This window comes from candidate division WOR-3 bacterium, assembly GCA_016934535.1.
Lineage (GTDB): Bacteria > SDB-A > SDB-A > SDB-A > SDB-A > JAFGIG01.
In genome coordinates, this window is record JAFGSQ010000016.1 from 1 (window position 1) to 57,671 (window position 57,671).

Here is a 57,671-nt window from a genome sequence, read left to right on the forward strand (position 1 = left end):
TATACAGTAGAAGAAGTCGCTGTTTTCCTTGATATTTCTGAGCAGACGGTCAGAAAGCATCTCAGAGTAAATTTGCTGAAAGGGAAAAAAATAGGAAGACGCTGGCACATCAAAGGCGCTGTCATCAGAAAATTCATCGAAGGTTAGGCAGGAGGAGGATATGGCAAAAAAGGGAATTGGAATAGACATCGGGACGAGTTCGATTAAAATTGTCGAACTCGCGAACATCGGGAAAAAACCCTCGCTCGTCAAATACGGAATCAAGGAACTGCCTTCCGATGTAATTGTCGACAGCCACATAATGGACCCACTCTTGATTACAGAGACAATTCAAAGAATAACAGAGAGTGAAATGATAAAAGCGGGTAAAGTTAACATAGGTCTTCAGGGAAGATCCGTCATGGTAAAAAAGATTGAAACGGAACTGATGAACGACAGCGAATACAGCCATCAAGTCCGATTCGACGCTCAAAATAACTTCCCGTTCGACTTTGAAGACATAGACATAAGCCTGGATTTTCACGTAATCGACAGGAACAAACAGGAGAAAAAGATGGACGTCCTCCTGCTTGCCGCAAAAACTGAAGTAATAGACCAGCAGATCGATCCTCTGTCGGAAAGCGGCATGAAAGTTAACATAGTGGATTACAATCTTTTCGCCCTTCAGAATTGCTACGAAAAAACAATGGGTTCTCTCGGCGGCGGAACAGTCGCGTTCGTTCACTTGGGCGCCGAGTGGTTCTTGACGAGTATTGTTTCGGATGGAAAACCTTTGATAGCAAGAGACACAAACGCAACAGGCACTCTCAAGATTATTCATCAGATGATGCGAAAACTGGGCATTTCCGAAGAAGAAGCAAAAAAGGTTTTAAAGAACGAAACTCCTCCGCCCCCCGATCAGCTTTCCACTGTGACTCTTATATACAACGAGTTCATTACGGAAGTCGCAGACAATATATCAAAACAGGAAGATTCCTCGAACAAGAAAATAGAAAAACTGATCGTTTCAGGAGGCGGAGTTTTGATACCGAGATTGAAACAGGGTCTGGAAGAAACTCTGAAAAAACCCGTAGAGATATTCAATCCGTTTCATGAGATCAGTGTACCCGATCATCACAGGGAAAAACTTGAGACCATAGGTCCCATTCTGTCCATTGCCGCAGGTCTCGCAATGAGAGGATAATAACTAACTTGAGAGGTTTAATATGATAGAAGTAAATCTACTTCGCCAGAAGACGATGAAAAAGAGACCCAAGGCTCAAAAAGGGCCTTCGGGAGGAGGAGCGGGAAACATTCTTCCTGTGGTCCTCGCATTTCTCATCGTCCTTATTATTTTACCGTTGGTCTTTTTTTTCCAGCAGATGCGGATAAATTCCGTAAAGAACAGAACAAAGCAGGTTCAGGGAGACATATCCAGGATGGCGGAAGAGCTTGAAGCCAGAAGAGAAGCCCAGAAGACCCTGGAAGGTCTTCAGGAACAGGAAAGACTCCTGAGAGAGAGAATAAACATAATAGCCTCGCTCAATTCCGGAAGAACCGCATACGTACATCTGCTTCAGGAAGTGTCAGACAGATTTCCTCAATACACTTGGATATCTTCCCTGACAGAATCAAACGGATCAGTCACAATAACAGGACTTACACTCTACGATGTTGTTCTTCCTCACCTCTGGGACGGTTTGGGTGAATCCCCGTACATAAACAACATACAGATTGAAAGTTGGGCATTGACAAACATCAGCGATCAGACTGCGGTTTCTTTTGTTCTCACGGCAAGCCTTCTCAAAACAACCTTGATTCAAACCGGAGGCGCACAATGAACAACAGGGTAATAGCCGCACTTATTTTTCTTCTCGGGATTGTCGGCGCCGTCGTTCTTTTCTTTTACATGCAGTATAATCCGTACAAAAGCGCCAACAATCAGTTAAAGCAAAAACTTGAAGTGAAAAGAGCTTACGAGGACTCGCTCAGACAAGTCGTAGATGTCAGTGAGAAAATAGAATACTACAAAGCGCTTTTGAAAAGCATGGAAGGTCTTCTCGCCAAAGCAGAAGCTATGGTTCCGAAAGAGGCGGACAGGAACGATATATGCGCCCTGCTGATAGAACTCTCTCATCAGGCAAACGTGACAATAGTGTCATCGACCCCTTCGCCGCCGATGTCTTCAGCGGACGGCTCCGGAAGCTTCATGATACCGGTTTCCCTGAACGTGGAGGCGACTTATCAGACCCTGGGCAAATTTCTGGAATTTCTTGCCAACAATCAGCGTATTTTAAAGCTTTCCTCTCTCAGCATGACTCCGTCTTCTTCAAAAACAGGCTTCATAAACGCATCACTGATTGTCAACGCTTATTATCTGCCCGTAGGAGCCGCCCAAACTCAAGCTCCCGAACAATGGAACTGAAGGGAAGGTGGTAAAAATGAAAAAAACAATCATGTTAACCGCAATATTTACCGCCGTTTTTCTATGCGGCTGTAAGAACAAAGGAGACATAATATCGGGGACAATAGGCCAGGCGGCAGAAGTGGTCTCTCACACATCAACAGGAAGAGTTCAGCAGAACGGTACCCAGCAGTCTGACACTTCAGTCAACCTCGGAAGCCTCAGCAATCAGATATCTACCGAGGAAATAGAACAGATGCTCGCCACCGAAGAATTCTATTTCACGAGTTCGAGAGATCCTTTTAATTCCCCTCTTTCGTCTCTGGAAAGGTCCAACCTTCTGAATCCTCAGGAAGGCATCCTCGAAGGGGTCATATCCGGTCCGAGAGGACTTCTCGCCATAATAAGGAGCACAGACGGCAAGCACTGGCTTCTGAGAAAAGGAGACAGGGTCAGCGGAGGCAACGTCGCTGAAATAACACCAGAAGCAGTAACTTTCGCTCTCGAACATTACGGTCAAATTTCAAGAGTAGTCATAAGAAGAGAAAACGCAATAAACCAGGAGGAGCAGTGAAAAAATATTTTTTGACTGCCGTTTTGATGTTATCAGCTTTCGCTGTGCTTTCGGCATACAACATAAACGAAATTGAAATAGCGCCCGCGTACTCGGGAGCTCAGATAACAATCAAAACAGACAGACTCGGTTCTTACAGGGATTACCAGTCCGGAGACAACATAGTCGTAGATTTTTACGGAGCGACGAACAATCTCAGAGCCGCCGCCTTCCCTTATGTTGACAGAGGTTCAATTGTGGGAATCGGAATTGCCGATTTCTCGTCCAGCGACATAATCAGAATCGTAGTCGAAACCAAGGGTTTAAAAAGCTACAATGTCTCGACTTCGGGCGGAAATCTTGTAATAACAGTTGAACCCGTTGTTTCTGCCGGAAGTTTCAGCGTCTGGAGAGCCACGGAGAGCATCACGAATCTCGAATACGCCGATTTTTCGTTCGGCGGTCTGCCGAGCGGCTCCTTTGTCGGCTCAGGCGGACTGATAAGCATGAATCTCGACAAAGCCGATATAACAACGGTTTTAAGGGCAATAGCCGATTACAGCGGCAGGGATATAATTGCGGCTCCCAACATTGCGGGAACCGCCACTCTGAGACTCAACAACGTGACATGGTGGCAGGCGCTTCAGGCGATCTGTCATTCTCACGGCCTCGGTATCTCGGAAGAGAACGGCATTCTTCTTGTCGGCAGTCAGGGTGATTTCGACACGTGGAGAGAGGCTCAGGAAAGCGCCGAGAGAGTCATATACAGGGTTTACACTCTTCAGTATTCGACTCCTGGCAACGTCCAGGGTTCGATCGCCTCGCTTCTTTCGGCAAAAGGCACCATACTTCAGGACTTGAGGACCAATTCAATAATCGTCAGCGACATTGAATCCCGTCAGTCGGCAATTCAGGAAATGATAAACATGCTCGACAAACCCACTCCCCAGGTCGAGATTGTCGCCAAGATAATCGACATAAACATGGATGCTTCGAGAAGTTTGGGCGTAAACTGGAGTGTCATAGGAATGAACATTTTCGATCAAACATCCATAAATTTTGGTGACTCAGTCTCGTCAAGACAACCTGGCATGCTAAATATAAGCATAGGTCAGGTATATGATCAAGTGACAATAAATGCCATAATAAACACGATGGAGACTGAGGGTCAAGCCAAGACCATAGCGAGCCCTCACGTCACAGTACTCGACAACAATCCGGCGACCATACTTGGCGGAAAAAGATTCGGAGTTCCGGTCAGAGGATCGGACGGATCCGTAACAATACAGTTCTACGACGCAGGCACGAGGCTTGAAGTCACACCACACGTCAACGCCAACGACGAGATTACTCTCGAAATAAAGACTGAGCTTTCGGACGTCGACGTCGCGTCCGTACAGGAAGGCAAACCGATAATAACAACACACGAAGCTACGACCAACCAGAGGGTCATGGACGGCGAAACCGTTGTTCTCGGAGGGTTCGTAACCGAGTCTGAGAACGAAAACGAGAGCGGAATCCCCATTCTCAGAAGCATTCCCATTCTGGGATGGCTTTTCAAGACGAGAAGCACTTCGACCACTCAGCGCGAGGTTCTGATATTCATCACGCCTCACATTTTGAGACCGAACATAACTCCCGCTTCTATACAATAAAAACGATAAAAGGGGCTCTGCCCCTTTCTTTCTTGGGGGCTTTTGCCCCCTTTTTTTTACCGGCTTTTCCGAACGCTTTCAAACTCCCGATTTTTATTGAAATGAAAAGGTTTTATTGTTAAATACAATATATGAAATATCAGATTTATTTTTCAATAATATCTTTAGCCGGAATCGGTTCCTCTTTTTTTTCCAACCTCGACCCAACACCATACAATAAAATAAACCGGGTCGTCTCCCTGCCGGACACCCTTTATGCCCATCAAAAGGTCTTCATACCCCCTTATTACGGAGATTTTACCGAATTGACTTTGCTGTACAACGGAACCGGCATCACCGCAACGAGACTGGACGGAACAAATTCATTCGAGGTACCCGCTTTACCCGAAGACACTGTTGTAGCGCTTGTCGAGATAAAAAGCCGCTTCACACTTCAGATTGACACTGTGACTGTCGTATCGGAGAGATGGCTCGAGTTTTTTCTCGATCCCGAACTGCAGTTCTCAATACTTTGGGAAGGAGCAAGACCTCTTGTTTATTCACTCGTGTCGAGCGGAAAATCCCAGTCTCCGACCAGCGCCGCACACACGAAGATTTTCGATAAAAAGCCGAGTTCGGAGTTTTACGACGGGGGTCTGATGCGCTGGTGGATGTCCATTCAGAGAACTCACAACGTCAAAGTTATTACCGACAGCGGGGAAGAACGATTTTTCCCGGTCCTCGAGAACGGAACACACGCACCTTTGGCCGGGACTTATCATCAGGTCGGCAGTCAGGCGAGCCACGGATGCATAAGAAATCCTCTCGCGAAACAGTACTACGATGTCCTCGAAATAGGAGACCGGGTCGAAATGCATTACAGGAATTCAGGGTCAACTTTCAGACACGAAAGGATAAACGGAGCGTACAGATTCGTCAACTGGGAACCCGTATTGACAGTGGACTCCTCGCTTTTGAAATACGTCGAAGAAGCCCGATTTAGAATTATAAAGGAATTTGAATTAAATCATTGATTCAAGGAGGTAAAATGAAAAAAATAATTTTTCTGGCGATGTTCTCCGCGCTCATCATCGCCTGTTCTTCGAGAAGAGTTACGAGAATTGACACCGACCTAGTAACGGACGTCAGCGGCAGATGGAACGACACCGATTCCCGACTCGTCGCTCAGAAAATGATATCGGAGTGCCTGGGAAGCTCGTGGCTGACAAGATTTCACGACCGCTACGCAGACAAGCCGACAATAATTGTCGGCAACGTCCAAAACAGGAGTTACGAGCACATCGACGCTACGACTTTCATGAAAGATATAGAAAGGGAATTTGTCAACAACGGCGAGATAAGAATTGTCGCTTCCGTTTCGGAAAGAAACGACCTGAGGGACGAAAGATGGTCTCAGCAGGGATTCGCATCTCCCGAAACGAGAACCGCTCTCAGAAACGAATACGGAGCCCAATACATGATGATGGGGACCATTACTTCCATTATTGATGAAGCTTCAGACGTCAGGGTTGTTTACTACCAGATAGACCTCGAATTGCTCGACATAGAAACCACAGAGAAAGTCTGGATGGCGACGGAAAAGATAAAAAAAGTCATCGAATAACATTCACAAATGAAAAAGCACCTTCTGAAAATAATTCTTCCGACTTTTCTTTTCTTGTCCGCTTTATCGTGCGCTTCCAGCAAAACGAGAATGGAACCCCTCACCCGATACATGTATCGGGGTGAATATTCAGAAGCTCTGTCAGTCTATGACAGCTTAGGCATAAAAGACGAAAACGCGGTTTCTCTCGATTACGCCAACAGGGGTCTGCTTCTTCATTTATCCGGCCGCTACGAAGAAAGCAACGGCGAATTGGAGCTTGCAGAAAGATACATGGACAGGATACTCAGGAGCAATTTCAAACAAACGGTTTCTTCATACATAATAAACGAATATTCCCTGCCATACTCCGGCGAGGATTACGAAAACATAATGGTCAACTTTTACAAAATGTTCAACTACGCTTTACTCGGTTTGCCTGAAGAAGCGCTGGTCGAATGCAGAAGAATAGACTACAAGCTCAATCTTCTAAATGATATGTACGAAGGTTCGGCGACTTACACAGATGACGCTTTTTCCCGATACATGGCGGGGATTTTCTTTGAAAGCGAAAAAATGTACGACGACTGTTTCATAGAATATTTCAAATCATACAGAATATACGAAGACCTGTACTCCGAGAAATACTCCACTTCGATTCCATCCTCGCTTGTAGAATCGTTGAAAAAAGCAGCCGTTATGACGGGCAGGGAGAATGATGTTCCCTTCCTTTTCAGGGAGAAAACCCGGCCGATCACCTCCGGTCAAGAAGCGGATTCTTTTTGCGAGTTCATTTTCATACTCGAAGCCGGTCAGCTTCCTTACAAAGAAGAGATCGTATCGTACGCGACGCTTGAAGACGGAAAAATTCTTTCAGTAGCCCTTCCGGTCTTGATACCTGCGGAGACTCAGATTTTCGGGGGAACGATGCGAACAACCGATCGTTATTCTGAAATTGAGATGGTCCAGAACCTCGGCTCAATCGCTGAAATCAGCCTTAAAGACCGCGGCGGAAGGATTTTAGCGAGAGCCGTAGCAAGAGCCGGCCTTAAATATCTGGCTCAGCAGGCCGGCGAGAAAATCGGCGATGAAATTGCCGACGATGACGATTCGTTTCTCGGAGATCTTTTTTCGGGCATAATCGGAATTTTTTCAGCGGCGACAGAACATGCGGACCTGAGAGGCTGGACGCTTTTACCCGACAAGATTTTCCTCGGAAGAATATTTTTCACCGGGGCCGACACTGTAATAAATGTGACAATACACATAGCCGGACCCGGAGATATTTCATTCGTCTATCCGGTCGAATTCACCCGTGGAGGAACAGTTTTTACAAAAGAGAGGATCTGGTTCTAAAAACGTCTAGAGAAAATATTCCGCACCTTCTCTGGCGGCCCAGGTTTCAGGGAGAATGGTTTTCCCTTTCTCTTCCATGGCTCTGATTTTTTCATCGTCGTATTCCGGATTCAGATGAAAAAGGACAAGTTTTTTGACTTTGGCTTTTTTCGCGTGAGCGAGAACATATCCCAATGAAGAGTGCCCGAATCCCTGATGCAAGGGATAATCATCATCGGTGAACTGACAATCGTGGAACAGAAGATCCGCGCCTTCTATGAAATTGCATATTTTTCTGTCTCCTCCAACATAATTCTCCGTGTCGGTGACGTAACAGAATGTCTTTTCTCTTTGAGTTATTTTGTATGAGAAAGAACCGCCCTTCGGATGAGAAAAATTTTTATGCATTGTCATGACAATGTCATTCCGGAGAGGTTTGTAGTCTTCGTTTTTGTTTCTTATCACAATAATATCTTCCGATCCTGCAGGCAGAATTATTTTGTCCCATTGATTTATCGAATTAACTGTTATTTTCGCCGCGACGTCTTCGATAAAAAATGCCGCGAGAGGCGATGAGAACCAGGTGGAAATAATGTCCGCCAGCTTGAGGTCAAAAAGATCCGGACCAATAACGTCAATCCTTTTCCCCGAAAGCCACAACGGCTTGAAAAAAGGGAGCCCCAATATGTGATCGTGATGAGTGTGGCTCAAAAAAATCAATATCCTTTTTTTATTATCATTCTCTTTTTCCAGCTTTTTTCCGAGAGGTATGATTCCGCTTCCCGCATCAAAAATCAGCAATCTGCCGCCGATTGAGACTTCCACACACGAAGTGTTGCCCCCGTAATAGGCAAAGTCGCTTCCGGGAGTGGGATAGCTCCCTCTGACACCCCATATTCTAACCTTGAAATCATTTTTATCAGGCAATATCCACCTCCTGATATATTCTATACTTCTGCTGCATCAAGTCAAACATTTCATGCAATTAATTTTTCCCCTTCAATTTTACATCAGAAACTTGACAGTTTTGACATAATTCTATACTTTTATCAGTTAAAGATGACATATTTATATGCGCATTGTTTTTCCTGTTGATTTGACGAAGTGTTAGATTTTGATTTGTCTTACATAGGAGGATTTTTTCTGTGCTTGTAAACTTCGATAAAACAGAAGCTAATTTCGAAACCGACGATATAGACACTGATATTTATAGTAATTCCGAAGGAATTACTAGTACTAATTCCGAAGGAATTACTAGTACTAATTCCGAAGGAATTACTAGGGTAAATTCTGAAATTACAATAAATAATTCTGACGAAATCGAAAATGAAAAAAAGAAGATCGAAAACGAAAATATGGAATTGAACAAAAAATATAAAGAGCTCTATGAAACCTATCTGCGCTCATTGGCTGATTTCGAAAATTTCAAAAAAAGAACAAGAAAAGAATCCTTGAACAATTACAGGTCAGGTCAAACAGAGATTTTAAAAGACATTCTCGATATTTCCGACGATTTTGAAAGAGGAAGGGAATTTTTAACTAACTGTAAAAACGAAAACGAATTTTTAACCGGACTTGAACTTATAGCGAACAAGTTCAAAAATCTCCTCGTTTCGCACAATACATTGTGTTACGGAGAATGCGGAGAAGATTTTGATCCGAAGATCCACGAGGCCGTCGCTTCAGAATGCGTCGATGACCCGGAAATGGACTGCAAAATAATCAAAATTATAAGAAAAGGCTTCATTAAAGAAGACGAAATTCTAAGACCGGCTCAGGTCATCGTCGGCCGTTTCGATAACGATTTCGAAGAAAAGCTTGAAAACACCGCAGAAAACAAATGAATAAAATATTTATAAAGGAGCTGTTATGGCAAACGAAAAAATAATCGGCATAGACCTCGGGACGACAAATTCCTGTGTTGCGGTCGTTGAAGGCAACGAACCTGTAGTAATTCCAAATCCGGACGGGGAAAGGACCACTCCTTCTGTAGTCGGATTCACAAAACAGGGCGAAAGATTAGTCGGCCTCCTGGCAAAAAGACAGCAGACCACCAACGCTAAAAACACAATATATTCAATAAAAAGATTTATGGGAAGACGCATGGAGGAAGTGAACAGGGAAAGAGACCTTGTGCCGTACGAAATAATTGACGGCGGCGCTGCCGGAGTAAAAGTATCCGCTATGGGAAAAGAATACACGCCTCAGGAAGTATCATCCATGACACTGCAGTACCTGAAAAAATCGGCAGAAGACTACCTGGGTACAAAAATCTCAAAAGCGGTAATTACCGTACCCGCATACTTTAATGACGCACAGAGACAGGCCACTAAAGACGCAGGCAGAATTGCGGGATTGGAAGTTATGAGGATTATCAACGAACCAACGGCAGCTGCTTTGGCTTACGGCTTGGATAAAAAGAAAAACCAGAAAATCGCCGTGTACGACCTTGGAGGCGGCACTTTCGACATAAGCATTCTTGAAATCGGTGACGGGGTTTTTGAAGTGATATCAACTAACGGTGACACTCACCTCGGCGGGGACGACTTCGATCAGAGGATTGTCGATTTTGTCGCTGAAGAATTCATCAAAACCGACGGTATCGATCTCAGAAAAGACCCTCAGGCTTTGCAGAGGCTCAGAGAAGCCTCTGAAAAAGCGAAACGCGAACTATCCACCTCGCTCGAAAGACCGATACAACTTCCGTACATTACAGCAGACAGCACTGGCGCCAAACATCTCGACATAACGCTGACAAGAGCTAAATTGGAATCACTCGTCGAAGATCTCGTCAAAAAAACTCTCAGGCCCTGCGAACAAGCCCTTTACGACGCTAAACTTTCACCCGCCGACGTTGACGAAGTAATCCTCGTCGGTGGAATGACGAGAATGCCGAAAGTTCAGGAAACGGTGTCGAATTTCTTTTCCAAGGAACCTCACAAAGGTATAAATCCCGACGAAGTGGTGGCTATAGGAGCCGCTATACAGGGAGCGGTTCTGGCAGGAGATGTAAAAGATGTTCTCCTCCTCGACGTCACTCCTTTATCGCTCGGAATAGAAACCCTCGGCGGGGTCATGACAAAAATAATCGAGAGAAACACGACAATACCGACAAAAAAGAGCCAGATATTCAGCACCGCAACAGACAATCAGACAAGTGTGACTATTCACGTCCTTCAGGGAGAAAGAGAGATGGCTTCCGACAACAGGACCCTGGGAAGATTTGATTTAATAAGCATACCCCCCGCACCGAGAGGTATACCTCAAATCGAGGTCACGTTCGATATCGATGCGGACGGAATCCTGCACGTCTCGGCAAAAGACCTGGCGACATCGAGAGAGCAAAAAATAAGAATAGAGGCCGGAACTGGCATAAACGAGGACGAGATAAACAGAATGGTCAGAGAAGCAAAAGAGCACGAAACTGAAGACAAGGAAAAGAAAAAACTGATTGAAGCGAAAAACCAGGCCGACAACCTCATATATACGATAGAAAAGACTATGAGAGAAAATTCATCCTCTGTAACTACTGAAGAAAAAAACCAGATCCTTTTCAGCATAGAAGAACTGAAAAAAGCCATTGCGAGCAACGACCTTATCTCAATCAACAACGCCATCAGCACTTTGACGACCAATTTCAATCCGATAGCCCAAAGGCTGTATCAGCAGGAAGCAAAACAAAACGCCCCTGAACAGGGTGAACCCGAAAAAACCGAACAAAACAAGGATTCGTCCGAAAGCGACGCGGACTTCGAAGTGATAAACGACGGTCAGCAGAAATAATCCGGATCCGGTAATAATTTGCAAAGTCACAACGCACAGAAAAAAAGAGACTATTACGAAGTTCTCGGCATAGCGAGAACCGCTTCCGAAGACGAAATCAAAAAATCGTACCGTTCTCTCGCAAAAAAATACCATCCCGACCTCAATAAAGGCGACGAAAAACAAGCGGCTGAAAAATTCAAGGAAATCAGCGAGGCATACGAAGTGCTGATGGATAAAAACAAACGCGCACAATACGACAGGTTCGGTCACGAGGGACTTTCCCAGAGCTTCGGTCAAAACGGATTCTCCATGAGAGATTTCACTCACATGGACGATCTGAACGACATATTTGGAAGTTTCGGTGGCCTGGAAGACATTCTCGGATCTTTTTTCGGAGCTTCACCCGGTTTCAGAAACAAAAAACAGAGAAATCCTTTCTCTCCCCAAAGAGGAAAAAACATTGAGATTTCTTTGAAAATGCACCTGAAAGAGATGAATTCAGAAATCCTGAAGACCATATCTCTTTCAAGGCACGAAAAATGCGAGGACTGTTCGGGTGCCGGTTACAAGGACAAAAACGACAAACAGAAATGTTCCGTTTGCCAGGGCTCCGGCTATGTTAAAAAATCCGTCAACACAATGTTCGGAAGGATGGTATCTACGACGACATGCCATAAATGCGGCGGATCGGGTTCAGAAATCAAAAATCCCTGCACCAAATGTCTCGGCGAGGGAGTTCTCAGCGTATCGTCCAAAGTCGAAATAAACCTGCCAGCCGGCATAATCCCTGAAGAAGGCCCCTACGTCCTTAGAGGTGAAGGAAACGCCGGAAAATCCGGCGGAGATAGGGGCGACCTCATTATAAACATCCAGGAAATACCCGACGACATCTTTCTGAGGTCGGGTAGAAATGTTCTTTGCAGGTTTCCGGTCAGTATGAACGCACTCGCGACGGGAGATAAAATTAAAGTCCCGACTATCGAGGGAGACGTATTGATGACTATACCCCAGGGCACTCAGACGGGGCATGTATTCAGGTTGAAAAACAAAGGGCTCCCCCATCCGAGAAAAAATCAAAGAGGAGATCAGCTCGTTGAAGTGGTCGCCTGGACTCCTCAAAATATGTCAAAAAAGGCCAAAGATCTTTTCAAAGAGCTCGGGGGAGAAATCGCTGAAAACACACCTCCACCTTCGAGAAAACTATTCAACATAGATTGACCCCTGCAAAAATCAGACCTCTCTTTATTTCGTCTTCAATTGATCTGTCGCAAAAAACAGTCTTGTTTGATGACGACGAATCCAGGCACGCAAAAAAATCCTGCAGGCTCAATAGAAATGAACCCTTCTTCGTAACTGACGGCAAAGGATGTCTGGTTAAAGCTGTCTTCGGTGACAAAGAAAGAAAACATTCAAACCTGTCGAGAATAACTGAGATAATCGATACATCTGATTTTCCGGAGAAGAAAATCGCATTGACGGTGGCCTGTTCGGTTGTAGACGGAAAGAGATTCGAAGATGTGGTCTCAAAAACAACAGAAGTCGGAGCGAGCGAGATCCAGCCGATAATATCGGACAGATCGCAGAAATTTGTCCTCAAAGCGGACAGGCTTTTTAAAATAGCTGTTTCCGCCATAAAACAATCAGGAAGAGTTTATCTTCCTGAAATAAGGAGACCGATCACTCTTTCTGATTTTCTGCGCCGGCGCTCATTCGTTCCAAACGAATGCTGTTACATGGAAAAAGAGAACTGCGGAAAAAAAAATAACGACATGAGCTCCGTCAGAGTCATTTTAATCGGTCCCGAGGGCGGATGGACTGACGAAGAGATCGAATTGTTCTGCCGAAACGGTTTCAGACGGCTTTCTTTGGGATTTACAACATTGCGAGTCGAAACAGCAGCGACAATAGGCACTGCCCTGGCAATAGACGCACAAATAAATTCAAAGGGATTGAAGTGAAAAAAAAGATTGCGATCGTATCCGGGACCAGACCAAACATAGTAAAAATCGCTCCTCTTCTGAAGCAACATCTGTCTTCTTACGAACATCTTATTGACATCGAGCTTTTTCACACGGGTCAGCATTATGACTTCTCAATGCACGGAACTTTTTTCGAAGATTTTTCACTTCCTCTTCCCGATCACATATTTGAAATCCGGGACATGAAAACATCTGCACAGATAGGCGCAGTGATGACTGAGCTCGAAAAAGCTTTCGAGAAAAAAAATCCGGACGCGGTTCTGGTCGTAGGAGACGTCAATTCGACTTTAGCCGCCGCGATCACTTCGTCGAAAATGGGCATTTTTCTTGTGCACCTCGAAGCCGGAGTCAGATCTTTCGACATGTCTATGACTGAAGAACAGAACAGGGTGGTAGTCGATTTGCTGGCCGATTTACTGCTCTCGCCAACGAAAACTGCTGTTTTCAATCTCGAAAAACAGGGGATCTCGAAATCCTCGGTAAAGCTCGTCGGCAACATTCTGGCAGAATCTCTTCTCAAATTCAATCATAAGGACTCCGAAAGGGAAAATTTTGGATTGATGACGCTTCACAGGCCTTTCAATGTAGACGACGAGCAAAATCTTGAAAGAATCATTTTAACCATAGGAAAAAACACGGATGTTCCCGTGATTTTCCCCGTTCATCCGAGAACTGCAAAAAACATTATTAACATTGATATCCCCGAAAATATACGTATTTCAGAACCGATGTCTTACTCAGAATTCATAGGGTCACTGTCTAAATGTGCTTTTGTTATTACAGATTCGGGCGGAGTTCAAACCGAAGCGACCATTCTCAAAACGCCCTGTGTCACTTTGAGAAAAAACTCAGAATGGCCCGAAACAATCGAAACCGGAACCAACGTCCTTTTGGAAGATCCGTCAGGTATAAAGGTCGCGCTCAAAGAAGCTTCGCAAAAATCCCTGTCAGCGACACTTCCACTGTTCTGGGACGGTGAAGTGTCGCGAAGAATATGGGAATCGGTTATCGCGGCTCTGTAATATAATTTTCTACTGCAGAACGCCGCCTTTTCCCTTGAGCAGATTCTGAATTTCCGTGTGACCGGCCTCCTCGGCGTAATACAGCGGTGTGTGCTGTTCGTCGTTTTTCAAGTTAACATGAGCCCCGGCGGACAAAAGAGATTCAACAATGTCCGCATGTCCGTACTGTGAAGCGTAATGAAGAGGCGTCCACTGTTTTACGTTTCTGACGTCGACGTCGGCTCCGTTTTCAATCAGGATTTTAACCGTTTCCGCGTATCCTTCCGCGGCGGCGAGATGTAAGGGGGCTACAGCAGAATCACCCCTGGCTATGCTGTTGACATCAGCTCCGGATTCCAAAAGCAATGATATTATTCCACTTTCACCATTGAAGGCTGCTAAATGCAACGGAGTCCAGTAACCGACGACAATTTCGTCTATTGAAGTTTTTCCCTCAGCGCTGATTTTTGCCCCTGATTCCAATAGCAGCTTCACTATGTCCGCGTATCCTTCTCTGGCGGCATAATGCAGAGGTGTCCAGCCGTTTTCTTTTTCTGCGTTAACGTCGGCGCCTTTGGCGATGAGTTCTTTGACAACGAGCAGATGTCCGTAGTTAGAAGCCATATGAAGCGGCGTGACTCCGTTGTAATCCGAAATATCCACAGCCGCTCCGCTCATTATAAGCTCCTGAACAGCTATCAGGTTGCCGTATTCCGAAGCGGCAAAAAGAGGCGTTTCACCGAATTCGTTCCTGGCATTCACGCTTGCCCCTCTATCCAGATAAAGACTGATCACTTCAAAATATCCTCCTCTGGCGACCAGATGAAGAGGTGTGTCTCCGGAATCGCTCCAGACACGCGAGTTAACATCGGATCCTCTGTCGAGAAGCAGTTTTGAAACCTCGTATCTGCCGTTGTATGCGGCCAAATGAAGAGACGTCCAATATCCCGCTGTGTTTTCGTCGACCGATGTTTTTCCTCTCAACGTCAGGTCTGCACCAGAATTTATAAGCATGACAACGATGTCCTGGTATCCTTCTCTCGTGGCATAATGAAGAGGAGTCCAACCCCACTCGTCTTGGGAGTTTACGTCGGCGCCTGCGCTCAAAAGCTCTTGTGCTATCGATGTTTCACCTTCATCCGCGGCCATTCTCAAAGCGTAACCGTATCTCTCTTTGCCTTCAGGATAAGAAGAAACGTCGTAGAGATTGTTCATCCATTCGTTCGTTTCCTGACTGATTCTCACGCCGCATGAAAAACAGGCGAAGACAATGATAGCAAGCGGCAGAAACTTCAACGAGAGATTTTTTTTCATACGTCAGCCTCCTTTTTTCCAGTCTGTACTTTTTTTTTATTATACTATATTCACTCTTAAAAAATAACAGATTAAGCATAGATTGTTTTTTTTTTTGGCGGGTTTTATAATCTAGACTAAACATTTCAGGAGGGCGGATGAAATACAAGGCGAGGAAAATAATAAAAAAAATCGAACCGTACGTGCCCGGGAAACCTCTGGAAGAAGTCGCGCGACAGCTCGGGATAAAAGATGAAATCGTGAAACTGGCATCAAACGAAAATCCCCTCGGACCCTCGCCGGTAGCTGTTCAGTGCATAAGAGAAATTTTGAACGACCTGAATTATTATCCTGACGATAATGTTTACTATCTCAAGGAAAAGCTATCTTCTATTTACGACATTCCTCACAATTGCATCACAGTGACAAACGGCAGCGCAGAGCTTATAGTTCTTGCTATCATGAGCCATCTTGACAAAATGCACGGTATTGTGATGGGTTGGCCGTGTTTCATAATCCCTAAAATAGCCTCCTGTTTTGTTGAAGCGCCTGTCAAGTCAATACCTGTGAAGAATAACTACTGTCACGACTTCGAGACCATGATCTCTTCAGTAGACGGAAAGACCAGAATCCTTTACCTGGACAATCCCACCAATCCTCTGGGCACAATGCTTGATCCCGATGAAATTGATCATCTTTTGAAAAAAACGCCTGATCACGTTCTCGTCATGCTTGATCAGGCATACGAGGATTATCTCCCTGAAGAACTGAAAATCCCTGTCAAATCACTGTTAGAGAAAAGAGAGAATCTTCTGATCCTGAGAACCTTTTCAAAAATATACGGACTTGCCGGCCTGAGAATAGGATACGGGATATCTAACTCACAGATTGCAGAAAACATATCCAAAGTCAGAGTTCCTTTCAACGTCAATTCCCTGGCCCAGAAAGCGGCGATTCACGCCCTCGACGACTTGGATCACATAAGAAAATCAAAGTCTCTCAACGATGAAGAAACCCGCTTCCTTTCGTCAGAACTTAAAAACAGAAAATTCGAAGTTCTCGATTACTTCGCTAATTTTATCACTTTCAACTTTGGAGATGACGTTTCCGACGTCTTTTCACACCTTCAAAAAAAAGGAGTTATAACAAGACCTTTGAAATCATACAAAATCAGTAATTTGCTGAGAGTGACAACCGGCACGAGAAGGCAGGACGAGAAATTTCTTGCTGCTCTCGATAATTTCAAATCATGAGCGTTTTCCTCGAAATACTAAAAGCAGTCGGAAAAATACTACTGTTTTCAGCCGCCGGAGTCGTTGGTTTTTATCTGATATACAGAATTTTAAAATACTTTTTTTTCAGAGCCGTCAATCTTCCGAAAAAAATATGGAAGGACTTGTCGGCAATCGGTTTTTTTGCTTTTTCTCTTTATGTGCTCACAGCTTTTGTTTCAAATTCGTTTTTTGCCGAAAAAAACTTGTCGGGATTCTTCGGCAAATGGATTTCATCCTGGTGTTTTTATTTGTTCGGCTGGCAATCGTATGTCTTTCTTGCCGCATTGTTTATTTTGGCTTGGAAATTATGCGCAAACGCATGGTCCCAACAAAGCCAAAAAAGTGACAGCCGAATATACGCTTTGACAGCTTTCCTGATCACGACAGCATTTACATCCATGTCTATACTGGGAATGTTCAAAATTCCCGGCAAGAAACCGGTTGACAATTATACGGACTATCTCGCTTCAGGACAGCTGGGACAAATCATAGCTGACTACGGAACGGCGTTTTTAGGCAGGACGGGCTTTGTCCTCACAGTTCTTATATTTTTTCTGACAACATCAGTGCTCGCTACGGGTTTCGACGCCGTTAAAATCTTTTTTTTAATCAAGAAATTATTGATCTTTGCAAACAAAAGATTTAAAAAATACCCCGTTAAGAAAAAAAGAGAGAAACATAATCTAAAGACAACGGGCAATGTTTCTAAAACAGAACCGGCTCCTCATTTAATAAAAAATCCCCCTGCGGAACAAACCGAAGATATCCCGGACGAGCAAATCAGTTTCGAACCTGGCGACTACGGAGATTTTATAGACAATGCTTTCCAGGATAGGATAATGTCCCTATTCGACGAACAGAGTACCGGGGACGCTACTCCTCCGGCTCCGGAGAATAAACTCGCCGCAGCTCTCGAAAGTAAACTCGCGGATTTCAACATCATAGGCAAAGTCACAAACGTCGAAACCGGTCCGGTTATAACAACTTTGGAATATCTTCCCGAACCGGGTATAAAACTCTCGAAAATCAGCAGCCTTTCAGACGACATGGCAATGGCTATGCACGCAGAAAAAGTCAGAATAGTCGCCCCGATACCTGGAAAGTCAGTCGTAGGTTTCGAAATACCTAACAAGTCCAAATCGACAGTCTATCTCAAATCCATATTGCTCGACCAGTCTTTCCAAACCAGCCCGCAAGCACTGACCATAGCACTTGGCGTGACAACCTCTAACCAGCCGACAGTCGCGGACCTCTCCCAGATGCCCCATCTGCTGGTTGCCGGAACAACAGGCAGCGGCAAGAGTGTCTGCATCAATTCGATCATTTGTTCTCTGATTTCACGCATTTCACCGAAAAATCTGAGATTCATACTCATTGACCCCAAACGTATTGAACTATCAATATACAATGGCATTCCCCACCTCGTAAGACCTGTAATAGTTGAACCGAAACACGCTCCCCAGATACTCAATTCCCTTATAAACTGGATGGATTTACGCTACAAGGATTTTGGAAAACTGGGCGTCCGCAATATAACGGCTTACAACAAAAAAGCGCCGGCTGATCAGAGCAAACCTTACATTGTGGCTGTCATAGACGAACTGGCCGATTTGATGATGACGACAGGAAAAATAGTCGAGGACAGTTTAATCAGACTGGCGCAGATGTCTCGGGCAGTCGGGATACACCTGATTCTTGCAACTCAAAGACCTTCTGTCAACGTGATAACGGGTTTAATCAAGGCTAATTTTCCTGCGAGGATAGCTTTCAAGACCTCTTCCCAGATAGATTCACGGACGATTCTCGACGGTCCCGGTGCGGAAAAACTTCTGGGCAAAGGAGACATGCTTTTTTCTTCACCCGGAATGGGCGACGTCGTCAGGCTTCATGGGGCTTACCTGAGCACTGAAGAGGCAAGAAGAATTGTAAAGTTTTGGGCCCGCAATCATCTCGAAAAAACACTCCGCGGAAAAATCAGGCATTTTTCAAAGATAGCGGAACTGGCGGTTCGTGAAGATTCAGTGCTCGATGCTATAACTGATCCTGAGCAAACCCCGGGAGCCGAAGAAATTCTGGAAAGATTTGTCTTTTCAGCCGCAAGACTCACGGGCGCTGAAAAAGAATCCATTGCTGAAGCCCTGTCTTCCATAAATTATTATCCGACAGTAAAGGAACAGGAAGAATCCCCGTTGCCGGATTTCTATCCCGAAGAAATCGAGACCTCGGATACCGGCGTAGACGGCCTTGATACTCTATACGAGCAGGCTAAAGAATTCGTTCTTCGCACCAGGGTAGCCTCTGTTTCTGCGATTCAGAGGCATTTTAAAGTCGGTTACGCGAGAGCCGGCAGAATTATTGATCAGCTGGAAAACAACGGAATCGTGGGTCCGCATCAAGGTTCAAAATCGCGAGATGTATTCACTGAAAAGGAGTTCAAATGATATTTTTTATTTTTTTACTAGGATTTTCTCCGGTGACGGATTCATTTTTCGGTTATCTCGGAAAAATCGATTATTTTTCGTCCGAATACGAAGAGACTGTTTACGATTCTCTGACAGAATCAGAATTCGTCTTCAGAGGCAGAATATACCTTTCGAGACCGAGCTTTTTCAGGATGAACGTGACATATCCGGAAATTCAAACTCTGATTTGTGACGGAGATTTCCTTTTGGTGGACATACCGTCTGACGAGAACAGGCTCTTAATACCCCTTGACGACCCTCAGGCAAATTTACCGAGACCGGAAAAATTCATCTTCGGTACGCCGGAAGAATTCCGCGAGACTGGCGTCGTCGGGAACGATTCCACGACACTCATCAGCCTTGTACCCGTGTCAGAAAACGACTATTTCAAGAAAGTCGAAATCACTTTTGTCACAGGAAAAATGACAATTTTGAGTCTTAAAATATTCACGGAAGACTATGGCGTCAGGTTTATGAAGTTTAGTCCCGGCACTCAGAGTTTTTCGCCCCTCAATGATTCTCTATTCAGGATTTAAACCTTTTCGGGTTTTTCTCCGTCTAAATTAGTGTTAAATTGATGGAGAATGAAATCGACTTTGATAATATCTACAAATCGCTTTGGCCGAAGATTTACAGGATTTGCCACCGGTTCGTCGGGGAAACTGAAGCCTACGACATGGCTCAGGAGGCTTTTTTGAAATTTTACAGGGCAAAAGCTAAATTCAGAGGGGAAAGCTCCTACTACACTTACATATACAGGATAGCCGTTAATTTATGCCTTGACAGACTGAAAAAAGAAAGCAGATTAGCCTCCATCGAAACTTTCGGAAATTTACTCGTAGATAAAAAATCAGAAAAAGAGGATCCTCTGATATCTAAAAGGATAGCGGAAGCGTTCGGATCACTCTCAAAACAGAGAAAAGCAGTCATTGTTCTTAGAATCCTCGAAGGGCTGTCCATCAGAGAGACCGCGGGCATTATGAACATATCTGAAGGTGCCGTTAAATCTCACCTTTTTCTGGCGGTCAGGGAAATGAGCAAAAAACTGGATTCATTGCGATCGGAGATCAAAAATGTTTGAAAAATGCTCCGAATTCAAACAATCTCTTTACGAATTTTCTTTCAGGGAAATACCAGAAGATGACTTGAAATTATTTTTAGCCCACGCTGAAAAATGCCCCTCGTGTAAATCCGAATACGAAAAAGTGATCCGGATTTTTGACGTCTTGAACAGGATTTCCTCTCCCGGAGTAATTCCGGAACCTGTTTTCGTGAAACCGCCAGAAAAAAAGTCTCTTTCCCGCGGAGTTTTCGGCAGATTTCTCGCGGCCGCGGCACTGCTCTCTTTCATTGCTTTTTTCGTTTTCATAGAAAAGAATTCAATAGTGATAGAGAACGAAAAAATGAAAGAAGTCAACTCTGCAATGTACGATATTTCAGGAGTTTCCGATGAAGAACTATACGAGTACGCCGATTACGAACAAAGGTTTTTTCAGGCTGAAAGCTTGTATTATTCAGAAGAAGACATTTATTTTCTTCTCGGATCACTGGAAGCCGAAGAATTCGGTCTTCTCAACAAAACACTCAAAAATAAATTTTTACTAAAAACTGCCGTCGGAGGGCTTTTATGAAAATATTTACCTGTTTAATGCTCCTTTTTTCTTCCTCGCTTTTCTCTCAGAGAGAACACCACATGAGGGACTTTGAAGCCATAAGACTTTGGGAGATGGCTCAGCACCTGGAATTGACAGAAGAACAGATGGCGTCAATTATCCGGATCCACAGGGAAAATTCCGAGCTTTTGTCTCAAATGCATTCGAGAAGGTCTGAATTAATCGAGGATTTGAAAAAAGAAATCTCACTGAACAGCAGGGACGAAAATATTCTTTCGCTCGTGGCAGAGATAACTGACATCGACTTGACTTTTCAGGAAATTAGGGAAAAAGAAAGAGAAAACATGTTCACAGTTCTCACACCCGTCCAAAAAGGCAAATTTTACATTTTCCAGGTCGAATTTGCAAAACGGGTCAGGGAACATTTGAGCGAGCCGAGATGATTTATTCATCCCTTCTTTCTTTGTAGTCTCTTCTGTCTTTTTCGTCAGTTTTGCCTTTTTCGACAATATTCCTGAAATCGTTTTCATCGACCAATTTTCTTCTTTGTTCTGTTCTCGCATCCATCAGGAATTCGGACACGATTATTTTTCTGACTTCGAATTCAGATTGCTCTATCTCGACAAAATCATTCATCTTCAATCCCAGAAGCTTCTCTCCCAGCGGAGAAAGATATGAAATGATCCCTGATTCCGGGTCCGAATCCCAGGGTCCCAGTATGGTAATGTTTTTTTCTTTTTCTCCGCTTTGCAGAAAGACAGTGGTTCCTATTGAGACTTTATCTGTATCAATCATGCCCTCGTCAATGACACGTGTTTTAGAAAGCTGGTCTTCAAGATCCGAGATTTTACCCGCGATCTCGCGGTGTTTCGCTCTGGCCGCGTGATACTCAAAATTTTCGGACAGATCACCCATCGCCGCCGTCCTCCTTATCTCTTCGACAATAGCGGGCAGGGTGTCATAAAGAAGTTTGTCCCGAAGCGACTGTCTTTTGAAAAAAGAACTCTTTGAAACGTACACGGCTTTATCGCCGGAAGCCTGGGCTTCGTCTGAAACCACTACTTCGGGTCTGAGCCTGATCAGTTTCGTCCTTATCTCGCTCTTTTGAACAGGATTGAAAGCTGAGGAATCGCTGACCCAATTTACAATAAGTTTTGCCTGAGGCAAAAGTGCTTCGTCAACGGCGTTTTTAATTATTTCGTAATCATTTTTCTTTAACAATTGTCTGACCTTAACAATGATCTTTTTGTTTCTTTCGGAGTTTTCTGAGGAACTTTTTTCAGTCAATTTGAAAATCCACTCTGTCAGATTTTCGTCAGACGGTATTCGGTCGGGTAAAATAACTTCGCCGCTTTTTACTTTCTCTGCCGCCCACAGCAAGGCTTCCGGCGATTCGAAAGGTCTTTCAAAAATATATGCCATGTCTTCTGCCCTGGTTTCAACGGGCAAGGAGTCTCTGAACCCGAAAGCCTTTGCGCAAAGAATCTGCTTCCGCAGACCTTCGTCAATTCTCGAAGAGCTTGTTAGGTTTCTGATTAACTTTTCCTTCAAATCTGTTTTGACCGAACTTTCGATTATCTCTAAAACTTCCATATCGCTCATTTGGCCGAAATCCAATTCCGTCAACTCGAATTTCTTGAAGTACTTTTGTAATTCAACAGACAAATAATGGAACTTCAACCTGGTTAGAGCCGAAGCTTTTTCAAGTTCACATTTCACGGCGAAAAAGTACTCTGAAGCTTTTTTCTCGTTTTCTTCCGTTGCGCCTTCTTTTTTCACCAACTGGAGAAAACTCGTCAATTTCCTGTAATGAGATTCGATGTCGCCGTCGTAAACGAAATCCTTATCGTTGCTTTGTTTTTTTTTCTTCTGTTTTTTAATTAAAATGAATTTACCCCCCTTTCCTCCGGCAGAATAATCAATGAAAGCGTCGTTTTTAATTCTGTCTCTCGAAGAGTTCCACCACGAGTCTTTTATTCCGAGACTGCTGGAGATATCTTTTTTCATATCCTGGCCGAAAGCCTGGCCTGAAAAGCTTTTCAGATACATTTTTACAACTTGGACGGGATCTTCTTTTATAAGCGCCAAAAGTTTTTCTTTTTGAGTTTTTGTAACTACCGTCCAGTGATCGTCGTTGAGAGGTTCAATTATTTTTTCAGCGCCACCAAGATTCATCACGTGACCTTTTTTGTTTTCAAAGTCTATCACAAGTTCGTCCTGATACGGGATCATTTCCCTTACCCGGCCCAAACCCCACGAATCGTGAAAAACCCATTTTCCTTCATCGTACCTGAGTATTTCCTGAAGCTTGTCGAGAACTGAAGTGACGTCTTTTCTAGAATGAACGTTCAGTTCCTCAAGAAAATATTCAAGATGCCGGCAATTTTTAAATTTCTCTCTCAGGCAAATCAGCAGATTTTTTCTTACTTCTTCACAAGGATTTATCTTCCAGCAAAATGCGAGTATTTTTTCCATTTCCTTCCAAAGTGACATTTTTTTGTAAACTTCGATCACGTGAAACACCCAATCGTAAGCCGTTCTACTTTTCCCCGAATTCGATAACCTCTCGGCCCATTTTGATATTTTCTCATAATCAAACCAACCATTTTCAGTCATTTGCAGAAAAATTTCTTCTGCTTCGGCGTCTCTTTTTTCAGAGATTAGTTCATCTATCACCTGTTCTTTCATTTCGTCGGATTTGTCCGACAGCTCCATAAGTCTAAGGACGACGTCGCCTTTTTTTACTTCGGTTGCCAGAAGCCTTTTCAGAAACGCCAGTTCGTTATCACGATCCCCTGCCTGTTTTGCCTGCTCTGCGAGAAATCTAAGGCAAGTTCTGTTCTCTTCGGTTTTAAGCACTTTTTTACAGAATTCACAGGCTTCAGGAATTTTATCGTCTTTTTTGAATTCTTCAAGTTTTTCGGCTATGTTCTCATCCATTTTGCCCTCACAGACAGTTTTCAAGAAGTTTGAGCATTTCTTTTTTGTAAGCCTCTACCCCCGGCTGATTGAAAGCGTTGACCCCCAGGAACTGCGAACTGAAAGCGGCAGAGAACATTAAAAAAGCAAAAAGATCTCCCAGGCTGTTTTCATCGCTTTTTTCAACAGTAATCTCAAGGACAGGTCTTCCGCTTTTTTCGTGAGCGCTTTTTGTTCCGTTTTTTGCCTGTTCGTTTATCCACGAAAGCTGTTTCCCGGCAATATAATCGAGTTTGTCATTTATCTCAAGAACGGGGACTTCGAATTGGAAATCGTTTTTCACGTAAAAGAAAGTTTCGAACAGTTCCTTCCTTCCGTCCTGAATATACTGACCGAGTGAATGAAGGTCCCTGGTGCAATGGATCGTAGAAGGAAATATGCCTTTGGAGTCTTTGCCTTCACATTCTCCGAAAAGTTGCTGCCACCACAAACCCAAATAATTGCTCCTCTCCTGCCACGTGACAAACAGCTCGTTCAGAAAGCCCATCATCAACAGATTGAATCTCGCGAAAGAATACACCATCGCAGGATTTCGAGCGAATTCAAGATTGGTATATCTGTCTCTTCCCTTGCGGAACGATTCTGAAAAAGCTTCAATGTCGGCTCCGGCTATAGCAAGTGGGAGAAGACCGACAGGTGTTATGACCGAAAATCTTCCTCCTATATCGTCCGGAACAGAAAATGTTTTCCAATTATTTTCTGTCGCCATTTTTTTTAAAACACCCCTGGATGAGTCTGTAATTGCAGTGACGTGAACACTGTTGCCCCGATCTTTCGACAACTCGCTCAAAAATATCCTCAGTGAAACAGAAGGTTCAATAGTTGTTCCCGACTTGCTTATAACTATAAGGGCGGTCCTGTTTTTCTTTACATCACCCAGCAGTTTTATGTAAGTGTCCGGCGAAAGATTATACCCGCAAAAACTGATATCGGGACCGCCGTCTTTGCAAAGAAAATCCAACGACGCTTTTGAGCCCAGATAAGAACCTCCCACACCCAGGATCACTACTTTTTCGAATTTATCCCGTATTTGTTCCGAATGTTCGACAATGTCTTTTTTCAGGAGATCAGACATTTTACAATCCATCCATCCTGTGTACTGAGATCCCGGGATTTTTCTTGTTATCACAGAAAGAATGTTCCTGCAATATCCGTCCGAAGCATTGAATACCTCGTTCAATCTGGATAGCACCGCATTTGAGCCCAAAGATAATTCTACCATTTTGTCTCCGATGATTTTTTTTTAAAATCGTTGGCTTTTACAGTTTTTATGCTTAAAATTATAAATTAATACTTGCAATTTTAAAAGCCTATTCGGAGTTTTATGGACTTCAGTGATTTTTTTCAGCTCGTTGATTATTTGAACGGTCAGGAAGACCCTGAGCAAAGACAGGCTGTAATGACAAAGACGCTGAAGAACCTTGTTTCAAAGAAAAAAATTCCGCTATCTTCGAAGGACGGTACAGTTTTATTCGCATGGATAGGCGACGGCCCCTCCATTGAAGATAAAACGATTTACCTGAGAACCTCTGAGACCGGCTGGGAAAGGGATGGTTTTCTTGGCAAATACTACAACGGCAATATTAGATTGGCCGTCAGAAATTTTAACGGAACGGAAAAAGTTCTGTACAAATTTGAATCTGACTGCATTTGGTTTCCAGACCCACTGAACCACAACGTGGAGTGGGATGGAACAACCGGAGAAAGCATGAATTCGCGTATGAATTCCGTAGTTTTTTTTTCGAGCGAACCATCCTGGCCCAACGGAAGGACCGAAATGTTCGACGTGGAATTTGGTTTTGAAGGATTCAAAATAACTGTCAGAAACTGGATTGTCATTCCCCCCGACTACGACAGAAACCTCTCATCCTATCCTCTTATGCTGCTGGCGTGCGGAGATCATTACGCGACTCATTTCGAATTGCCTTCACTTCCGGCTAAACTCATGTCGGAAAACTCGATAACCGAATTTCCTCTGATAGTTCTTGTCAGTTCCGAAGTAACTGAATCGGGAAGACCAATAGGCAAAGAAGAACTGTTTTCAAAACGAGGGGTATTCAGCAAAATGATGGAAAACTACTTCGCAAGTTTTATTGTTTACGAAATTGAATCCAGATTCCGAACGAAAAGAAATCCTGTATACAGGACCATAGGCGGTTTCAAGGAAGGCGCTTCTTTTGCCCTTAAAACCGGGCTTAATCATCCGGAGGTGTTTTCGGGCATAGTCTGCCAATCGCTGGATGAATATGATCCTGATTTGACAGCATCTCATCCCGGCGATTCCGCTCTTCCGCCCCCTTTTATATATTTTGACTGCGGCGAATCCGGTTGTCACGAAAAAACAAGAGAGTCTTCCTTGTCTCTGAAAAAAAAGGGGTACAAATATATAGACATCACCGTATTCAAAAATCAGGAAGAAAAACCCGAAGAAATAAAATCCAGACTCAGAAAAATGTTCGAAAAGATTTACGGCAGATTTCCTTTAAGTGCGGAGAAATATTATGATTGACATGGTCAAATTACTTTACAGACTCAACCAGATAGGAATTTCTCTTTCTGCCATCAGGGACCTCGATGTTTTTTTCGACTACATCCTTAAAGAAGCGAGAGAATTCACGAATTGCGACGGCGGAACGCTTTATACCGTCCACGGAGACATGCTGGAACTGACCGTGAGCCAAAATCAAAAACTTTCTGAAAGAGCTGGAGACAACGCAGTAAAAACAAATTACATCAAAGTCTCAATGCCGATATCTACACAAAGCATAGCAGGTTACGTCACGCTGACAGGCAATACTGTCAACATTGCGGACGCTTACGACATAGATAAGAAATACCCGTTCAAACACAACAGGTCATTCGATGAAAAGTCGGATTACAAAACGACATCAATTCTCACCGTGCCTCTGAAAGAACCCTCCGGGATCATACTCGGTGTATTACAGCTGATCAACAGGCGCGACGACGAAGGGAACATTACACCCTTCCCCGATCATCTTGTCGAACTCACTCTCTCACTCGCCTCGCAGGCCGCTGTCGCCCTGAGAAACGTAAAGTACTCGGAAGAACTTAAAAAATCGTATTACGAAACTATTTTCAGGCTTTCAGTTGCCGCTGAATTCAAAGATTCGGACACGGCCAACCACCTAAAAAGGATGAGTAATTACACACTGATGATAGCCAAAAACATCTCTCTTTCGCCTGAGGAAACAGAGCTCATATTTCATGCGGCACCCATGCACGACATCGGAAAACTCGGAATACCTGATCACATTCTCCTCAAACCCGGAAGGCTGACTGACGAGGAATGGGAAGAAATGAAAAAACACACGATATACGGTTCGAAAATACTAGAAAATTCTAAGAACACCATACTCGAAACTTCGCGCATAATTGCGCTTTATCATCATGAAAAATACAACGGTTCAGGATATCCATTCGGCCTGAAAGGCGAAGACATCCCTCTTTACGCGAGGATTTGTTCAATAGCGGACGTATTCGATGCGCTGACTTCACCCAGACCGTATAAGAATGCTTTCTCGACTGATAAATCTTTTGGCATTATACAGGAAGAAAAAGGAGTTTCATTCGATCCTGAACTCACCGAGGCTTTCCTTAAAGACAAATCACAGATTCTCTCAATAATGAATATGTACAGCGAATCAGACTAGTATCTGTAAAAGAACTAACGTACCGAGAGAAAGGATTACAGCAGCAACGGCTATTTTGAAAATCCTAAAATTTCTCTGAACGAACCTCTGCACAGGACTCAGATCCGAAGTGAACGAATACAAAATAATTATCGCCAGAAGAGGTAAAACAAACATGACGTTGTAAATCAAAAGCAATGCGGCTGTTTTGAAAGTCACTTGCGAAATCATGACTATTGTCGGAATGTAAATTTGACCCGTACAAAGAAGCTCTGAAAAAGAAACTGCTATGCCCACGAGGAAAAATATAAAAAAAAGCGCGTTTTTGTTAATCCTGAGGATGTTATGGATTCTACGAACGCTTTTCTGGGAAAGGGACGAAAGCCTGCCTGCTGGTTTAAACGCGTCCAACAACTGAATAAACGCCGTAACAAGGCAAAACCCGATTATAAGTATTTTAACGAAAAGCGCTGACCAAGGGAAAAAAGAGAAATTTCTGGCGAGAAAAACAGACGACGCCCATCCGAAAAAGAAATAAAAAAAGAAAATGCCGGTGACGTAGCAAATTCCTGAAAAAACGACGTTTTTTTTATTTCTTCCTTTTAATGAAAGAAAAGACAACAAGAACACCAGCGCCGTAAAAGCGCAGGGATTAACTCCGTCCGCCAACCCGAGTAGTGCGGTTGATAGCAAATGAAGATTGCTTTCATTTGGAACCGTAACTGAGTTTTCTTCCTGATTCCTGTAGTAAAAATAATAAAAGATCAAAGAGTCGTCCCTTAGATTGCCCGTTAGAAGAGTGTCTCCTATGAAAAGTGCGGGAAACTTGAAATAATCCATTCCGTCAGGATTTTCGAGTGAGTTCCATTTCAGCTGATATGACTCTCTTCCGGATGCGGAATAAGGATCAACTTTGTAAAAAAGGATTCTGGGATCTTTTTCTTCGAGAGTCTTCAGCCACATAAAATAATCGGTGCATTTACCGCAGGAATTTGAAGCGTAATAATAAGCTGGAGCGGTCCTCAATAAAGACGGAAAAACCGACAGGACGATCCCGGCGAAAAAAAGTTTTCTCATTTGGTTCAGAACTTCTTTATATATTCTTCCGACATCATAGAAAATATCTTCATTGCTATCGTGTAACTTGAAAAAGGAAGAATTCTGGTTATCTCTTCGTAATTGAATCCTTCCTTGATCTTGTCGATGATCATCTTTCCGGTTTTGTCCTCCGGATCCAGGTTTTCCGAATTTACAGCATAAACAGAGTTTTTTCCGCCAATGAGCTTTAAGATTCTTTTCTCTTCGTCCATCTGACGGGCACATTCGAGAAGAGCTTTTTCAATGGGCACAGACATGTCAACAGACACTTCGTCGGATTCGCTGAACTGGAAAACACCCTGTTCCAGACTCAGTAAAGTGTAAAGAGCGTCCCATCCTTTTCTGTTTAGCATGGAGGCTCCGGTTATTTTCCCTTCCTTTATCCATATATTACCTGAAAAGTATTCGGTCTCTACGGTGATTTTTCCTTTTTTGCCGGCAGAAGTCAGATTTTGCAGTATGTCGGACAGAGAGAGAATGTCAAAACTTCCTCTGAGCCCTTTCGATTCGAGCTCTTTAATTCTGTGAGCTGTTTGTAAACGCGTTTTAACTCTCGCGAAAAGCTCCTCGAACACGAAAGGTTTGATAATGTAATCGTCGGCGCCGTCTCCGAGCCCTTTTATTCTGCTTTCTATCCTGTCGTCTCCTGTCAGAAAAATAAACGGGAGATCGCTCAAAGTATCGTCAGCTTTAATGGTCTCGAGAAGAGAAAACCCGTCCACTCCCGGCATTCTTATATCTGAAACGATTATGTCGGGTTTGTTTCTATTAATCTTAAGTATTGCATCCATACCGTCATAGCTCGTAAGAACTTCCCATCCTCTCTGCTGAAAGTTGAATTTGACGAGGTCGACAAGCTCTCTGTCATCGTCAATTATCAGGACTGTCGTTTTCTTTTTCACGCTTCTTCTCTTTTTTGAAGTTTGAGAGAGACCGAAGTTTTCTCGCCTGGAACACTTTGAACTGATATCACTCCGCCGTGAAGATGGACAATTCTTTCAACAATAGAAAGACCCAATCCCGAACCCGGATAGTTTTTTGCGTCGGCTGACCTGAAAAACTTCTGAAATATTTTTTTCATATCTTCTTCCAATATACCTATGCCGTAATCATCCACAGAAATTTCCCATTTGTCCCCTCTTTCCGTCAAGGAAACACCTACTGTCGTTTTTTCATTTGAAAACTTTATGGCGTTATTAATAATGTTTTCGATCGCGCGCTGGAGAAGTCCGTCGTCACCTTTTACCAAAGCGTTTCCTTTGGGCAGTTTTATTTCAAATTCAACATTCTTTGAATACGCAAAATCACTCTGGGTAAGCAACGATTTTCTGACCACGTCTTTCAAATCTATCTCCTTGATATCAATCAGTTGCTCAATATTCTGCAATTTTGACAATTCAAGCATGTCTTCGACCATGGAAAGAATGTGACGGGATTTATCTATTATGACTTGCGAAAAATATTTCATTTTTTCATACTGAACTTCTTCTCCCAGAAGAGTTTCGGCGTACACTCTGATAATCGATATTGGATTTTTCAAATCGTGAGCTATCTCGTAGAGAATCGTTTCTCTTTCTTTTTGCGACTTTATAAGTTCCAACGATGTCTGAAGAACGTCGAGTTCTGAAATTACGGACTGGAAAAATCCAACGAGGTTGAAGATGTCTTCTCTCACAGGATTATCGCTGGCCATGGGGTCGTCGAACATGAGCCATCCTGCGTAGGAGTTCTTGCCTCGCTTCATCGGTATTATTATCAGATATCCTGGATTCCAGTGCCTTATTCTGTTTCTGCCGAGGATTTCCTCGAATTTCCTGTGTCCCGGAACGATGTAATATATCCCTTCGATCTTGGAAAGTTCGGTCAGTTTCTTCTCAAACTGAACGGGCAGATCGAAGGGAAGCCGGGATAAAATATCGTTTTTTTCGTCTTCGCCGTACCCCCGCGATGAAAAGTAATTTTCGTTCTTCCATGTGTAGCAGAAAAATATCTTCTCCCAGCCCATACAGCTTGCGGCTTCAACAGCTTTGTCGAGTTTTGCCTTGATCCCGTCTTCTTCGACAATTCTTTTCCATGATCTCATGAGGTCGTATACTGCATTTTTTTTTCTGTTTTCTGTCAAAGCGGCTTTTTCGAAAAAATCCTCTCTGTTGATAAGAAGAAGGGCGGCTTTTTTGGAAGAATGAATCGTCGGAAAAATATCGAGGTACCCGAAATTTTCTATAAATTTTTCTTTATGGACAAAATCTTCGAACGAAAAAAATTCCGCAACCTGTTCATAAAAAGGAAACGACGTGTCAATTTCATCGCCGATTTTCAGCGAATACTTCTTTGAAAAACCTTTGTTTACCGACAGAACTTTTCCTTCTTCGGATATAACAGTGTATTGAATCATGAGAACTTTATCCGATTCTCCTCAGGTGAATTTTCACGTTTTCGCCGAGAGCGTTTTCTTCGTGAGTGAAAAATCCTTTCTTGACTTGCGATTCGAGCGCTGAACTGTTTGACAGGGTTTCGCTCTCGATGAATTTCCTGTGTTCCAAATAAGCTTTTTTCCAGCTCTCCGGAACATCTAATAACAAGTCGATTCTGTCCTGAACGTTCAATCCTGCTTTCGATCTTGCGTTTTGAACTTGTCTTATCAATTCCCTGGCTTTTCCTTCATCTATGAGAGATTCGTCAAGGTTAAGATCCAGCGAAACTATCATGTTTTCTTCAGACATACAGTCTTTACCGGCGCCGGATTTCCATTCGATGGAAAATTCATCTTCCGAAAGCTCGATTCCGGCTATAATCGCCGTTTTTTCGGGTGTCAATTCAAAATTGCCCGTTTTTCCCGCTTTTATCACGGCTTGAATTTTAGAACCTAATCTCGGCCCGGCGGCTTTCAAATTAACTTTGAGAACAGGCGTTCCGAGCTCGTTGGCATCGCGTACGAAAAGGACTTCCTTGACGTTTAGTTCATCCTTTATGACTTCAGAAAAATCGAGCGATTCTCCGGCTTTCTCTCCAGAGACCAGCAGTTTAGAAAGCGGCTGTCTTACCCTCATCGAATTTTTTTTTCTCAGGGAATGACCTAAATAAACTATCTTACGGACACTCCTCATCTGCTCAAGTAGTTTTCCGTCATACGGAATTCTTTGCCAATCCAGCCATTTTTCAAGATGAACGCTCTCTTTTCTCGTCAGGGATCTGAATATGTATTCCGTCAGGAACGGCAGAAACGGAGCCGCGATAATAACAAAAGAAGTTAAAACAGTGTAAAGAGTGTCAAAGGCAAAAATCTTGTCTTCGTCGTTTTCGGATTTCCAGAATCTTCTTCTGCTCCTTCTGACGTACCAGTTCGTCAGAGAGTCTATAAACTCTCTCAGTGTTTCAGTTGCTCCGAAAAGGTCGTATGCCGTCATTTCGTTTTCAACCTTTTCGGCTGTCGTTCTCAATTCTGATAGTATGTAAACATCGAGAGGATTGGAACTTTCAAAAGACTCTTTCGCAATATATGAATCAATGTTGGCGTAAAGCGTGAAAAAATAATATACATTCCACAACGGCAGCATGACGTCCTTTAAAACGGAAATTATCTCGTCTCCCCCTTCGCTGACCATGAGATTTCCGCCTTTCAGAATAGGATTTGCGACAAGGAACCACCTCATCGCGTCCGCACCGTATTTGTCGAATATCTCCATAGGATCAGGGTAATTGTTCAATTTTTTTGAAAGTTTTCTGCCCTGTTTGTCGAGGACTACTCCGTGACAGATGACGTTTTTGAAAGCCGGTTTACCGAAAAGAGCTGTCGAAAGGACATTTAAAGTATAGAACCAGCCCCTGGTCTGAGCTATGTACTCGACAATAAAATCCGCCGGAAAATTTTTTTCAAACCATTCTTTGTTTTCGAACGGGTAATGGATTTGAGCGTAGGGCATCGAGCCGGATTCAAACCAACAGTCGAGAACTTCGGGCACCCTTTTAATGGTGCCTCCGCAATCCGGGCAGTGGGTTTTAAGCGCATCAATGTAAGGCCTGTGAAGATCTTCGACACTAATTTTAAAAAACGTTTCGATTTCTTTTACGGAACCGAAAACCTCCCTCTTTCCACAATTTTCGCATTTGAATACAGGTATTGGGGCGCCGAAATATCTGTTTCTGCTTATAGACCAGTCTCTCGCTCCCTCGATCCATTTACCGAACTGTCCGTCTTTTATGTGCGTAGGTATCCAGTTGATCTGCCGGTTTGTCTTCAGCATGTCGTCTTTGATTCTCGTGACATCAACGTACCAGGATGAAATAGCCCTGTAGATCAGCGGAGTGTTGCATCTCCAGCAATGAGGATAATTGTGCTCAATAGTCTCGTGCAGCAAAAGCTTTCCTTCATCTTTCAGTCGTCGAAGAATTATCTTGTTGGAGTCGAATACGTGAATTCCGCAGAGATCCTCAATTTCATTTGTAAATTTCGCCTCCGCGTCAACCGGACAGACAGTTTCTATGCCGTTGTCCGCGCAAACTTTCTGATCGTCTTCTCCGAAACCCGGAGCTATGTGCACTATGCCGGTGCCTTCCTCCGTCCCGACGAAATCACCTGTTATCACTCGGAAAGCGTTTTCAATGTTCCCGAAGTACCCGAACAGAGGTTCGTACGTTTCTCCAGTAAGGTCTTTACCTTTTCCCCTCCACAGTATTTTCGGATCTTGATTGAATATTTTAGTCACTTCCTTGATCCTGCTCTCGGCGATGATGTACAAGGAGCCTTCGTGTTCGACTCCGGCATAATCAATTTCATCTCCAACGGCAATGGCAAGATTACTCGGCAAAGTCCAAGGCGTCGTTGTCCACACCAGAAGATACGAGTCCCTGCCTGAAAACTGTTTGTTTAATTTAAATCTGACAGTGACGGAAGGGTCCTGCCTCGGTCTCGTCGCGTCGTCCATCCTCGTTTCAAAATTCGAAAGCGGTGTTTCGCATCTGAAACAGTAAGAAACTACCCTGTCTTTTTCGTAGATAAGTCCTTTGTCGTATAATTGTTTAAAAGCCCAAAGAACCGACTCAATGTATCCGGTGTCCAGAGTTTTGTACGCGTTCTCGAATTCGACCCACCTGCCTTGTCTTTTGACAAAACGTTCCCATTCATCGACGTATTTCAGGACAAGTTTTTTGCATCCCTCGTTGAACTTATCTATGCCGTATTTCTCAATGTCTTTTTTTCCGTGTATGCCCGCCTCTTTTTCCATTTCCATTTCGGCGGGAAGCCCGTGGCAGTCCCATCCGAATCTTCTAAGAACCCTGAACCCTTTCATAGTAAAAAACCTCGGGACTATGTCTTTGACAAAACCTGTCAGGATGTGTCCGTAATGAGGTAAACCGTTGGCAAAAGGCGGCCCGTCGTAAAATACATAGTCGGGTGCGTTTTCTTCTCCTCTCGAAACCACTGATTTTTCGAACGTTTTGTTGTCGTTCCAGTATTTCAGCACGTTCTCTTCCATAGTAGGAAAATCCGGCATGGTTTTTTCTGCGGGATATTTTTTTTCGAGCATAAATCTCCTCTTGTAGTGAGCGAATTACAATATCAGCGAGTGAAAAGTATATATCGTCCAAAAATAAAACACAAGACCCGGTCTCAGAAATCACTTTTTGGGAGCAAAGTAATTCTTAACTTTTCTAGTATTTTTTTTTCGTTCGCTTCAAAGATGCCGCAAAGTTCTCCGACAGCGGCCGTCAGGGGTTTGGTCCGCTTGTCAAAGTTGACAAGCTGCCTTATTCTGAGAGGATCGAACCATTTGTAGTACATTTTCATAAAATTGCGGGGGTTGGAGGAATTAGACAGTGCCGACGAGATGACCTCATCGTGTCTGTAGCGGTTCAGAAATTCCGCGATTTTCCCGCAGGTTGGACTGAATCCGCTTTCAGGCAATAAAACTCTCCATCTTTTCACTTCTTTGTAGTGACAGGCTATTTCAGCGAATATTTCGGGGGAAGGGAGTACGCTCAGGTTCTTTTTGTGCTCGTAAAGAGCTCTGACGGAAGCGGCCGTACCGTAAGGCGTCCTCACCGAAATTCTCGGTGAGGCCGAAACGTGAATCTCTGAAGCGTGTTTCACTTTTCCATGATAGATGAGTTTGCGCAGAAAATAAAAATCTTCACCGGCTTTCCTTCTGTTGAATCCTCCTACGGCCAAAAAAGCCTTTTTCCGGAAAGTCATGGAAGAACCGACGGGCCAAAAAATGTAAGGATTACCTGTTGTAAGAAGGGCGTAATGATAATAACGAAGGTAAATCTCGTATTTTACCAGAGCTGCGGCGTGTTCATTTTCTTCAGGAAATTCATGAACAGTGTCAACTGTGAGTCCTGCAAGAGCGGGATCTTTATCGTACTCAGAAAGAACGAGACCGAAAAAACCTTCGCACAATGCTACATCCGCGTCCAGCGATATCATAATATCATCCGGGCCGAGGAACCGGCAGGCCTCATCGAATCCCGCTTTCCTTGCTGAACCGACGCCGGCCTCTTTTTCAGAAAAACAATTATCTTCATTGCATCTGTCAAGAACTGTTACTCCCGGAAAGCAAGTTTTTACCGAGTCTATTGTCATTAAGTTATTTTTCTTTACATCAAGAGGGGCTGAACAGGAATTGTTTACGACAAGTATAACTATGCCGTCATGTCCCGTCAGTTTTTCAGAAACCGAAGCAATAGTTTCCAAAACCGAGGGGTACTCCCGGCAAGCCGGAATTACAACAGCAATTTTTCTCTTCAAGTCACACGAAATCACTGATTTTATCGAAAACGGCATCTTGGTCGTCGGGAGAGAACCATTCTATTTTTAGACCTTTTTTCTCCATTCTCCTGTACCAGGAATTCTGCCGCTTTGAAAAAGCGACAATGTCCGACCTCAAACCCCTGAAAAAAAAGTCAAAAGTATATTCGCCTTTCAGATATCCGATACACCACCTGTATTCCAGTCCCAAAGACTTGAGCCAATCCTCGGAAACTCCCTTTTCGCAGAGAAAGTACACTTCGTCTATCATTCCCTGTTCTATTCTCATCTCAAGCCTTTTCGTTATCATCGATTTTTGAAGGCTTCTCTCCAACTTCAGTCCTATTGTCAGAAAACGGGCGTCAGGATGACTGATCTCCGGAACGTCTCCCGGACTGCCGTCGCTTCGGAATATCTCAATTTTTCTCAGCAATTTTCTTTTTTCGATTCTCTCAGGAGTTTCTATCCCCGCTTCTTTCGCGGCTTCAATTAAACCCGCGCGGGAACCGTCGAGTTTTTTTCTCGCTCCGTGATCCGGTTTGACTGAGGGGATTTCGTATCTGTTAAGGATGCAATCCAGATAGAGAGCCGTCCCTCCGCATATAACCGGAAGCTTGGATCTGTCCGTAATATCTTCTATTGCTCTGTATGCGAGATACTGGAAAATTTTAAGATTGAAAAATTCGCCGGGCTGAACTATGTCCACCAGATGAAATTTCACCCTTTTTAATTCATCCATGTCCTTTCCCGTGCCGATATCGAGACCTTCGTAAACCTGTCTGGAATCAGCAGAGACGATCTCTCCTGAAAACTTTTCGGCGCACTTTACCGCCATTGATGTTTTACCGCTCGCAGTGGGCCCCAGAATGACTATGACAGGAAAGTTTTTTTTCACTCCTGTTCTTTTGAGCCTATTTTCGCTCTTTCTAGAAAATTTATAATCAAATCTTCCAAAGTCCTTCCTCCGACGGTCGCGTATTTGTTCATAGATTCTTCGTCTGCCGGAGTCATTGAATCAGGATCGTTGATGTTTGTTATAACCGACAGACCCAGCACATCCATTCCCATGTGAACGGCTGCTATCACTTCCGAGACTGTCGACATGCCTACGGCGTCTGCCCCCAAAATCCTGAGCATTTTTGTCTCGGCGGCCGTTTCGAAAGCCGGTCCGAGAACTGCGGCATATACCCCGAAATGTAACCGTATTTTCAAAAGGCTCGATACTTCATCGGCAATTCTTATATAATCGGGAGTGTAAGCGTGCGCCATCATCGGAAATCTTTGCCCAAATATGTCTATATTAGGCCCGGTCAGTGGATTTTTACACTGAAGGTTTATGTGATCGGTGATTACCATGACGTCGCCTTCCTTCATTTCTTTTCTCAAACCTCCGGCTGAATTTGTTATCACCACCATTCTCGTTCCCAGCCAGCCGATCATTCTGAGAGCCCGCACGATTTCCCATTCCCCAAAACCTTCGTAATGATGAAGCCGTCCGTTCATAATCGCGGCTCTTTTGCCGCAAAGGTCGCCGAAATAAATGACGCCTTCGTGGGTCGGCGCGGTCGGGTCGAAAAGACCGGGGACATTTTTCATCTGTATTTCGAGGTCAATTTTAGAGTAGTGCCTTAGAATTCCGGACAGGCCGGAACCGAGTATCACCAAAACCTCAGGATCTCCGGCTCCCTGCTCGTCCATCCAATTTGCTCCGGTCTGAATTATCTGGTGTTCGAGAAATGCCTTGTAGTTCATCAGATCCGCCTATAATACGGTGAACTTGCAAACTGAAACATTTACTCCTCTTTTCAACACCGCGAAATAACTGGACTGAGGAAGAAGATTCCCTCTGCGGTCTGTCAGATTTATTTCAAAGGGTCCGGATCTAAAAACATCCTCGCTTCTTATGATCCTGCCCGTTATGTCGAACAAAATGAACTCCGCAGGATCGGATGAGCTGGCTCCCGTGACGTAAAAAACAGCAGTTCCTCTGTTAAAAAGCGAAGAAGGCTTGATTGACAAAACACGGTTTTCGGGAATCAGGACAATTTCTTCTTCGACACCGAGGGGATTGTACATTCTTATGTCGTCGACGAACCAGCCTTCACGCGTTACCGAACCGTCTGAATGAAACCTGAACCTGAATTTTACCGTGCTGCCGACAGGTATCATGTTCAAATCGTATGAAGTCTCGTGCCAGACACTGTCTGTTCCAAATCTTGAACTGATTGTATTCCATGTCGTTCCGTTCAGCGAATACTCTACCAATACGGTGTCCCATCCCGATTCTGTGTTGTAACGTTCCCAAAACATGAAAACGCAGTCATTTCCGACGAGCATGTCCTGCGATATCAAACTCGCGTTGACGCTGTTCGAGTAAACGTGCGTGGCGGAGTTACCGCAATACCAGCTGTGAGTCGGACTGTGAGACCTGTATTCGGTTATGTGCCACTGATCACTGGTTCCCGAATGAGTCCACGTTCCCTGTCCGTTTTCGACCGAGTCGATAAACCCCTGAAAACCGACGAGAAAACCTAAAGTGTCTACAGTGTTAACGACCGAAGACAATTCGACAGTAACCTCTAAATTGACGAGAGTTCCTACCGAAACGGCGGGATCAACGTAAACCGAAAATCCTCCCGCGACCGCAGTCGAACAGGAAGCCAGGCTGTCAAGGTGTGCCGTAGAATCGAGAGCCGTGACACCTGCGGTCAAAGAAGACAGGGTCACGTCTATGTCGTAACCGGTGGACAGTCCGGTGTTGAGAAGAGTTATGACAGCGGAAACAGTGTCGCCGGGCATCTGGCAAACCGGAGAGAAAGAATGATCGGATATTATTATGGCTGCATTTTGAGGGAGAGAGTATGCCTGTATCGCGTCTAAGTCGTAACCCGGAGTGCCGCCTGTGTAAGAACCGTTGCCGTCGTCGACAAGCATGACGTACCTTGCTTCAGTTAAATTCGAGGAATTTATGTCTATTCCTGATGTACCGCTGGTCATTCCGACAAAAAACCAGGGTCCGGACCAAGTCGGGAAGTTGCCGACGTAAACACTGCACGCTTCAGCAGTTCCGTCGTTTCCTTCATATATGATCATGTCCGGTCCAGGTCTGTTCCTGACAGGTGTGTCAGGTCCCATGTCGAAAACGGCCCATCCCTGTCTTTGTCCGGTTTCAAATCTGACACCGAGTGAAAGATACTGGCCGTCCGGCGCTCCAAGCGCGTTTACCGTCAGGGTGTGGTTTTGATCGTTGTAATTAGGAACGTTGCATATCGGTATTTTGAAAGCATAGGAAGAGTCCCAGGGAGCCAATTGGACGTCGACTCTCGTGAAGGTGTCCGCGGTCGTGGTTATTCCCGTCACAGTCTTGGGTTTGTATCCCGGAGCTTCAATTTTTATGGAATATGTTCCGGGCAAAACGTATCTGTGATAATCGCCGAAATCCGCGTCAGTATATACGGGCCAACCTATCTCCAGGACTTTTACGCTTGCCCAGAGAGGATTTCCCGTCACTGAGTCCGTCACTGTGCCGGCGATACCTTGTGAAGCTTTCTGAATCAGGACGAACATCGCACTGTCTTCCCTGTTGCAGATAGCTTCTATCGAATTTGCCGGAGGGTTTTTTATAAGACAAATTTCAACAGTTGAACCAATGCAGCCGGAAACTCCGTAATCGTAATCTTTGGTCGGTCCGTTTATATAATACATCGTGTGGGAACCCTGTCCGTGTGAATAACCTGTGATCACCGAATAGTAGCCCCACAAATTGTCGTACACGGCGGCGTCTTTTGGAGCGTCGTAGTGATAGCTCCACGCCTGGGATATCTGGACCGTTCCACCGTGATATGATGCGGCCGAGGAAAAATTCCTTGATCTCATGAGTTCTCCGAGAGCCCGGCTTTCGGGTTGGGAAAACGGGCTGGTGCTGGACCCCTCCCTGTCCCACATGTAGCCGTAATCGCGGTTTATATCGACACCGTTGGCGTTGTACCTTGTCAGATTGGTCCTTCCGTCGGGATTCATCATGGGAATAATCCATATTTCCCTGTTGTCGACGAGGCTGGTCAGATAGGGGTTGGCTCCATATCCCTGACAGAGTCTGTAAGCCAGCCAAAGACAGACTTCGACGCTCGGAGTTTCGTCTCCGTGATGATTGCCGTCGAAACGTATCTCCGGTTCAAATTCGTTTTGATGAGGATTGTCCGTGATTTTTATTGCCTGTATGACTCTGTTCTGAATCGAATACCCGAGAGTCTCAACAGACACGATGTTCGGATTTGACACGGCAAGACTCTCGATGAACGCTACTGTCTGAGAGTGACTGTGATAAGCCGACCAATCGGGTTGGCTGAAAAGGCTGTCCAGGTATTTTGAGTAATCATCTACTATTATCTCTACATCGTAACCTCTCGATTCCACTTCCTCTATCATTCTTTCAGTCAAAACGGTTTCTATCAGCCTCGGACCGACAATCCTGTCCGGGACCGTTCTTATGTTCCTGCACTCAAGCCTTACGTCGTCCGAGTGAAGCCTGATTCTCACGACACTCTCTTTCGCCTGAACGCTTGAAAATGCCGCAAAGACTAAAATCAAACCAAAAAGTCTTTTCATATCCTCTCCTAGCAAGGTAAAATTTTCAGATACTTGTTGACTAATTTTGAGGCTCTAAATATACTAATATACATTGTGCCAGACCTATAATCAACAAGAATTGAACGGAGTAAATATGACTGAACCGGAACTCAAGACGACACCTTTTTACGAAGAACACCTGAAAAATGCAGCAAAAATAGTGCCGTTCGCGGGTTTTAAAATGCCCATCCAGTATCCCGCCGGAATTGTATCCGAAGTTTTAAACGTCCGCACAACGGCGGGATTGTTCGACGTCTCTCACATGGGCGAAATCGAAATCAGGGGCAAGCAAGCTGCGGATTTTGTCAATTTCATAGTCACAAACGATGTCTCGAACCTGCCCGATAAAGGAGTACTGTACACTGCCATGTGCTACCCCGGAGGCGGGATAGTTGACGATTTACTTGTCTACAGACTCGAGAATTACTTCCTTCTCGTGGTCAACGCTTCCAACATAGAAAAAGATTTCAGCTGGATAACTGAGAACTCAGCAGGATTCGATGTTGAGATCGCCAATAAATCCGATGAAACGGCGCAACTTGCGCTACAGGGACCCGTTTCGGAAAAAATAATGCAAAACATTGCCGACATAGATTACGGATCTCTCGGATTTTATCAGAGCGCCCGGACTGAAATCGAAAATGTGCCCGTTATCATATCCAGGACAGGTTACACGGGAGAAGACGGCTTTGAGATTTATTCCCCCGCAGACAGGTCTACTTTTCTCTGGCAAAAAATTCTTGACGCCGGAGAGAAATTTTCCGCATGCCCTGTTGGCCTTGCCGCCAGAGACATTTTGCGGCTCGAAATGTGCTATTGCCTTTACGGGAATGACATATCAAAAGACACCACACCGCTGGAAGCAGGATTAGGATGGGTGGTAAAACTTGAAAAACAGGATTTTGTAGGGAAGAAAGTTTTACTCGATCAGAAACAAAACGGAGTGGACCGAAGGCTTGTTCATTTCGTGATGAACGGGAAAGGAGTCGCCAGGAAAGGATTCGCCATACATTCCGCCGGCGAAGTTGTCGGAGAAGTGACCAGCGGCGCTTATTCCCCAATTCTCGACAAAAGCGTAGGCATGGGATATGTTAAAACAGGCCATCACAAGATAAATTCACGGATTGACATAGACGTCAGATCAAAATTATTTGAAGCGGTCATCGTCAAACCGCCTTTTTACAAAAACGCAACGCACAAATAAAAGTAATAATCAAAAGAAGGAGGACCGATGTCCGAAACGACAATTATGCCGGATCTTTTTTACACAGCAACTCACGAATGGGTTAAAGTTGAAAACCAGAAAATCACGATCGGACTGACTGATTTCGCGCAACAAGAACTCTCAGACATTGTCTATTTGGAGTATCACGCCGCCGAAGGAGACATCGTAAAAAAAGGCGATTCCCTGTGCACAGTTGAAGCTGTGAAGACGGCAGAAGATATTTTTTCGCCTGTTGACGGCAAAATACTAAAGATAAATGTCGCTCTGCCGGACAATCCTTCCTTGCTCAACAAAGAACCTTACGAAGGTGGATGGATAGCCGTTATAGAAACCTCCGAAGAATTTTCTCCAGCCTATCTTCTCAGCGCCGAAGATTACAAAATGGTGGTGCTTGAAAGCGCTCATTAGAGGAACGCATGCCCTACATCCCTCACACAGATGACGATAAAAAGAATATGCTGGAAAGAATCGGATTTACTGATTTTGATTCTCTCTTGAAAGACATATCACCGGACCTGCCGTGCAAAGATCATTTCGACCTGCCCAAAGGAATAACCGAATGCGAACTTATAAAACTAATGCAAAAAACCGCTTCTCAAAACTGCGATTCCGTCAAAACACTGTGCTTCGCCGGAGGAGGAGTTTATGACCACTACATTCCTGCGGCTGTTCAGCACATATCATCGAGACCCGAATTTTACACTGCATACACGCCATACCAACCGGAAGTGAGCCAGGGCACTCTTCAGGTTATCTTCGAATTTCAATCAATGATCTGCGAACTGACGGGCATGGATGTTTCCAACGCTTCAATGTACGACGGAGCAACAGCACTTTCTGAAGCTCTGATAATATGTTCAAAAATAAAAAAGAAGAACAGGATAATTATTTCCCAATCATTTCACCCTTCGGTTCTTAAAGTTGCCGAGACTTATCTTTCTCACGGCTTCGAACTGGTCAAATGCCCGATAAACGAAGACGGTGCGACGGACATTAAAGAGATGGAAAAACTCTTGAACACAGATACGGCTGCTGTCGCGGTACCTTACACCAATTTTTTCGGGACGATTGAACCGATCGCCGATTTCATTGTCGGAGCACGCTCCAAAGGAGTTCTGTCGGTGATTTACACGAATCCGCTTACACTTTCACTGCTCGAACCGCCGGGAGCATTCGGCGCCGATTTCACTGTAGGTGAAGGCCAACCTCTCGGTATAGAAATGTCATACGGCGGCCCTCTTCTCGGCATTTTCACCTCAAGAAGAGAACACATCAGAGCAATACCAGGAAGGATAATCGGTGAAACTTCCGACAAAAAGGGCAACACAGGATATGTGATGACCCTTCAAACCAGAGAGCAGCACATTAAGAGGGAACGGGCAACGAGCAATATATGCACGAATCAGGCTCTGTGCGCACTCAGAGCGGCTGTTTATCTTGCCCTGATGGGGAAAAAAGGGCTTGAAGACGCCGCACTGCGTTCTCACCAGAACGCTCAAAAACTGAATTCATCACTGACCGCAATTAATGGAATAAAAAACGTTTTCCCCGATTCCGCTTTTTTCAATGAATTTGCCATAGAATTGCCTGTTGACGCTTCCGTCGTTTCGGCAAAGATGCTGGAGAAAAACATAATCGCCGGAATTGATCTCGGAATTTTCGACAAGAAAAGAAAAAAACAGATTCTCATAGCTGTCACTGAGAAAAGAACCGACGGAGAACTCGAGTATTACGCTGATTCAATCAAAGAAGTTTTAAAGGAGGCCAAATGACCGCAGTTGAAACTTATCCCAAAGTAGTCATAAACGCTTCACTGTGCAAAGGATGCGGACTGTGCATAATAGCCTGCCCTAAAAATTGCCTTGTAGCTTCTCCCGATCTTAATGAAAAAAGCTTCCATCCCGCCGCTTATACTGGCGAAGGTTGCATAGGATGCGGGACGTGCTTTTACACATGCCCTGAACCCGGCGCCATAGAAGTTTATCCAAAAGATCACAAAGAATAGGAGAAAAAAATGGCAAAAGAACTGATAAAAGGAAACTACGCCGTCGTCAAAGCGGCAATCCTAGCCGGTGCCGAGACATACTTCGGCTACCCGATAACGCCGGCTTCCGAAATAGCTGAAGGTTCGGCATATTATTTTCCCAGGGTCAACAGGACTTTCCTTCAGGCAGAAAGCGAAGTCGCTTCAATAAACATGCTCTATGGTTCAGGAGGAGCCGGAGCGAGAACACTGACCGCGAGTTCCGGCCCCGGCATCAGTCTCATGCAGGAAGGCATTTCCTATGCCGTCGGAGCTGAAGTCCCGTGCCTGATAGTCAACGTTATGAGAGCCGGACCGGGTCTCGGAAACATCGCTCCTGAACAGGCGGATTACAATCAGTCGGTCAAGGGCGGCGGACACGGGTCTTACCATCTCATTGTGCTGGCGCCTAATTCGGCACAGGAAATGTGCGACCTGACTATAAGGGGTTTCGAACTCGCCGATAAATACAGAATTCCGGTTGTGCTTCTTTCTGACGCGTTCATCGGCCAGATGATGGAACCCGTGGAATTTCCCGAACCGCTTCCCCAAAAAGACCTTCCTAAAAAACCATGGTCAACACAGGGAACCAAAGAATTTTCGCGCAGCATAATCAATTCGATTTATCTGGAACCCTCCGAAATGGAAAAACACATCGAAAGGCTCGGTGATAAATTCAGAAAGATTGAAGAGAATGAAACCGCGTTTGAGGAATTCATGACAGACGATGCTGAAATCATACTCATAGGTTACGGAATAACGTCGAGAATTCTCAAAGACGTCACTGAAATCGCGAGAAAAGAAGGTATAAAAGCCGGCCTTTTCAGGCCGATAACTCTTTGGCCGTTCCCGGGGAAAAAACTTAAAGAACTCGCCAAAAAAACAAAAAATATCCTTGTAGTAGAGATGTCAGATGGTCAGTTGTTCGATGACATCAGACTCCAGACAGACTGCAAAACAGAAATATATTTGTACAAAAGAATGGGCGGTATTGTTCCAACTTCGGCTGAAATACTTGAACAGGTCAAAAAAATAACGGGGAGGAAGTAATGGGAAAAGTTTTGAGAAAACCCAAAAGTTTTTACGACGAATTTTTCAGAAATCCCAGCCCCGACAAAGGAACCACTCATTACTGTCCCGGCTGCGGACACGGCATTGTACATAAATACATTGCCGAAGCGATAGAAGATTTTGAAATCGCCGGTAAAACAATTTGGGTAAGTCCCGTCGGATGCAGCGTCTTCGGATACTATTACTTCGACTGTGGACATCAGCAGGCTCCCCACGGAAGGGCTCCCGCTGTAGCGACCGGAATAAAAAGGTCCCGGCCTGATTCCGTGGTGATAAGTTATCAGGGCGACGGCGATCTCGCGGCGATAGGCGGAAACGAGATACTCCACTCAGCCAACAGAGGGGAAAGCATAACCGTATTTTTCGTCAACAACAGCATATACGGAATGACAGGCGGACAGATGGCTCCGACCACTTTGGTCGGTCAGAAAACGACCACCACACCGTACGGAAGAAATCCTGCAAACGAAGGTCACCCTCTGAGAATGGCTGAATTGATATCTCAGCTTGAATCTCCGGTTTACGTCGAAAGGGTGAGCCTTCACGACACCAAGCACAGAATAAAAGCCAGACTAGCAATAAGAAAAGCTCTGCAGATTCAGATGGAAAATAAAGGATTTTCATTCGTCGAAATTCTCTCCCAGTGCCCTTCCGGCTGGAAAGTAACACCCGTCGACTCCCTGAAATGGATTGAAGAAAATCAGTTGCCGTATTTTCCTGTCGGTGTTTTCAAAGACGTGTCTTCACAAAGAACACCCCGGGAAATCATAAGACCTTTGTGGGAAAACAAAAAAATTAAAGAAGCTCTTGAGTTCGAAACGCAGGTAAACGTTTACCCTGAGCCAAAACCGAAAAAAGAAATATTCGAAAATCCCAAAATCAAAATAGCAGGTTTCGGGGGACAGGGAATTCTGATGCTCGGTGTACTTCTCGCCGAATCCGCGATGCTCGCAGGCAAAGAAGTGACCTGGATCCCTTCATACGGCCCTGAAATGAGGGGCGGTACGGCGAATTGCCACGTTGTCATAAAATCAGGAAAAATCTCGAACCCGAGCGTCGACAAACCCGACATACTGATTGCCATGAACCAGCCTTCATTGGAAAAATTCGAAAAAGACGTCGCGCCAGGCGGTTTGATCATAATAGACACGACGCTTGTCAAAAAAGGCGTGTCGAGGAAAGACGTCCAGGTTCTGGCAAAGCCTTTCAGCGAAATAGCCGATAAAGAACTTAAAAACACGAAAGTGACAAACTCGCTGATACTCGGAGCACTCATTGGATTGACAGGATTAATCGATAAAACCGCAGTATTCGACGCTTTTAAGACTCACATCTCCCGCGAAAACCTCATAGAGATAAACAAAAGCGCTTTGGAAAAAGGGATGAACCTGACTGATTGATTTCGACGCTCATTTAATTTTTACCGACTGACTCCAGCATAACGTAGGAGGAGACTGTGCCAGAAAAAATGGACGATCTGTATAAAATAGCCCTGTCAAAAGGCAGAAAAATACTTTCCGTCGCCTGTGCCGAAGATGAGAATGTCCTGGAAGCCCTCATCGAATCAGTGAAAATGGGCCTGACTTCACCCGTACTTTTCGGCGATAAAATCAAAATAACCGGCATTTTACAAAAGAAAGGCGTTGAACCAGATGATTTTGAAATCGTAGACGTGAAAGACCGGTATCAAGCTGCGCATCAGGCAGTAAAAGCAGTCAGCACAGGAGAAGCGGACTTCCTGATGAAAGGCTTGATTCCGACCTCGAATTTCCTAAAAGCCGTCCTCGATAAAGAGACAGGACTCAGGTTCTCGGAAGTCTTAAGTCACGCGGCGGTTTTATCTCTCAATCTATATCACAAACTCTTGATAATTACGGACGGAGGAATGAACGAGCATCCTGACTTGACGACAAAAATCCGGATACTCGAAAACTCGGTCAAACTGTGCGAAAAACTCGGAATAAACAATCCCAAAGTCGCAGTTCTGGCCGGAGTGGAAACTGTTTCCGAGAAACAGCCTGAGACCATTGACGCCGCACAATTAAGCAAGATGAACTCAACAGGTCAGATAAAAAACTGTATTGTAGACGGACCGCTCGCGATAGACGCGGCCATTTCAGAAGAATCGGCACACCACAAAAACATTTTATCTCCAGTCGCTGGCGACGCTGATATTCTTTTGGTACCTTCGATGTCTGCAGGAAACATGCTCGCAAAATCCCTGATATATTTCGCCTCAGCGCAGGCGGCAGGAGCAATTCTCGGCACGACTAAACCCGTTGTCATGCTGTCAAGATCTGACGAACCGAAAACAAAACTCAATTCCATTGCCCTTGGATCGGTGCTCTCATGAAGTTTATGGCAGTTCGCTCATTCATTAACGATTGCATTTTTTCGTTAATTGAATGATAATTCAAAGTGTTGTAACTCATCAGGGAAACATAATGAAAACGGATGCAAGCGAATCAACCGAAAAAAAAATCATCTACAAAAAAGGCGAATTGATATTCAGTGAAGGCGAAACCGGGAATGAAATGTACCTCATCAAATCAGGAAACGTAAGAATTTATAAACTGACAGGCAGAATTCAGCACACTTTGGCGGTTATAAAAGAAGGTAATTTTTTCGGAGAAATGGCCATTCTAGACCAATCCCCCAGATCGGCGAGCGCCGAAGCATACACAGATGTCGAACTGGTCATATTCGACAAAGAAGCCTTCGTTTCACACATTAGGAAAAATCCCTTCATCGAATTCGTCGTAAATGAATTGATCTCCAGACTCAGAGTCACTTCCAATCAATTCAAACTTCTCGCTATTCCGGATGACGAACTCAGGTTCGCCACGATTCTGCTCACAAAAGCCCAAAATTTTTCGGACGGATTTACCGACGGCGCGATCGTGTCCATGAACATTGACGCCGAAATAATAGCGGCAAGCGTAGGCATAAAAGACGCGACTGCAAAAAAAATCATCGATAATCTGAAAGAATCAGAAGTCATCATCTACGAAGGCGATAATATGAAAGTCAACACGGATAAACTCAAAGAATTCATCAGATACATAAAACTTAAAAACAAATTCGAAGACGAGGAGACGGCTTGAAAATCAGCACGAATTTGCTAATCCTGATTGCTATGACATCTGTCGTATCCTGCAGCAAAGATCCCCTCTCACCGCACAGCAAACCTGTAGCCGTCCTCAACGTAAGACCTGAGACGGCCTATATTTCGAATGCTGTTTTCACGATAGACGCTGAAGGAAGCAGTTGTTCGGGAGTACCGGCCGCGGACTTGTGGGCGAGAATATCCTGGAATTTCGACCGGGATCCTGATTCGATCCTCTGGGAAAACTGGACAAGTTTGCACAGTATTCTTACATCGCCTCCGTCAATCTCCTATTCGCTCGACACGAATCAGTCGTTTCCGCTAGTTAAAATAATCGCTCTCGAAGTAGCCAATCCAAACGGTGTTTCTGACACTGCCGTCGACACCGTCATCATTCTCAAAAACTGAAACAGCAGATATGAATTTAGTTAAAGTAGGCGGACAAGCGATTCTGGAAGGCGTGATGATGATCACTCCTAAGAGCTGGTCGCTTTCGGTACGTCAGGACGACGACACCATAGTGACAAAAAAATGGAACCGAAAATCCTTCCTCGAAAAACATTTTTTACTAAGACTGCCGCTCGTGAGAGGTTTCGTGGTTCTCTTTGAGACAGTTTTTCTCGGATACAAAGCCCTCGAAATGTCGTCTCAGATACTAATGAAGGACCAGAAGAAAACCTGGAAAGATGATTTAATCATGATACTCTCGCTTTTAGCCGCGATTCTCGTATTTTTCAGTCTTCCTCTTCTCGCGTCGAAATACATTTTCCCGGGAATTTACAAAGACAATCAGTTTCTTCTGAATCTTATCGTCGGATCATTCAGACTGACATTTTTTATACTGTATGTTGTAGCAATTTCGTTCTTGAAAGACGTCAGAAGAGTCTTTGAGTATCACGGAGCGGAGCACAAAGCAATATACTGTTACGAATCCGGACATGATCTCACTCCTGAAAACGCATTGACGTACAACAAGGAACATCCGAGATGCGGCACAAGCCTGATCCTGGTCACGGTAGTTCTCGCAATCATTATCAGCGCTCTTTTCGACACCATCATATTTAATCGTTTTCATTTTTCAAACACCCCGCTGAACAGGACGCTGGTTCATCTTTTTTACATTCCCTTCATAGCCGGTTTGGCTTACGAATTCAACAGACTCGGATCAAAACACGCAAACAATCCTTTTTTTAGAATACTTGTCTATCCCGGACTGCTGATGCAGAAACTGACGACAAAGCAGCCGGATTGCAAACAAATGGAAGTGAGCATATCTGCTCTGAAAGCTTCCGTAGAAGAATCCGGCAATGCTTCCTGAAAACATAAAACTCACCGAATTTATTGAAAAGGCGAGATCCAAACATCTTGTCATAAATGACGAAATATCGGACCCTGCGATTTTCTCGAATCAGAAAAAATATCTCCGCCTTCTCAAAGAAAAATCCGAACTTGATCCAATAATATATTTAAACGATGAGATAAACGATTTAAAGAAAAAACTCTCGGATGTAACCCGGATCATATCTTCAGAAAATGACGAAGAAATTCTGGCGCTCGCACGAACCGAGGAAAAAGAATTGCAAGATTCAATAAAAAGAAAAACCGAAGAATTAATGATTTGTCTTGTCCCGAAAGATCCCCTCGACTCCAGAAACATCATAGTTGAATTGAGACCGGCGGCAGGAGGTGAAGAAGCGGCTCTTTTCGCCGGCGACATGTTCAGGATGTATCAGAGATTTTCTGAATTGAATTCCTGGAAATTCGACTTGATAGACATACACAAAAGCGAGCTCGGAGGCGTCAAAGACTGCGTATTTTCCGTTTCCGGAAAAGACGTGTTCAGAAAAATGAAATTCGAATCCGGAGTTCACAGGGTTCAGCGCGTACCTGCGACCGAATCAGGCGGCCGAATTCACACTTCGACAATTACTGTCGCCATACTTCCCGAACCCGAAGAAGTCGAAATTCAGATCGACCCGAAAGATATAAAAATGGATTTTTTCCACGCGTCCGGACCGGGAGGCCAGAATGTAAACAAACTTTCCACGGCGGTAAGACTGACGCACATTCCAACGGGTCTGGCTGTTGTTTGTCAGGACGAAAGGAGCCAGATAAAAAACAGGGAAAAAGCCTACAAAGTTCTCAAGGCCCGGATATATGATATAAAACTGAACGAAGAAACAGAAAAAATTTCCAGTCAGAGAAAAGCGCAGGTCGGAACCGGCGACAGAAGTGAAAGAATACGGACATATAATTTCCCTCAGAAAAGAGTCACCGACCACAGGATCAATTTCTCCATACACAGACTTGAAGAGGTTCTCGACGGAGATCTCGACCCCGTTATATCAATGCTTCTCGAAGACGAGCAAAACAGAAAAATAATGTCTATAGGTCTTTGATAAGAGATGAGAAATATTGCTGATTTAATTGAAGACGGATCCGCGAAACTCCAATCGGAAGGAATTGAAAACTTTTTAGACGAAGCATATTACCTCCTGTCTCACGCTTCGGGTATGAGCATAGACGAATTGCTTAAAAACAGTGAAAAATGTATAAAAGAATCCGGAACTCTCTTGTACTATGAATATTTGAAAAAAAGAGTCCAGAAAATTCCGAGACAATACATTACGGGAACCGAAAAATTTTTCGGTTTAAACATCAAAGTCGGTCCCGGGGTATTTATACCGAGACCGGAAACGGAAATTCTCGCAATAACGGCAGAAAAGTTTTTAAAGGATAAAAAAGGGAAAGTAATCGAATGCTTCTCCGGCTCGGGCGCCGTGTCTTTGTGCTTATCAAAACACTTGCCCTTTGCCGAGATAATTTCGATTGAGATATCCTCTGAAGCGGTCAAATGGCAGAAAAGAAACCTTTTGTCACACGGGAACCTGTCACAAAAAATTTCGCTCGTAAGAGCCGACACTTTACAATCATTGAGACCTGGAAACGACATTATCGCCGTCGTAGCCAATCCCCCCTACGTCCCTTATCCGGAACTCGCCGGACTCGATCCGGAAATTATTGAAAACGAACCTGAATCTGCATTAAACGGAGGATTTGACGGACTGGAACAGTTCAGAAATCTGTCGGAGCAGGCGCAGGAGATTCTTCCCGACGGATCATTTTTATTCTCTGAAATCGGAGAGGATCAGTTCGACAGAGCCAGGAGAATACTGTACGGAAATGGTTTCCGTTCTGTTCACGGAGAAAAAGACTTATCGGGAATAACAAGAATCGTTATCGCCAGTAAATAAAGGCGGAAAGAGGATGGAATGGACTTCAAATTCGTCAGAATTCTAGCCAACCCAAATAAGGATTACGCTCCGGTCATGAAGAAAATCATTTCTTTTCTCTCAAAAAGGGGTGTAACGACATTCTTCGGTGAAATCCCGAACGATGAAGAGGACCTCGTGATTTCCCTCGGCGGCGACGGGACCATGCTCAAAGCCGCCAAGACAGTCCGGCACAAAGACATCCCCCTGCTCGGCATCAATCTCGGAAATCTCGGTTTTCTTGCCGACATTAAAGCGCAGGACACTGACCTTTCTCTCGAAGAACTCGCAAGAGGAGATTACAGACTCGAAAGAAGGATCAATCTAAGAGTAGACGGCACTTCTGATGCTCTGAACGATGTAGTGGTAATGCCGAGGATGTCGTTCAGGGTCATTCACCTTCTTTCGTTCGTCAACGGTAACTTCCTGACTGAAATAGTCGGTGACGGGGTTATAATTTCCACTCCTACGGGCTCAACGGCTTATTCGCTTTCCGCAGGAGGTCCGATAGTTCAGTCCGACATGGACCTTATAATCATAAATTCAATATCCCCCCATTCTCTTTCCCTGCGTCCGATCATTATTCCTCCGGACTCAAAAGTAAAAATTACCCTTTGCAGTGAATCCGCTTTTGTAGCGATAGACGGTCAAACAGCAAAAAACATTTCGAAGGGCGATGAAATTGAAATCGCGAAATCTGATTCTTACACAACTCTTCTCAGACTCAAAAGCGTCGACTATTTTTCGACTCTCCGCTCGAAACTGAAGCTCGGAGACACGAAAATGAAAACGAGCTGCGGCGGCTGTAAGAACAGTTCCAAATGCTATTATTTCAGCATACACGATGATTAAATCCATAAACATAAAAAACGTGGCGACCATAAAAAATGCCGAAATTCATTTCGACAAGGGTCTCAATATCATCACCGGAGAAACAGGTGCCGGAAAATCGTTGATTTTCGACGCGATCTCTCTTTCTCTGGGACATGAAAGTGACAGAAGATCTTTCAGATCAGACGCCGCACCTCCTGAAATAAAGACAATTTTGACGGACAACTCGGGAAAAGAGATCTTCCTGGAAATAAAAATTCAGAGAAAAGGCAGGCCGCCCAGAACTATAGACGGTGAAAAATCCGGCGTAGAACGAGTCAGATCAGTCTCGTCGCAGACAGTTATGATGTTCGGCCAGAACAGAATTTCGGAACTTCTTAGGCCGGAATTTTTTCACGAATATCTCGACAATTTTTCAGAAAACGACGCCATATTCAGCGCCTATAAAGAATTTTTCGATAGATACCGTATTCAGATTAAAGAACTCTCAAGGCTTGAAAAAGAAAAACTGGCAGGAGATGAGAGGAAAAGACTCGCGGAATATGAGCTCAAGGAATTGAACGACCTGGATATAAAAAGCGGCGAATGGGAAGACATCAATTCTTCCATAAAAAAAATTGAGAATTACGAGAAGATCAAAACTCATCTTCTGAACTGCGAGGATCTGGTTTGCTCGTCTGAAAACGGTGTGTTTTCAACGATAAAAAAACTCCACAATGAAGCCGTTCAGCTCTCAAGAATAGATACCTCTTACGATGAGCTGAACAGCCTGATAGAACAGCTTTCTTTGGCAAGAGAGGAAATAGAAAGAGTTTTAACAAAGATGTCTGATTTCGAATACGATTCCAAAAAGCTGGGCTCCCTGAGAGAACGCCGGGATCTACTTCATACAGCAATGAGAAAATTCGGCGGTACTTTTGAAAACATGATAAACCGCAGAACAGAACTGCAGGATATTCTCTCCGCTTCTTCAGTCTCAGAAGAAACGATCCGTCAAGCGAAAGAAGCTTTGTCATATTTGGAAAAAAAAGTATATGATCTTTCCTCCGCCTTGAGCGAGAGAAGGAAAAAGTCTTCTTTAAAACTGACAAATCAAATATGCGAAATGCTGGAAAGCCTCGGCTTCAAAGGAGCCAGGTTCAAAGTCGAAATCAACGAAAAAAAATCCGGCGATCACAGAATCGAAGATGTTTTCCTGGACGAAACCGGCAGAGACGAAGTCGAATTCCTGTTTTCCGCAAATCCGGATCTCAAAATGGACACTCTTTCCAAAGTTGTCTCCGGAGGAGAACTTTCGAGGATCGCTCTGGCTATTCAAGCGACAACTATGCAGCAGAGGCTTCTCCCCGTCATTGTGTTCGATGAAATAGACATCGGCATTTCCGGCAAAACAGCAAGGTCGGTCGGAAAGTACCTTCACGACATGTCTCGTCAGCGGCAGGTCATCGTCATAACGCATCTCCCGCAGATAGCATCGTTCGCAGATCATTACATCGTAGTCAACAAAAATGTTTCAGGCGGATCATCCGAAACCGCGATAACATACGCAAACGAATCTATCGAACGTGTAAAAGCCGTCGCGGCACTTGCAAGCGGCAAGACCGTGACAAAAGAAGCTCTCGATTACGCGCAAAGCCTCATTAATTCAAAATAAAACGCAAAGGAGGCATATTATGGAAATTTCTGCGGTTGAAATTGAGAACGGAAAAGGTTTCAATTTAGTTATCGGGTCCTCTCATTTCATAATGACTCCGGAAGATATAGCCGAAGCGATCCTGAAAGCCGTCCCTGCAGTGAAGTATGCCGTCTCGTTTTGCGAGGCTTCGGATCCGGCTTTAATCAGGTCCGAAAGCAACGATGAAGAACTGCTCGATCTTTCGCAGCGAAACGCAATGGCGGTGGGAGCAGGCCATTCTTTCATAATTTTCGTCAAAGACTGCTATCCAATAAATTTTTTAAATTCACTGAAAAACCTGCCCGAGATAACAAACATATACTGCGCAACTGCAAATCCTGTTCACGTTATTGTCGCATCAGCCGGCAAAGGAAAGGCCATCATCGGAGTCGCCGATGGAAATTCACCGAAAGGTTTTGAAAACAATGAAGAAAGAAAGAAGAGATTCGAATTTCTGAGAAAAATCGGCTACAAACTTTCTTTCTGACGAAACAGCTGTCCTTCCACTTTCTTTGCGTGTAAAATACATTTTTATTGAAATATATTTTAAAGTAGAATTCATACTGTAAAAAAGGAGGATCGAATGAATTTTTTACTTTTAATAGCATTGACGTCATTGACGGTTAATCAGCTTCCCGTTGGCGGACCCGGAACATATTCCATTAAGGACGAACCCCTGTATTTCTCCTTCGAGGCTCAAAGAAGCGGGTATCTTTCAGTCGTCGTCAAAGCGTCTGACGATAATACTGATCTCACTTTAACCGGCAGAGGCCCCAACACTTATTTCCTCGATATGTCTCCTGCCGTTGTCGACATAGACGCCGGAGGCAACACGGGTACTGAACAGGCGGTTTTTACCATACAATCGCCGGGAACTTATTATTTAATAGTCAATCCATATTCTGCCCTTACTGAAGAAAAAAATTTCGAAGTTCTCGCCTGGTTTTATGAAACCGGCGAACTTATTGAAACCTCCGGCATGATAACAGTCGCGGAAAGAAATATAAACGATATGGAAAATTTGTCGGGGAATCTCAATCTTTCAGAACCAATCCAGATATTCATCCCTCAAAACTACGACGCGTCGTCAAATTTGATATATGTCAGAGCAGAAGCCAGCGAAGACATAATGCTCGAATTATATTCCCCGGAAAATCCTCTTTCTTACATACTGCAATCCGATTACGATCTTGAAGGAAATCTCGGCATAGAGGAATTGCTATATTATTCAGGAAAGGAAAAACCTCTGATCGTCGTAAGACCTTATCAGATAACTGACACGACAGAAATTTTTTTCAACGTATATTTTGAAACAGTCCCCGAAGACGACAAGCTTACCCTTTCATCAAACAAAGCTGTTGACGAATCATTCATAGACCCGGACAATAACGCGCTGTCATATGTTTACAGCGTTTCTATCCCCGAAGACGGCCTTTCGGAAGTAAATCTTTCCTCCGACGACGCCGATCTGGTTCTCATGGCCTTCTCTGATGACACCATGTATTATTCCGACAACGATTTTGACGGAAATACAGGCCATGAAAAACTTATTCTTCCGGGAGGAAAATATTACATCGTAGTCACAAACAATCCGAATTCAAGACAATACTCTGATTTCACGATTGAGGTACTTCATCATCAGGACAGAGATGCCTCCCGCACTAATGCGACAACCTTAAAACTCGGAGTCCGCAGCAACGGAGACTTGTCTTACGGGAACTTCGATTTTCAGGATTATTTTGTTTTCACTGCCGATCAAAAAGCGACGTACACTTTTGAAGTTCAGGGACTTACCGGTGAAGGCGACCTGATAATGGCCGTCGAAGCTTCCGATGGAGAATCACTCCTTTATTCAGACATCGACAACAACGGAGACCCTACTAACGAAATCTGCACGATCGAACTTGACAGAGGGCAGAAAGTATATGTAAAAATTTATCCGTACTCGGATTATGACGGTGTCTTCACGGACTGCGGATACTTTTTAATTGTAACGATGGAATGAATTCGAAAGGGGCAGTAGCTCAGATGGAAGAGCGCCTCCCTCGCACGGAGGAGGCCGGCGGTTCGAATCCGCTCTGCTCCATTTTTTTCCCTGATCGAATCGAATTCCGAATAATTATAAAAGCGGCCGGCCTTTCCGTAGGATGTGCCGGAGAACTCCGCCAGGGCTGGAAGGCAGCAACGGTATCCAGAGCACTCCTGTCGGGAACAAAGCTGGCCGCTTAAAAAAAGGAACGGGGATGAGCGATGATTATCTGATTCTGGCGAGAAGGCTGAGACCCGCTGATTTTGAAGGTTTGATAGGTCAAAAACACGTCGTTGAGACCCTTAAAAGCGCTCTCGACAAAGGCAAAGTGGCGCAGGCATATCTTTTCGCAGGACCGAGAGGAGTAGGCAAAACAACTGCTGCAAGAGTCCTGTCAAAAGCCATAAATTGTGAAAAGGGTGTTTCTTCGAAACCGTGCAATGAGTGCATGCCCTGCAAGGCTATATCTGAATCTCGTTTTCAGGACGTCATAGAAATAGACGGCGCTTCAAACAGAGGAGTCGACGACATAAGATCTATCAGGGAAAATCTTTTGTATACGCCTTCATCGCGGGAAAGAATTTACATAATCGACGAAGTTCACATGCTGACAAAAGAAGCTTTCAACGCGCTTTTGAAAACTCTCGAAGAACCTCCCCCCTGCACAAGATTCATTTTCGCCACTACAGAACCTGAGAAAGTTCCTCAAACTATAATCTCGAGATGTCAAAGATTCGACTTCAAATTGGTCGGCGACAAAACCATCTTCGATCATCTTAGAAATATTTGCGACAAAGAATCCATAAAGATTTCAGATGAAGCTCTCAAAATCGTAGTTCGGAAAGCACAAGGTTCGGTCAGGGATTCTCTGAGCCTTCTCGATCAGATTTCGGTTTATTCCGACATCGACGAATCAAAAGCACGCGAGATACTTGGTGAAGTTGATTTCAGTCGCATCGAAAAAATAATCGAGGCGGTTTCAGCCAACGACGTCAAAAAAACCCTTTCCCTTTGCGGCAATATAATTGAAGAAGGATACCAGCCCTTTGACATCGCGCATTCTCTGGCTCTTGTTCTTTACGAATCTCTCAAAGAAAATTCGCAATACCGGAACATATCAGCCAAACTTGGAGTGGACAGAACCATCAGAGCCCTCGACCTTCTTTCCTCATTTATCGACGAAAATTCCAAACTGTCGCCGAAAATACGTTTCGAAATACTAGTCGCCAGGATTTCGAGAATGGTTGACACTCGCAGCATCAAAGATCTCATCCTTAAAATAGAAAAAGAGGAAAAACTCACGACGATTCCTGAAAAACATGAATTTGCCGAACCGGAAAATCAAAACGGCCGATGGGAAGAAATGCTGTCTTTGATAAGGTCTGAGAACACCGTTGTTTACCATTATCTGGTCAATTCATCAGCCGCGATTGAAAACGATTCACTAGTAATAACTTTACCTAATCCCGGTTTCATTAAACTTCTTCAGAATAAAAAAAATTCGTCGGTCCTGCATAACGCCGCGCTTAAAATTTGGGGTAAAAACATCAAGATAAATTTCGCATCAAGCCCGAATGAACCCGACGCAAACAACGACGAAAATGTAAAAAAGCTGAAAAGCCTTTTCGGCGGTGAGGTGATCGAGATTAACTGAAAGAGAAAAATATGCAGAATTTTGATAAAATAATAAAACAAGCGCAAATAATGAAATCCGAAATTGACAGGATTCAAAAAGAGCTTGCATCAGAAAAATTTGAGGGAGAATCCGGCGGAGGGATGGTAAAAACCATCGTGAACGGCACTTTTGATCTTCTGTCCGTAAAGATAGAAAAGGAAATCCTCGCTTCCGATGACGCAGAAATGCTTGAAGACCTCATTGTGGCAGCTTTCTGCGCGGCTCAGAAGAAAGCAAAAATTGCCGCGCAGGAAAAAATGAAAAATGTTTCCGGACCCTTCGATTTTCCCGGAGTTTCGTTTAATTGATCACTCTTCCGAAGCATTTAAACGATATTATAGATATATTAGCATCTTTTCCTGGACTGGGCCGAAAAAGCTCACGCCGCATTCTTTTTCACGTTCTCGCCGAAGGTCCGCATGTTGCGGCACGCCTGGCTGACTCCCTGAAGGAAATGCACGAAAAGACATATTTTTGCCGAAATTGCGGATGTATTTCGGATTCCGAAAAGTGCTCTGTTTGCAGCGACGCATCGAGGAATAAATCGATACTGTGCGTCGTGGAAAACTTCATCGATCAGATAGTTCTTGAAAGCACGAATTTCTACGACGGACAATACCATGTTCTAGGAGGAGTTCTTTCTCCTCTTGACGGAATGGGTCCTGAAAAACTCAGCATTGATAAACTTGTCGCCAGAATCGGCGGCAATGAAATACGAGAGGTAATAATTGCCACAAATCCCACTCCGGAAGGCAACGCCACTGC

Annotated in this window: 53 protein-coding genes, 1 tRNA gene and 1 other RNA gene (1 of these 55 running past the window's edge); 43 read left to right on the top strand and 12 right to left on the bottom strand. The window is 44.2% G+C overall.

Annotated elements, in window-relative coordinates:
• The 9 genes from JXL83_02910 to JXL83_02950 form a co-directional block, all read left to right on the top strand.
• Window positions 1-147 (top strand): helix-turn-helix domain-containing protein (locus JXL83_02910; GenBank protein MBN2363062.1); only part of this gene is annotated, 147 nt, incomplete at its 5' end.
• 13 nt (window positions 148-160) lie between these two features.
• Complete coding sequence (gene pilM, locus JXL83_02915; GenBank protein ID MBN2363063.1) at window positions 161-1,183, top strand: type IV pilus assembly protein PilM; 1,023 nt, start codon at window positions 161-163, stop codon at window positions 1,181-1,183.
• Window positions 1,184-1,205: 22 nt separating this feature from the next.
• On the top strand, window positions 1,206-1,820 hold the full coding sequence (locus JXL83_02920) for a PilN domain-containing protein (GenBank protein MBN2363064.1): 615 nt from the start codon (window positions 1,206-1,208) through the stop codon (window positions 1,818-1,820).
• Window positions 1,817-2,404, top strand: coding sequence for a type 4a pilus biogenesis protein PilO (gene pilO / locus JXL83_02925; protein MBN2363065.1), 588 nt, complete (start codon window positions 1,817-1,819; stop codon window positions 2,402-2,404). Before JXL83_02920 ends, pilO begins: the two co-directional genes overlap by 4 nt.
• A gap of 16 nt (window positions 2,405-2,420) precedes the next feature.
• Window positions 2,421-2,957 carry a hypothetical protein gene (locus JXL83_02930; GenBank protein MBN2363066.1) on the top strand — a complete coding sequence of 179 codons (537 nt, stop codon included), beginning with the start codon at window positions 2,421-2,423 and terminating at the stop codon, window positions 2,955-2,957.
• Window positions 2,954-4,591, top strand: coding sequence for an AMIN domain-containing protein (locus tag JXL83_02935; protein MBN2363067.1), 1,638 nt, complete (start codon window positions 2,954-2,956; stop codon window positions 4,589-4,591). Before JXL83_02930 ends, JXL83_02935 begins: the two co-directional genes overlap by 4 nt.
• A 131-nt stretch (window positions 4,592-4,722) precedes the next feature.
• On the top strand, window positions 4,723-5,604 hold the full coding sequence (locus JXL83_02940) for a L,D-transpeptidase (GenBank protein ID MBN2363068.1): 882 nt from the start codon (window positions 4,723-4,725) through the stop codon (window positions 5,602-5,604).
• 14 nt (window positions 5,605-5,618) lie between these two features.
• Window positions 5,619-6,194, top strand: coding sequence for a penicillin-binding protein activator LpoB (locus JXL83_02945; GenBank protein MBN2363069.1), 576 nt, complete (start codon window positions 5,619-5,621; stop codon window positions 6,192-6,194).
• Between the two features lie 9 nt (window positions 6,195-6,203).
• On the top strand, window positions 6,204-7,529 hold the full coding sequence (locus JXL83_02950; GenBank protein MBN2363070.1) for a hypothetical protein: 1,326 nt from the start codon (window positions 6,204-6,206) through the stop codon (window positions 7,527-7,529).
• Between the two features lie 6 nt (window positions 7,530-7,535).
• Here the strand turns inward: JXL83_02950 and JXL83_02955 are convergent, their stop codons facing one another.
• On the bottom strand, window positions 7,536-8,435 hold the full coding sequence (locus tag JXL83_02955; GenBank protein ID MBN2363071.1) for an MBL fold metallo-hydrolase: 900 nt from the start codon (window positions 8,433-8,435) through the stop codon (window positions 7,536-7,538).
• Between the two features lie 218 nt (window positions 8,436-8,653).
• Here JXL83_02955 and JXL83_02960 point away from each other — a divergent pair, with 218 nt between their 5' ends.
• The 5 genes from JXL83_02960 to wecB all read left to right on the top strand — a co-directional run bounded on the left by JXL83_02960 (window position 8,654) and on the right by wecB (window position 14,274).
• Window positions 8,654-9,352 (top strand): nucleotide exchange factor GrpE, encoded by a 699-nt coding sequence (locus tag JXL83_02960; protein MBN2363072.1) that lies wholly within the window; start codon window positions 8,654-8,656, stop codon window positions 9,350-9,352.
• Between the two features lie 25 nt (window positions 9,353-9,377).
• On the top strand, window positions 9,378-11,291 hold the full coding sequence (dnaK, locus tag JXL83_02965; GenBank protein ID MBN2363073.1) for a molecular chaperone DnaK: 1,914 nt from the start codon (window positions 9,378-9,380) through the stop codon (window positions 11,289-11,291).
• An 18-nt stretch (window positions 11,292-11,309) separates the two neighbouring features.
• On the top strand, window positions 11,310-12,491 hold the full coding sequence (gene dnaJ, locus JXL83_02970; GenBank protein MBN2363074.1) for a molecular chaperone DnaJ: 1,182 nt from the start codon (window positions 11,310-11,312) through the stop codon (window positions 12,489-12,491).
• A 62-nt stretch (window positions 12,492-12,553) separates the two neighbouring features.
• Window positions 12,554-13,231, top strand: coding sequence for a 16S rRNA (uracil(1498)-N(3))-methyltransferase (locus tag JXL83_02975; GenBank protein ID MBN2363075.1), 678 nt, complete (start codon window positions 12,554-12,556; stop codon window positions 13,229-13,231).
• The gene (wecB, locus tag JXL83_02980) at window positions 13,228-14,274 is read left to right on the top strand and encodes a UDP-N-acetylglucosamine 2-epimerase (non-hydrolyzing) (GenBank protein ID MBN2363076.1); all 1,047 of its coding nucleotides are present in this window, start codon (window positions 13,228-13,230) and stop codon (window positions 14,272-14,274) included. Before JXL83_02975 ends, wecB begins: the two co-directional genes overlap by 4 nt.
• 9 nt (window positions 14,275-14,283) lie before the next feature.
• Here the strand turns inward: wecB and JXL83_02985 are convergent, their stop codons facing one another.
• Window positions 14,284-15,567, bottom strand: a complete 1,284-nt coding sequence (locus tag JXL83_02985; protein ID MBN2363077.1) for an ankyrin repeat domain-containing protein — start codon at window positions 15,565-15,567, stop codon at window positions 14,284-14,286.
• Window positions 15,568-15,704: 137 nt separating this feature from the next.
• On the opposite strand from JXL83_02985, the gene hisC reads away from it, so the two are divergent.
• The 6 genes from hisC to JXL83_03015 are packed head-to-tail and all read left to right on the top strand — an operon-like array spanning window position 15,705 to window position 21,338.
• Window positions 15,705-16,799 carry a histidinol-phosphate transaminase gene (hisC, locus tag JXL83_02990; GenBank protein ID MBN2363078.1) on the top strand — a complete coding sequence of 365 codons (1,095 nt, stop codon included), beginning with the start codon at window positions 15,705-15,707 and terminating at the stop codon, window positions 16,797-16,799.
• Window positions 16,796-19,261 carry a DNA translocase FtsK 4TM domain-containing protein gene (locus tag JXL83_02995; protein MBN2363079.1) on the top strand — a complete coding sequence of 822 codons (2,466 nt, stop codon included), beginning with the start codon at window positions 16,796-16,798 and terminating at the stop codon, window positions 19,259-19,261. Before hisC ends, JXL83_02995 begins: the two co-directional genes overlap by 4 nt.
• Window positions 19,258-19,818, top strand: coding sequence for an outer membrane lipoprotein carrier protein LolA (locus JXL83_03000; GenBank protein MBN2363080.1), 561 nt, complete (start codon window positions 19,258-19,260; stop codon window positions 19,816-19,818). The genes JXL83_02995 and JXL83_03000 overlap by 4 nt, the downstream gene beginning before the upstream one ends.
• Before the next feature lie 41 nt (window positions 19,819-19,859).
• Complete coding sequence (locus tag JXL83_03005; GenBank protein ID MBN2363081.1) at window positions 19,860-20,363, top strand: RNA polymerase sigma factor; 504 nt, start codon at window positions 19,860-19,862, stop codon at window positions 20,361-20,363.
• The gene (locus tag JXL83_03010; protein ID MBN2363082.1) at window positions 20,356-20,913 is read left to right on the top strand and encodes a hypothetical protein; all 558 of its coding nucleotides are present in this window, start codon (window positions 20,356-20,358) and stop codon (window positions 20,911-20,913) included. The genes JXL83_03005 and JXL83_03010 overlap by 8 nt, the downstream gene beginning before the upstream one ends.
• Complete coding sequence (locus JXL83_03015; GenBank protein ID MBN2363083.1) at window positions 20,910-21,338, top strand: hypothetical protein; 429 nt, start codon at window positions 20,910-20,912, stop codon at window positions 21,336-21,338. Before JXL83_03010 ends, JXL83_03015 begins: the two co-directional genes overlap by 4 nt.
• 1 nt (window position 21,339) lies before the next feature.
• Here JXL83_03015 and JXL83_03020 read toward each other — a convergent pair whose 3' ends face one another.
• On the bottom strand, window positions 21,340-23,835 hold the full coding sequence (locus JXL83_03020; protein MBN2363084.1) for a GreA/GreB family elongation factor: 2,496 nt from the start codon (window positions 23,833-23,835) through the stop codon (window positions 21,340-21,342).
• 7 nt (window positions 23,836-23,842) lie between these two features.
• Window positions 23,843-25,096: a glucose-6-phosphate isomerase gene (locus JXL83_03025; protein MBN2363085.1), complete on the bottom strand. Its 1,254-nt coding sequence runs from the start codon at window positions 25,094-25,096 to the stop codon at window positions 23,843-23,845.
• Between the two features lie 102 nt (window positions 25,097-25,198).
• Here JXL83_03025 and JXL83_03030 point away from each other — a divergent pair, with 102 nt between their 5' ends.
• On the top strand, window positions 25,199-26,383 hold the full coding sequence (locus tag JXL83_03030; protein ID MBN2363086.1) for a hypothetical protein: 1,185 nt from the start codon (window positions 25,199-25,201) through the stop codon (window positions 26,381-26,383).
• Window positions 26,376-27,545 (top strand): HD domain-containing protein, encoded by a 1,170-nt coding sequence (locus JXL83_03035; protein MBN2363087.1) that lies wholly within the window; start codon window positions 26,376-26,378, stop codon window positions 27,543-27,545. Before JXL83_03030 ends, JXL83_03035 begins: the two co-directional genes overlap by 8 nt.
• On the opposite strand, the gene JXL83_03040 is transcribed toward JXL83_03035, so the two are convergent.
• The 8 genes from JXL83_03040 to JXL83_03075 all read right to left on the bottom strand — a co-directional run bounded on the left by JXL83_03040 (window position 27,537) and on the right by JXL83_03075 (window position 39,978).
• Window positions 27,537-28,601 (bottom strand): hypothetical protein, encoded by a 1,065-nt coding sequence (locus JXL83_03040; protein MBN2363088.1) that lies wholly within the window; start codon window positions 28,599-28,601, stop codon window positions 27,537-27,539. The two genes, JXL83_03035 and JXL83_03040, sit on opposite strands and share 9 nt — an antisense overlap.
• A gap of 5 nt (window positions 28,602-28,606) precedes the next feature.
• Window positions 28,607-29,524: a response regulator gene (locus JXL83_03045; GenBank protein MBN2363089.1), complete on the bottom strand. Its 918-nt coding sequence runs from the start codon at window positions 29,522-29,524 to the stop codon at window positions 28,607-28,609.
• Entirely contained in the window at window positions 29,521-31,017 is a 1,497-nt protein-coding gene (locus JXL83_03050) for a HAMP domain-containing histidine kinase (GenBank protein ID MBN2363090.1), read from the bottom strand. The genes JXL83_03045 and JXL83_03050 overlap by 4 nt, the downstream gene beginning before the upstream one ends.
• Window positions 31,018-31,024: 7 nt before the next feature.
• Window positions 31,025-34,150, bottom strand: a complete 3,126-nt coding sequence (locus JXL83_03055) for an isoleucine--tRNA ligase (GenBank protein MBN2363091.1) — start codon at window positions 34,148-34,150, stop codon at window positions 31,025-31,027.
• An 83-nt stretch (window positions 34,151-34,233) separates the two neighbouring features.
• On the bottom strand, window positions 34,234-35,370 hold the full coding sequence (locus JXL83_03060) for a hypothetical protein (GenBank protein ID MBN2363092.1): 1,137 nt from the start codon (window positions 35,368-35,370) through the stop codon (window positions 34,234-34,236).
• Window position 35,371: 1 nt separating this feature from the next.
• On the bottom strand, window positions 35,372-36,265 hold the full coding sequence (miaA, locus tag JXL83_03065) for a tRNA (adenosine(37)-N6)-dimethylallyltransferase MiaA (protein ID MBN2363093.1): 894 nt from the start codon (window positions 36,263-36,265) through the stop codon (window positions 35,372-35,374).
• Entirely contained in the window at window positions 36,262-37,122 is an 861-nt protein-coding gene (locus tag JXL83_03070) for a purine-nucleoside phosphorylase (protein MBN2363094.1), read from the bottom strand. Before JXL83_03070 ends, miaA begins: the two co-directional genes overlap by 4 nt.
• Window positions 37,123-37,131: 9 nt before the next feature.
• The gene (locus tag JXL83_03075; protein ID MBN2363095.1) at window positions 37,132-39,978 is read right to left on the bottom strand and encodes a carboxypeptidase regulatory-like domain-containing protein; all 2,847 of its coding nucleotides are present in this window, start codon (window positions 39,976-39,978) and stop codon (window positions 37,132-37,134) included.
• A 115-nt stretch (window positions 39,979-40,093) separates the two neighbouring features.
• Here JXL83_03075 and gcvT point away from each other — a divergent pair, with 115 nt between their 5' ends.
• From gcvT to recR, 21 genes are all read left to right on the top strand, one after another.
• A complete protein-coding gene (gene gcvT / locus JXL83_03080; protein ID MBN2363096.1) occupies window positions 40,094-41,203 on the top strand; it encodes a glycine cleavage system aminomethyltransferase GcvT in 1,110 nt (369 codons plus the stop codon).
• A 27-nt stretch (window positions 41,204-41,230) separates the two neighbouring features.
• Window positions 41,231-41,632 carry a glycine cleavage system protein GcvH gene (gene gcvH, locus JXL83_03085; protein ID MBN2363097.1) on the top strand — a complete coding sequence of 134 codons (402 nt, stop codon included), beginning with the start codon at window positions 41,231-41,233 and terminating at the stop codon, window positions 41,630-41,632.
• A gap of 8 nt (window positions 41,633-41,640) precedes the next feature.
• The gene (gcvPA, locus tag JXL83_03090; GenBank protein MBN2363098.1) at window positions 41,641-42,996 is read left to right on the top strand and encodes an aminomethyl-transferring glycine dehydrogenase subunit GcvPA; all 1,356 of its coding nucleotides are present in this window, start codon (window positions 41,641-41,643) and stop codon (window positions 42,994-42,996) included.
• Window positions 42,993-43,229 carry a 4Fe-4S binding protein gene (locus JXL83_03095; protein MBN2363099.1) on the top strand — a complete coding sequence of 79 codons (237 nt, stop codon included), beginning with the start codon at window positions 42,993-42,995 and terminating at the stop codon, window positions 43,227-43,229. The genes gcvPA and JXL83_03095 overlap by 4 nt, the downstream gene beginning before the upstream one ends.
• A gap of 9 nt (window positions 43,230-43,238) precedes the next feature.
• The gene (locus JXL83_03100) at window positions 43,239-44,297 is read left to right on the top strand and encodes a 3-methyl-2-oxobutanoate dehydrogenase subunit VorB (GenBank protein ID MBN2363100.1); all 1,059 of its coding nucleotides are present in this window, start codon (window positions 43,239-43,241) and stop codon (window positions 44,295-44,297) included.
• Window positions 44,297-45,718 carry a 2-oxoacid:acceptor oxidoreductase family protein gene (locus JXL83_03105; protein ID MBN2363101.1) on the top strand — a complete coding sequence of 474 codons (1,422 nt, stop codon included), beginning with the start codon at window positions 44,297-44,299 and terminating at the stop codon, window positions 45,716-45,718. The genes JXL83_03100 and JXL83_03105 overlap by 1 nt, the downstream gene beginning before the upstream one ends.
• A 68-nt stretch (window positions 45,719-45,786) precedes the next feature.
• Complete coding sequence (locus JXL83_03110) at window positions 45,787-46,671, top strand: bifunctional enoyl-CoA hydratase/phosphate acetyltransferase (protein ID MBN2363102.1); 885 nt, start codon at window positions 45,787-45,789, stop codon at window positions 46,669-46,671.
• Window positions 46,672-46,762: 91 nt separating this feature from the next.
• Window positions 46,763-47,422, top strand: a complete 660-nt coding sequence (locus JXL83_03115) for a Crp/Fnr family transcriptional regulator (protein ID MBN2363103.1) — start codon at window positions 46,763-46,765, stop codon at window positions 47,420-47,422.
• Window positions 47,419-47,832: a hypothetical protein gene (locus JXL83_03120; protein MBN2363104.1), complete on the top strand. Its 414-nt coding sequence runs from the start codon at window positions 47,419-47,421 to the stop codon at window positions 47,830-47,832. Before JXL83_03115 ends, JXL83_03120 begins: the two co-directional genes overlap by 4 nt.
• Before the next feature lie 10 nt (window positions 47,833-47,842).
• Entirely contained in the window at window positions 47,843-48,742 is a 900-nt protein-coding gene (locus JXL83_03125; GenBank protein ID MBN2363105.1) for a DUF1385 domain-containing protein, read from the top strand.
• Window positions 48,732-49,823: a peptide chain release factor 1 gene (prfA, locus tag JXL83_03130; GenBank protein ID MBN2363106.1), complete on the top strand. Its 1,092-nt coding sequence runs from the start codon at window positions 48,732-48,734 to the stop codon at window positions 49,821-49,823. The genes JXL83_03125 and prfA overlap by 11 nt, the downstream gene beginning before the upstream one ends.
• Before the next feature lie 6 nt (window positions 49,824-49,829).
• On the top strand, window positions 49,830-50,678 hold the full coding sequence (gene prmC, locus JXL83_03135; GenBank protein ID MBN2363107.1) for a peptide chain release factor N(5)-glutamine methyltransferase: 849 nt from the start codon (window positions 49,830-49,832) through the stop codon (window positions 50,676-50,678).
• 18 nt (window positions 50,679-50,696) lie between these two features.
• Window positions 50,697-51,548, top strand: coding sequence for an NAD(+)/NADH kinase (locus tag JXL83_03140; protein MBN2363108.1), 852 nt, complete (start codon window positions 50,697-50,699; stop codon window positions 51,546-51,548).
• Complete coding sequence (locus JXL83_03145; protein ID MBN2363109.1) at window positions 51,541-53,181, top strand: AAA family ATPase; 1,641 nt, start codon at window positions 51,541-51,543, stop codon at window positions 53,179-53,181. The genes JXL83_03140 and JXL83_03145 overlap by 8 nt, the downstream gene beginning before the upstream one ends.
• Window positions 53,182-53,200: 19 nt before the next feature.
• A complete protein-coding gene (locus JXL83_03150; protein ID MBN2363110.1) occupies window positions 53,201-53,689 on the top strand; it encodes an adenosine-specific kinase in 489 nt (162 codons plus the stop codon).
• A 96-nt stretch (window positions 53,690-53,785) separates the two neighbouring features.
• Window positions 53,786-55,207, top strand: coding sequence for a hypothetical protein (locus JXL83_03155; protein ID MBN2363111.1), 1,422 nt, complete (start codon window positions 53,786-53,788; stop codon window positions 55,205-55,207).
• Window positions 55,208-55,215: 8 nt separating this feature from the next.
• A tRNA-Ala gene (locus JXL83_03160) sits at window positions 55,216-55,288 on the top strand.
• Window positions 55,289-55,331: 43 nt separating this feature from the next.
• An RNA gene (gene ffs / locus JXL83_03165) (signal recognition particle sRNA small type) lies at window positions 55,332-55,428 on the top strand.
• 17 nt (window positions 55,429-55,445) lie between these two features.
• The gene (gene dnaX / locus JXL83_03170; protein MBN2363112.1) at window positions 55,446-56,885 is read left to right on the top strand and encodes a DNA polymerase III subunit gamma/tau; all 1,440 of its coding nucleotides are present in this window, start codon (window positions 55,446-55,448) and stop codon (window positions 56,883-56,885) included.
• 11 nt (window positions 56,886-56,896) lie between these two features.
• Window positions 56,897-57,214, top strand: a complete 318-nt coding sequence (locus JXL83_03175) for a YbaB/EbfC family nucleoid-associated protein (protein MBN2363113.1) — start codon at window positions 56,897-56,899, stop codon at window positions 57,212-57,214.
• Window positions 57,211-57,671, top strand: partial view of a recombination protein RecR gene (gene recR, locus JXL83_03180; protein MBN2363114.1) — the 5' portion only. The gene runs 154 nt beyond the window's last position; only the first 461 of its 615 coding nucleotides appear in the window; the start codon lies at window positions 57,211-57,213; its stop codon lies off the right edge, out of view. Before JXL83_03175 ends, recR begins: the two co-directional genes overlap by 4 nt.

Coding starts and splice junctions, on each gene's coding strand:
- JXL83_03040 (MBN2363088.1), bottom strand. CDS start 28,601: ATGAGAAAACTTTTTTTCGCCGGGATCGTCCTGTCGGTTTTTCCGTCT.
- JXL83_03020 (MBN2363084.1), bottom strand. CDS start 23,835: ATGGATGAGAACATAGCCGAAAAACTTGAAGAATTCAAAAAAGACGAT.
- JXL83_03025 (MBN2363085.1), bottom strand. CDS start 25,096: ATGGTAGAATTATCTTTGGGCTCAAATGCGGTGCTATCCAGATTGAAC.
- JXL83_03100 (MBN2363100.1), top strand. CDS start 43,239: ATGGCAAAAGAACTGATAAAAGGAAACTACGCCGTCGTCAAAGCGGCA.
- JXL83_03105 (MBN2363101.1), top strand. CDS start 44,297: ATGGGAAAAGTTTTGAGAAAACCCAAAAGTTTTTACGACGAATTTTTC.
- dnaK (MBN2363073.1), top strand. CDS start 9,378: ATGGCAAACGAAAAAATAATCGGCATAGACCTCGGGACGACAAATTCC.
- pilM (MBN2363063.1), top strand. CDS start 161: ATGGCAAAAAAGGGAATTGGAATAGACATCGGGACGAGTTCGATTAAA.
- JXL83_02985 (MBN2363077.1), bottom strand. CDS start 15,567: ATGAAAAAAAATCTCTCGTTGAAGTTTCTGCCGCTTGCTATCATTGTC.
- JXL83_03005 (MBN2363081.1), top strand. CDS start 19,860: ATGGAGAATGAAATCGACTTTGATAATATCTACAAATCGCTTTGGCCG.
- JXL83_03075 (MBN2363095.1), bottom strand. CDS start 39,978: ATGAAAAGACTTTTTGGTTTGATTTTAGTCTTTGCGGCATTTTCAAGC.
- JXL83_03110 (MBN2363102.1), top strand. CDS start 45,787: ATGGACGATCTGTATAAAATAGCCCTGTCAAAAGGCAGAAAAATACTT.
- JXL83_03070 (MBN2363094.1), bottom strand. CDS start 37,122: ATGAACTACAAGGCATTTCTCGAACACCAGATAATTCAGACCGGAGCA.
- hisC (MBN2363078.1), top strand. CDS start 15,705: ATGAAATACAAGGCGAGGAAAATAATAAAAAAAATCGAACCGTACGTG.
- JXL83_03125 (MBN2363105.1), top strand. CDS start 47,843: ATGAATTTAGTTAAAGTAGGCGGACAAGCGATTCTGGAAGGCGTGATG.
- JXL83_03095 (MBN2363099.1), top strand. CDS start 42,993: ATGACCGCAGTTGAAACTTATCCCAAAGTAGTCATAAACGCTTCACTG.
- JXL83_03145 (MBN2363109.1), top strand. CDS start 51,541: ATGATTAAATCCATAAACATAAAAAACGTGGCGACCATAAAAAATGCC.
- JXL83_03175 (MBN2363113.1), top strand. CDS start 56,897: ATGCAGAATTTTGATAAAATAATAAAACAAGCGCAAATAATGAAATCC.
- JXL83_03115 (MBN2363103.1), top strand. CDS start 46,763: ATGAAAACGGATGCAAGCGAATCAACCGAAAAAAAAATCATCTACAAA.
- gcvH (MBN2363097.1), top strand. CDS start 41,231: ATGTCCGAAACGACAATTATGCCGGATCTTTTTTACACAGCAACTCAC.
- JXL83_03010 (MBN2363082.1), top strand. CDS start 20,356: ATGTTTGAAAAATGCTCCGAATTCAAACAATCTCTTTACGAATTTTCT.
- JXL83_02920 (MBN2363064.1), top strand. CDS start 1,206: ATGATAGAAGTAAATCTACTTCGCCAGAAGACGATGAAAAAGAGACCC.
- JXL83_03035 (MBN2363087.1), top strand. CDS start 26,376: ATGATTGACATGGTCAAATTACTTTACAGACTCAACCAGATAGGAATT.
- JXL83_03140 (MBN2363108.1), top strand. CDS start 50,697: ATGGACTTCAAATTCGTCAGAATTCTAGCCAACCCAAATAAGGATTAC.
- JXL83_03030 (MBN2363086.1), top strand. CDS start 25,199: ATGGACTTCAGTGATTTTTTTCAGCTCGTTGATTATTTGAACGGTCAG.
- JXL83_03055 (MBN2363091.1), bottom strand. CDS start 34,150: ATGCTCGAAAAAAAATATCCCGCAGAAAAAACCATGCCGGATTTTCCT.
- dnaX (MBN2363112.1), top strand. CDS start 55,446: ATGAGCGATGATTATCTGATTCTGGCGAGAAGGCTGAGACCCGCTGAT.
- JXL83_03000 (MBN2363080.1), top strand. CDS start 19,258: ATGATATTTTTTATTTTTTTACTAGGATTTTCTCCGGTGACGGATTCA.
- JXL83_03050 (MBN2363090.1), bottom strand. CDS start 31,017: ATGATTCAATACACTGTTATATCCGAAGAAGGAAAAGTTCTGTCGGTA.
- prmC (MBN2363107.1), top strand. CDS start 49,830: ATGAGAAATATTGCTGATTTAATTGAAGACGGATCCGCGAAACTCCAA.
- gcvPA (MBN2363098.1), top strand. CDS start 41,641: ATGCCCTACATCCCTCACACAGATGACGATAAAAAGAATATGCTGGAA.
- pilO (MBN2363065.1), top strand. CDS start 1,817: ATGAACAACAGGGTAATAGCCGCACTTATTTTTCTTCTCGGGATTGTC.
- JXL83_02945 (MBN2363069.1), top strand. CDS start 5,619: ATGAAAAAAATAATTTTTCTGGCGATGTTCTCCGCGCTCATCATCGCC.
- JXL83_02995 (MBN2363079.1), top strand. CDS start 16,796: ATGAGCGTTTTCCTCGAAATACTAAAAGCAGTCGGAAAAATACTACTG.
- prfA (MBN2363106.1), top strand. CDS start 48,732: ATGCTTCCTGAAAACATAAAACTCACCGAATTTATTGAAAAGGCGAGA.
- JXL83_03155 (MBN2363111.1), top strand. CDS start 53,786: ATGAATTTTTTACTTTTAATAGCATTGACGTCATTGACGGTTAATCAG.
- JXL83_03150 (MBN2363110.1), top strand. CDS start 53,201: ATGGAAATTTCTGCGGTTGAAATTGAGAACGGAAAAGGTTTCAATTTA.
- JXL83_02940 (MBN2363068.1), top strand. CDS start 4,723: ATGAAATATCAGATTTATTTTTCAATAATATCTTTAGCCGGAATCGGT.
- gcvT (MBN2363096.1), top strand. CDS start 40,094: ATGACTGAACCGGAACTCAAGACGACACCTTTTTACGAAGAACACCTG.
- JXL83_02930 (MBN2363066.1), top strand. CDS start 2,421: ATGAAAAAAACAATCATGTTAACCGCAATATTTACCGCCGTTTTTCTA.
- JXL83_03015 (MBN2363083.1), top strand. CDS start 20,910: ATGAAAATATTTACCTGTTTAATGCTCCTTTTTTCTTCCTCGCTTTTC.
- JXL83_02950 (MBN2363070.1), top strand. CDS start 6,204: ATGAAAAAGCACCTTCTGAAAATAATTCTTCCGACTTTTCTTTTCTTG.